General features: G+C 45.5%; 45 protein-coding genes and 1 pseudogene (2 of these 46 cut by a window edge). 24 read left to right on the top strand and 22 right to left on the bottom strand.

Annotated features, from left to right (window positions below; genetic code table 11):
- Positions 1-1,053, top strand: the 3' portion of a protein-coding gene (locus L876_RS0103220) for a succinylglutamate desuccinylase/aspartoacylase family protein (protein ID WP_028762478.1). Its footprint begins 66 nt before the window's first position; the window shows 1,053 of its 1,119 coding nt (coding positions 67-1,119); the start codon falls outside the window, past its left edge; its stop codon occupies positions 1,051-1,053.
- A gap of 88 nt (positions 1,054-1,141) precedes the next feature.
- On the opposite strand, the gene L876_RS0103215 is transcribed toward L876_RS0103220, so the two are convergent.
- The 6 genes from L876_RS0103215 to L876_RS0103190 form a co-directional block, all read right to left on the bottom strand.
- A complete protein-coding gene (locus L876_RS0103215) occupies positions 1,142-4,774 on the bottom strand; it encodes a S8 family serine peptidase (protein ID WP_028762477.1) in 3,633 nt (1,210 codons plus the stop codon).
- Between the two features lie 222 nt (positions 4,775-4,996).
- The gene (asnC, locus tag L876_RS0103210) at positions 4,997-5,458 is read right to left on the bottom strand and encodes a transcriptional regulator AsnC (protein ID WP_028762476.1); all 462 of its coding nucleotides are present in this window, start codon (positions 5,456-5,458) and stop codon (positions 4,997-4,999) included.
- Positions 5,459-5,645: 187 nt separating this feature from the next.
- Positions 5,646-6,323, bottom strand: a complete 678-nt coding sequence (rluA, locus tag L876_RS0103205) for a bifunctional tRNA pseudouridine(32) synthase/23S rRNA pseudouridine(746) synthase RluA (protein ID WP_028762475.1) — start codon at positions 6,321-6,323, stop codon at positions 5,646-5,648.
- Positions 6,324-6,415: 92 nt separating this feature from the next.
- The gene (locus L876_RS0103200) at positions 6,416-6,703 is read right to left on the bottom strand and encodes a hypothetical protein (RefSeq protein WP_028762474.1); all 288 of its coding nucleotides are present in this window, start codon (positions 6,701-6,703) and stop codon (positions 6,416-6,418) included.
- A gap of 31 nt (positions 6,704-6,734) precedes the next feature.
- Positions 6,735-7,268, bottom strand: coding sequence for a class I SAM-dependent methyltransferase (locus L876_RS0103195; RefSeq protein ID WP_028762473.1), 534 nt, complete (start codon positions 7,266-7,268; stop codon positions 6,735-6,737).
- Positions 7,243-7,653 carry a hypothetical protein gene (locus L876_RS0103190; protein ID WP_028762472.1) on the bottom strand — a complete coding sequence of 137 codons (411 nt, stop codon included), beginning with the start codon at positions 7,651-7,653 and terminating at the stop codon, positions 7,243-7,245. Before L876_RS0103190 ends, L876_RS0103195 begins: the two co-directional genes overlap by 26 nt.
- A 338-nt stretch (positions 7,654-7,991) precedes the next feature.
- On the opposite strand from L876_RS0103190, the gene L876_RS0103185 reads away from it, so the two are divergent.
- Together L876_RS0103185 and L876_RS0103180 are read left to right on the top strand one after the other, a co-directional pair.
- Positions 7,992-8,981: a 2-hydroxyacid dehydrogenase gene (locus L876_RS0103185; protein WP_028762471.1), complete on the top strand. Its 990-nt coding sequence runs from the start codon at positions 7,992-7,994 to the stop codon at positions 8,979-8,981.
- 89 nt (positions 8,982-9,070) lie between these two features.
- A complete protein-coding gene (locus L876_RS0103180) occupies positions 9,071-9,808 on the top strand; it encodes a dienelactone hydrolase family protein (protein ID WP_028762470.1) in 738 nt (245 codons plus the stop codon).
- A 196-nt stretch (positions 9,809-10,004) separates the two neighbouring features.
- Here the strand turns inward: L876_RS0103180 and L876_RS0103175 are convergent, their stop codons facing one another.
- From L876_RS0103175 to L876_RS0103165, 3 genes are all read right to left on the bottom strand, one after another.
- The gene (locus L876_RS0103175; protein ID WP_028762469.1) at positions 10,005-10,976 is read right to left on the bottom strand and encodes a magnesium transporter CorA family protein; all 972 of its coding nucleotides are present in this window, start codon (positions 10,974-10,976) and stop codon (positions 10,005-10,007) included.
- Between the two features lie 124 nt (positions 10,977-11,100).
- Complete coding sequence (locus L876_RS0103170; RefSeq protein ID WP_028762468.1) at positions 11,101-11,646, bottom strand: mechanosensitive ion channel family protein; 546 nt, start codon at positions 11,644-11,646, stop codon at positions 11,101-11,103.
- Positions 11,647-11,767: 121 nt separating this feature from the next.
- Positions 11,768-12,301 (bottom strand): DUF3332 domain-containing protein, encoded by a 534-nt coding sequence (locus tag L876_RS0103165; RefSeq protein ID WP_028762467.1) that lies wholly within the window; start codon positions 12,299-12,301, stop codon positions 11,768-11,770.
- A gap of 335 nt (positions 12,302-12,636) precedes the next feature.
- Here L876_RS0103165 and L876_RS20970 point away from each other — a divergent pair.
- From L876_RS20970 to L876_RS0103130, 8 genes and pseudogenes are all read left to right on the top strand, one after another.
- Positions 12,637-13,381 (top strand): annotated as a pseudogene (locus tag L876_RS20970) (spermidine synthase).
- 199 nt (positions 13,382-13,580) lie between these two features.
- Complete coding sequence (gene ahpC / locus L876_RS0103155) at positions 13,581-14,150, top strand: alkyl hydroperoxide reductase subunit C (RefSeq protein WP_028762466.1); 570 nt, start codon at positions 13,581-13,583, stop codon at positions 14,148-14,150.
- 171 nt (positions 14,151-14,321) lie between these two features.
- Entirely contained in the window at positions 14,322-15,887 is a 1,566-nt protein-coding gene (gene ahpF, locus L876_RS0103150) for an alkyl hydroperoxide reductase subunit F (protein WP_028762465.1), read from the top strand.
- 18 nt (positions 15,888-15,905) lie between these two features.
- Positions 15,906-16,232, top strand: a complete 327-nt coding sequence (locus tag L876_RS20965) for a hypothetical protein (RefSeq protein WP_037427859.1) — start codon at positions 15,906-15,908, stop codon at positions 16,230-16,232.
- Positions 16,223-17,161, top strand: coding sequence for a GGDEF domain-containing protein (locus L876_RS20960; protein WP_051412889.1), 939 nt, complete (start codon positions 16,223-16,225; stop codon positions 17,159-17,161). Before L876_RS20965 ends, L876_RS20960 begins: the two co-directional genes overlap by 10 nt.
- Before the next feature lie 197 nt (positions 17,162-17,358).
- The gene (locus L876_RS0103140) at positions 17,359-18,435 is read left to right on the top strand and encodes a porin family protein (RefSeq protein ID WP_028762464.1); all 1,077 of its coding nucleotides are present in this window, start codon (positions 17,359-17,361) and stop codon (positions 18,433-18,435) included.
- Between the two features lie 11 nt (positions 18,436-18,446).
- Positions 18,447-18,857, top strand: coding sequence for a type 2 periplasmic-binding domain-containing protein (locus L876_RS0103135; protein ID WP_028762463.1), 411 nt, complete (start codon positions 18,447-18,449; stop codon positions 18,855-18,857).
- Positions 18,858-18,930: 73 nt separating this feature from the next.
- A complete protein-coding gene (locus L876_RS0103130; RefSeq protein ID WP_028762462.1) occupies positions 18,931-20,550 on the top strand; it encodes a methyl-accepting chemotaxis protein in 1,620 nt (539 codons plus the stop codon).
- Between the two features lie 71 nt (positions 20,551-20,621).
- Here the strand turns inward: L876_RS0103130 and L876_RS0103125 are convergent, their stop codons facing one another.
- The 3 genes from L876_RS0103125 to L876_RS20955 all read right to left on the bottom strand — a co-directional run bounded on the left by L876_RS0103125 (position 20,622) and on the right by L876_RS20955 (position 23,010).
- Positions 20,622-20,819 (bottom strand): hypothetical protein, encoded by a 198-nt coding sequence (locus L876_RS0103125; protein ID WP_028762461.1) that lies wholly within the window; start codon positions 20,817-20,819, stop codon positions 20,622-20,624.
- A gap of 120 nt (positions 20,820-20,939) precedes the next feature.
- Entirely contained in the window at positions 20,940-22,346 is a 1,407-nt protein-coding gene (locus tag L876_RS0103120; RefSeq protein WP_028762460.1) for a thioredoxin/cytochrome c biogenesis CcdA family protein, read from the bottom strand.
- Between the two features lie 211 nt (positions 22,347-22,557).
- A complete protein-coding gene (locus tag L876_RS20955; protein WP_051412887.1) occupies positions 22,558-23,010 on the bottom strand; it encodes an OmpA family protein in 453 nt (150 codons plus the stop codon).
- A 319-nt stretch (positions 23,011-23,329) separates the two neighbouring features.
- Here L876_RS20955 and ohrR point away from each other — a divergent pair, with 319 nt between their 5' ends.
- The 4 genes from ohrR (at position 23,330) to chrA (ending at position 27,462) form a co-directional block, all read left to right on the top strand.
- A complete protein-coding gene (ohrR, locus tag L876_RS0103110) occupies positions 23,330-23,776 on the top strand; it encodes a transcriptional regulator OhrR (protein WP_051412886.1) in 447 nt (148 codons plus the stop codon).
- Between the two features lie 17 nt (positions 23,777-23,793).
- Positions 23,794-25,002 (top strand): glycerol-3-phosphate dehydrogenase/oxidase, encoded by a 1,209-nt coding sequence (locus L876_RS0103105; RefSeq protein ID WP_028762458.1) that lies wholly within the window; start codon positions 23,794-23,796, stop codon positions 25,000-25,002.
- Positions 25,003-25,066: 64 nt separating this feature from the next.
- Entirely contained in the window at positions 25,067-26,203 is a 1,137-nt protein-coding gene (gene rlmC / locus L876_RS0103100; protein ID WP_028762457.1) for a 23S rRNA (uracil(747)-C(5))-methyltransferase RlmC, read from the top strand.
- An 89-nt stretch (positions 26,204-26,292) separates the two neighbouring features.
- Entirely contained in the window at positions 26,293-27,462 is a 1,170-nt protein-coding gene (chrA, locus tag L876_RS0103095) for a chromate efflux transporter (protein ID WP_028762456.1), read from the top strand.
- A gap of 3 nt (positions 27,463-27,465) precedes the next feature.
- On the opposite strand, the gene L876_RS0103090 is transcribed toward chrA, so the two are convergent.
- The 4 genes from L876_RS0103090 to L876_RS0103075 are packed head-to-tail and all read right to left on the bottom strand — an operon-like array spanning position 27,466 to position 30,599.
- On the bottom strand, positions 27,466-28,680 hold the full coding sequence (locus L876_RS0103090; protein WP_028762455.1) for an ATP-binding protein: 1,215 nt from the start codon (positions 28,678-28,680) through the stop codon (positions 27,466-27,468).
- Positions 28,680-29,381 (bottom strand): response regulator transcription factor, encoded by a 702-nt coding sequence (locus L876_RS0103085; RefSeq protein ID WP_028762454.1) that lies wholly within the window; start codon positions 29,379-29,381, stop codon positions 28,680-28,682. Before L876_RS0103085 ends, L876_RS0103090 begins: the two co-directional genes overlap by 1 nt.
- A complete protein-coding gene (locus tag L876_RS22260; RefSeq protein WP_051412884.1) occupies positions 29,378-29,773 on the bottom strand; it encodes a DUF3019 domain-containing protein in 396 nt (131 codons plus the stop codon). Before L876_RS22260 ends, L876_RS0103085 begins: the two co-directional genes overlap by 4 nt.
- Positions 29,763-30,599: a MipA/OmpV family protein gene (locus tag L876_RS0103075; RefSeq protein ID WP_028762453.1), complete on the bottom strand. Its 837-nt coding sequence runs from the start codon at positions 30,597-30,599 to the stop codon at positions 29,763-29,765. Before L876_RS0103075 ends, L876_RS22260 begins: the two co-directional genes overlap by 11 nt.
- A 628-nt stretch (positions 30,600-31,227) precedes the next feature.
- Between L876_RS0103075 and L876_RS0103070 the strand changes: the two genes are divergently transcribed.
- Positions 31,228-36,354 carry a S8 family serine peptidase gene (locus L876_RS0103070; protein ID WP_028762452.1) on the top strand — a complete coding sequence of 1,709 codons (5,127 nt, stop codon included), beginning with the start codon at positions 31,228-31,230 and terminating at the stop codon, positions 36,352-36,354.
- Positions 36,355-36,586: 232 nt separating this feature from the next.
- Complete coding sequence (locus tag L876_RS0103065) at positions 36,587-38,251, top strand: methyl-accepting chemotaxis protein (RefSeq protein ID WP_028762451.1); 1,665 nt, start codon at positions 36,587-36,589, stop codon at positions 38,249-38,251.
- Positions 38,252-38,327: 76 nt separating this feature from the next.
- Here the strand turns inward: L876_RS0103065 and fdhF are convergent, their stop codons facing one another.
- Positions 38,328-42,542 carry a formate dehydrogenase subunit alpha gene (gene fdhF / locus L876_RS0103060; protein ID WP_028762450.1) on the bottom strand — a complete coding sequence of 1,405 codons (4,215 nt, stop codon included), beginning with the start codon at positions 42,540-42,542 and terminating at the stop codon, positions 38,328-38,330.
- 238 nt (positions 42,543-42,780) lie between these two features.
- Complete coding sequence (locus tag L876_RS0103055) at positions 42,781-43,764, bottom strand: ion channel (protein ID WP_028762449.1); 984 nt, start codon at positions 43,762-43,764, stop codon at positions 42,781-42,783.
- Positions 43,765-43,977: 213 nt separating this feature from the next.
- On the opposite strand from L876_RS0103055, the gene prfB reads away from it, so the two are divergent.
- Together prfB and lysS are read left to right on the top strand one after the other, a co-directional pair.
- A protein-coding gene (gene prfB, locus L876_RS0103050) for a peptide chain release factor 2 (RefSeq protein ID WP_162148991.1) occupies positions 43,978-45,076 on the top strand; the annotation gives its coding sequence in 2 pieces (ribosomal slippage) (positions 43,978-44,052 and positions 44,054-45,076; 1,098 coding nt in all).
- A gap of 12 nt (positions 45,077-45,088) precedes the next feature.
- The gene (gene lysS / locus L876_RS0103045; RefSeq protein ID WP_028762447.1) at positions 45,089-46,591 is read left to right on the top strand and encodes a lysine--tRNA ligase; all 1,503 of its coding nucleotides are present in this window, start codon (positions 45,089-45,091) and stop codon (positions 46,589-46,591) included.
- A gap of 92 nt (positions 46,592-46,683) precedes the next feature.
- Here lysS and L876_RS0103040 read toward each other — a convergent pair whose 3' ends face one another.
- Both L876_RS0103040 and L876_RS0103035 read right to left on the bottom strand, forming a co-directional pair.
- A complete protein-coding gene (locus L876_RS0103040; RefSeq protein WP_028762446.1) occupies positions 46,684-47,484 on the bottom strand; it encodes a BRO-N domain-containing protein in 801 nt (266 codons plus the stop codon).
- Positions 47,485-48,213: 729 nt separating this feature from the next.
- Complete coding sequence (locus L876_RS0103035) at positions 48,214-49,311, bottom strand: PQQ-dependent sugar dehydrogenase (RefSeq protein ID WP_028762445.1); 1,098 nt, start codon at positions 49,309-49,311, stop codon at positions 48,214-48,216.
- Positions 49,312-49,602: 291 nt separating this feature from the next.
- Here L876_RS0103035 and L876_RS0103025 point away from each other — a divergent pair, with 291 nt between their 5' ends.
- A complete protein-coding gene (locus L876_RS0103025; protein ID WP_028762444.1) occupies positions 49,603-52,116 on the top strand; it encodes a sensor domain-containing protein in 2,514 nt (837 codons plus the stop codon).
- 2 nt (positions 52,117-52,118) lie between these two features.
- On the opposite strand, the gene L876_RS0103020 is transcribed toward L876_RS0103025, so the two are convergent.
- On the bottom strand, positions 52,119-52,724 hold the full coding sequence (locus L876_RS0103020; RefSeq protein ID WP_028762443.1) for a pseudouridine synthase: 606 nt from the start codon (positions 52,722-52,724) through the stop codon (positions 52,119-52,121).
- 269 nt (positions 52,725-52,993) lie between these two features.
- Here L876_RS0103020 and nagB point away from each other — a divergent pair, with 269 nt between their 5' ends.
- On the top strand, positions 52,994-53,785 hold the full coding sequence (gene nagB, locus L876_RS0103015; protein WP_028762442.1) for a glucosamine-6-phosphate deaminase: 792 nt from the start codon (positions 52,994-52,996) through the stop codon (positions 53,783-53,785).
- A 255-nt stretch (positions 53,786-54,040) separates the two neighbouring features.
- Positions 54,041-54,574, top strand: coding sequence for an SRPBCC family protein (locus L876_RS0103010; RefSeq protein ID WP_028762441.1), 534 nt, complete (start codon positions 54,041-54,043; stop codon positions 54,572-54,574).
- A gap of 54 nt (positions 54,575-54,628) precedes the next feature.
- Here the strand turns inward: L876_RS0103010 and L876_RS20945 are convergent, their stop codons facing one another.
- Complete coding sequence (locus tag L876_RS20945; protein WP_051412881.1) at positions 54,629-56,266, bottom strand: sensor domain-containing diguanylate cyclase; 1,638 nt, start codon at positions 56,264-56,266, stop codon at positions 54,629-54,631.
- 541 nt (positions 56,267-56,807) lie between these two features.
- On the opposite strand from L876_RS20945, the gene L876_RS0103000 reads away from it, so the two are divergent.
- Positions 56,808-57,479, top strand: a complete 672-nt coding sequence (locus L876_RS0103000; RefSeq protein ID WP_028762440.1) for a nitroreductase family protein — start codon at positions 56,808-56,810, stop codon at positions 57,477-57,479.
- 51 nt (positions 57,480-57,530) lie between these two features.
- Positions 57,531-57,671 carry the beginning of a cupin domain-containing protein gene (locus L876_RS0102995; protein ID WP_028762439.1) on the top strand. 177 nt of this gene lie beyond the right edge of the window, so only the first 141 of its 318 coding nucleotides appear in the window; its start codon is at positions 57,531-57,533; the stop codon falls past the right edge of the window.

The raw sequence follows: 57,671 nt of genomic DNA, 5'->3' as shown, positions 1-57,671 counted from the left end.
ATTTTTCAGTTCGAGCCCGCACATATAACGGCGCCAAGTGTCTACATTCAGGCGAATGTGCACGGCGCAGAGGTGCAGGGTAATGCCGTTATCTATCAGCTTATGCAACTGCTGGAAAACTGTGAACTGCGGGGCAAGGTGACCTTGGTACCCTTGGCTAATCCTCTTGGAATAAACCAAAAGAGCGGCGAGTTTACTCTTGGTCGGTTTGACCCTATCACTGGGGTCAACTGGAATCGTGAATATTTTGACCATAAAGTCGATGTCGCTGCTTGGTACGCCAAGCACAGTCATTTGGCGGATGGTGAGTTGATTCAAGCTTACCGAGCTATGTTGGTTGAGCGTTGCCAAATTCGTCTTCAGAGTGAGTGGGGAGTGACAACGGGACAACAGCAAGCAGTGATGTTACAACGAATGGGGCACGAGGCTGATATCGTGCTGGACCTGCATACGGGTCCTAAAGCCTGCAAGCATCTGTATTGCCCCGAGTATGATGCTGAAGCTGCAACACTGTTTTCAATCCCCTATACCCTGCTGATCCCCAATGATTTTGGTGGTGCCATGGACGAATCTGTGTTTTGTCCATGGTGGCAGCTGAGTGAATATGTTGGGGAGCAGGGGCGCGAACTGACTGTCCCAGTGTCTGCGTTCACGTTAGAGCTAGGCAGCCAAGAGTGTATTGATCTTGATGATGCGTTGGTCGATGCCAAAGGGATAATGGCTTACCTTAGCCATCGTGGCGTAGTCGCCGATACTGTCCCTGCTGCGCCGATGCAACGCTTTGCCTGTTATTTGAAAGACTACAAGAAGTTTCATTCTCCTATGGGGGGGATGGTGGAGTATTTGGCTAAAGTGGGGCAGCCGTTAGCGGCAGGAGAGCCGTTGGCAAATATCTTGCGACTGGATCAGTATGGGAGTAGCAAAGTGCTTACACCGCTGCATTTATCCCAAGATTGCGTGCCGATTCTGCATTTTGCTTCAGCATCTGTCTATCAAGGCACTGAACTTTATAAAGTGATGACAAATGTGTTTGTAATGACTAACAACGAGTGACAGCGTTAACTTTTGCTATTGTTACAAGACATCGCGAAGCAAATAAAAAGGGAGCCAATTGGCTCCCTTTTTTGCTTATTGATTAGGTTTACTTGCGGCGACGGAACGCTGCAAATGGAACCATTAGTAGTGCTAACCAACCAAGTGAACCACCACCTGAAGATTTCACTTCTTTAGCACTCACTGCGATGGTTGCAGTACCCGCTTCACTTTCTACGCGTCCATCAGATGCAACAACTGAGAAAGTCAGAGTGTTGTTACCTGTAGGAGCTGTGAACTTAATCTCAGCACCGCCGTTAGCAAATGATACTGGCGTACCACCTGTTTGAGTCCAAGTGTAAGTTAGCTCATCACCGTCAGCATCTTTACCGTTAGCTTTTGCTGTGACAACGAAGCCTTCAGTACTTGTCATGCCTGTAGGAGATACAGTTGGTACCGTGTTGTTGATTTCAACAGTAACCGTTGCAGACTCTGAGCGATTACCCATGGTATCAATGGCTACAACTTCAGCGACTAGTGATTCACTTTGTTGATTGATTACCGCAGTATCGCTTAGCTTAACAGTACCGTCTTTCTCGATAACCAACATGTTGCTGTTGCTGTTAAGAACGATGAACTCAGAGAATGGGCTAGTTAGCATATCTGGGTCGGTAGCCATCAGCTTACCAAGCTCAGTGCCTGCTTCAGCGCCTTTATCGACAGATAGCATAGTATCTTCGATAGTTGGTGCTGAGTTGCCTTCATCTGTGGTGTTTGCAGTGATTGACATAGAACCATTTTCAGATAGGAACATGTAACCCATTGCGTCGCGACCAACTGTGCTGGTTAGGAACGCGCTTTCACCAGGTGCAAGCTCAGTTACTTCTGCGCCATCTTCGTCAACAAGTTGTGCACTGGTACCAGAACCGTCTAGCATCAATGTTGCGACGACTTCATCACCAGTACCGGTTGAAACCGGTGCCCAATCAGCTTCTTCTACACGGTAGCGAACAGTAACATCGTTACCTAAATCAGCTGCGGTGAGATCCATATCTTCAAAACACGCTTTAATCGTTACAAAGTCATTACCAGTAACGTGGAAAGCTGGTTCTAAAGTACCTCTAGCTGTACCGTACGTCTTAACGAAGCCGTAGATAGCGCGTGGATATGCATCATTGAACCACTGCAGGTTTACAGTTGTTGCAGTGTAATCCCAAACACCATCGTTATCGGTGTCAAAATCAACGTTGTAGCTTGCTACAAGTGGGTGAATAATCGGATCGCGCATCTGGAAAGTGTTGTAGATAGCGATACCTTCATCACATGTGCTACTACCTAGTAGCTCACTTGACGCATTCACTAGGTCGTGACGTAGATCCATATCTATTGGGCTAGTTGCAGTCAATGGTGCTGCAAATGGCTCTGAGATGGCAATCGCGCCAGAGTTAGTAAAGGTACGAACGATACCCTCTTCGGTCACTTCAGTCGAAACTGATGCGCCAGCGGTTGCTTTTGGTAGAATGTGGTATACCACATGAAGCGCACTGTCTTCGCCATCCATAAATTTAATTGCACCGTCATACTCTGACAACGTAAGTGCAGTTGATGCGTCTGATGCAGAACCATCTAGCTCATAAGAAGAGGTTAATGTCCACTCAGGTAACTTAGTTGGGTCGATAGTTACCGTGACATCGAAATCAGCCGTTTGACCGGCTTGAACCGTTACTGACTCAGGTAGTTCAAAACTAACTGCTTCAGACTTCATATCGTTTTCAAAACGTTGTTTAGCCGCTAGCGTGTAAGTTTTCTCCTCGTTAGAGAAGTTCTTAACGGTTACCGTTTTCGTCATAGAAACAACTTTATCTGTTGCTACTAGACCAAAAGCAAGGGCTGCTTGCTGAGTGTCTTTATTCCAAGCGATAACAGGAAGATTGACTGCTTTTTCCACATCAACAAGGCCCGCACCGATATAACTGATTGGTGCAAGTTCTGCGTCAGGGTTAAGACCTTTTGGATCTAGCGTAACGTCTAGGTTCGCTGAGTTCATCATGGTCGCTTTAATCTCTAGCGCATTACGTTCAGGTAGTGCTTCGCGAACGATGCTCATTGCGCCTGCTGTAATTGGGCTTGAGAAAGAAGTACCGCTAATTGGAGATAGTTGATCGCCACCACCTGGGTATGCAGTTAGAATCGCTGTTCCTGGCGCTGTGATCTCTGGTTTAAGAGTGCCTGCAATAGATGGACCGCGTGAAGTGAAGGTCGCGATAGCACCAGCTGTAGTTACTTCAACAGAGGTTACGCTGTATTCAACTGGACCGTCGACTAGACCCGCTTTAATAGCATCGCCATCTTCTTTAGAAATCATTACTGAAGGGATAGTGACCTTTGGATCTGCACCACCCATATTAAAGGCACCATCATCTGGCTTGTTGTTAGCCACGATAACAAATGAAGCACCCTTAGTTTGCGCATTCAGTACTTTCTGGGTGAATGCACAGGCACCACGGTCGATAATTACCGCTTTACCGGTGAAATCAACATCATCAGCAAATGCAGCACAACCATCTTGGTTTGCTGTTGGGTAGACTAATGGTGCCTTAGTGTGATCGAAAGCAAATTCGTTGCTAGTGTTAAAACCTGCACCAAATGTTTCGACAGTTTCACCAGCAAATGCTGAGTCAACTTTACCGACTTTAGTTGTTGGATGCGTCATCGCACCGACAGAAAGGGCGTTATTTGAGGTACTTGGACCACCAACAACAAATGGTGTTGGGCCATCGTTACCTGCAGAGATTGCAAGGTTAACGCCAAGCTCTACCATTTCATCGATCAGCTCTTGAACTGCTCCGCCCTCAGAATCACCGAAATCTCCACCTAGAGACATGTTGACGGTATCAACGCGATCGCTGATGTCGCCATCGTTGTTTGGATCCATTGCGGCTTCTAACGCGAGTAGCTGAGCAAGACCTGGACAACCAGAGTTACAGACAGAGTAAACAAATAGTTCAACATCAGGCGCGACACCGACTACTGAGTGGCTTACATGGGTACCATGATTAGTGTTTACGTCGATTGGGTTTGGATCGTTGTTGATGAAATCCCAACCGCCAACGATTTTGCCTTGTGGCCAATCTGGCATGTCAGCTTTTGCGGCAACTGCTGCATCATAGTCAGCAACATCACCGCTACCGCCAAGTGCTTTATGAGTGTAATCAACACCCGTATCAAGTACTGCTACACGTTGACCTTTACCTGATGCAACGCCAGCTTCGATAACGGCTTTAGCTTTAATGTACTCAGCGCTGTCATCAACGTGCAGTTCATAATCATAAATTGGAAGAATATCGGCAACATCTGGGTTAGCCAGCAGTGCTGCTAATGCATATTTATCAGCTTCAACGACAACTGAGCTAACCAATTTAGAAGTGGTTGCTAAAACTTTAACGTTAGCATCCATTGCGCGCAAACTAGATTGAACACGAGCTTGAGCACTTTCAATGCTGCTCATTGCTGCAGCTTGGTTAAAACCTGCAACACGACTCTGTTGAGATACTGATTGAGTCTTTAGCTTAAGCATCCAAGCTACAGGAGTTTTAGCTTGAGATTCAGCACTCTTTGCAACTTGAAGACCTTGATATTCGTCGTTAGTCTGGTTGGTTGTGTTGTATTTTTCTACGGTACCGGCGTAAGAGGCCGATGAGATCAGCGCAGCTGATATGGCTAGTGATAATTTTGTTTTCACAACTTCTTCCTTGTCAATTAAATGTGCCTCGATGGGTCGAAGCACAATTGGTATCGCTGTAACTTTGGTTATAGAACTATTGTTATTTTGTTGCCCCTTTGTTGGGGTGGTGTTCTTTTTAACACAAAAGATTGCCAAAGTTAAAGTGGATAGATAAAAAAGTTGTAGATGCAATTCTATTAGATGATTTATCTGGTGGGTTATAGCATATAAAAAATATGACTAAGGTTTGACCGCCCGTACTATCGGGTTTTGTAAACTTATCAGTGTTTCGGTTGATTGTATTTCGTCAATAGATTGAATTCTGTTAATCAATACGTGTTGCAATCCGTCGATAGATTGGCACATTACCTTTACAAAAATACTGTAGTTCCCGGTGGTGTAGTAGGCTTCAGTGACCTCTTCGAGCGCGTTCAACTTAGCGATGGCTGCTGGGTAGTCGCCTGCACTTTTCAGGTTGATGCCGATAAAACAGCAAACGTCATACCCTAGCGCTTTGGGGTTAACGGTGATTTGTGCACCAGTAATAATGCCGGCTTGTTTCATCTTTTCGACACGCACATGAATTGTGCCTGCGCTGACGCCAAACCGCTTGGCTAGTTCGGCAAAGGGAGTTCTTGCCTCTTCCATCAATGCAGAAAGAATTTGATTGTCTAGTTGGTCGCGCTGAAATGACGTATCCATTAAGAAATACCGATTTAGATTAATATTATTAAGTAATTTACGGTATTTTTTAGGAAATGGGTAACTTTTAGTGTCAATGATCATGGCGGGGGACACAGTTTCATCGCACATGTTTTAGCTAAAGTCTGGATTGCGTCAAAAGCTACCTATATTGCGTAACCCCACCCTTTGTTTATGTTAATGCCCATCATTGCTGCGGGGTAATATCTGTGAAAGGAATTTCTGTAGAAAAAGTCATCGACTCGCCACTGTAAGGGTGCTTTATTGTTAGCGATTGGGCGTGCAGTAATAGACGTGCTGCTAGGCGTTTAGCGAGCGGGTCCGCATAGAAGTTATCACCAAGGATAGGATGACCAAGTGCCATCATATGAACCCGCAGTTGATGAGAGCGACCTGTGATCGGGGTGAGTTTAACTAAACTGGAACGCTTGGCCCGGCTGATCACTTCAAAATGGGTCGTCGACGATTTACCGATTTTGTGGTCAACTTTTTGTTTCGGACGATTTGGCCAGTCGCAGATAAGAGGCAAGTCAACGGTGCCCATTGTTTGCTTTACGTAGCCAGCAACGCGGGCGTAGTAGGTTTTTTTCGTTTCGCGCTCACGAAACTGTCGTTTTAATTCACGCTCTGCACTGCGACGCAGCGCCACAACGATGATGCCAGAGGTGGCCATATCGAGTCGATGAACAATCTGTGCGTTTGGGTGATCAGCTAAGACTCTGGCATAGACACTGTCGTGGTAAGCCGCCTTGCGACCTGGAACCGACAATAACCCTGAGGGTTTATTCACCACCAATATATCTTTGTCTTGATAAACTATATCTAGCCAAGGGGTTGTCGGTGGCGCGTATACAAAATCACTCATAATTTACTCAGCATCATAAAAGCGGCTGCAAAGATACTCTTTAGCGGTCTATGTTGGCAAGTATAGTTTGGTTGCGCTGCCTGGTTAGGCTGTCAGAATCCGTTGCCGTTAATGTGCATGATGGCGAAGGTCCATACAACAAAGGCTAGCGCTACGTGAATGAAAGCGTAGACACCTTGGTCGAGTCGCTCCATTCCTCTTGCCTGCCAGATTAATTGGCCATGAAGTAGAATGATCAACGGGAACAGCATAAATAGCGGGTAAAAACCGATTGGACTGCCATCGCCAAACAGCGCTCTAGAGAGGAGTGACCACAGTACCATAAAGGCCGTGATCAGAGGCGGGGCCGCCAATCTATACTGTTCAGGGTAGGGGAACATCTTAATATCCTTATTTGCTATGAAGACTAACCTATCTGCGTGGTTTTTTAGCGATCATCTGTGCTTTAAAACAGGGTACTAATTCACAGCCTACATTACCTTCAAAATAGTGCAATGGTTCAAATTGATTGAACCGATTGAGCAGTTCGTTAGCCGTTAGTAAAAAATCGGGGTTTTTAGGGCGGCCAACTGTTGCTTGGGTTGTGGTAAAGGTTTCATAGATTAATAGCCCCCCGGGTTTTATCGCTTGGGCTATTTGGCCAAACAGCGGGCGATGCAAGTAATTAAACACCAAAACCATATCAAACTGCGCCGTGGGTAGATGCTGCTGCCCATCGTTTTCGAGGTTTTGTGATCTTGCGTGACAGTTTTGTGGGAGCGATGGCAGACGGCTAATATCCTGATCGATAAAAGTGACCTTAGCGCCTTGCTCTGCAAACCATAAACCGTTACGGCCACTGCCACAGGCCAGATCTAGAACATCTGTGGAAGGAGAAGTATGCAGCAGCCTTTTATGATCCAGTAACAGTGTTGATACGTTAGCCTTTAATCTCTTTTTTTCCATCAATGCGTTTTCCGTGAATAACAGAGAAATGTCTTAATCCCGCAGGGCCGTGCGAGACAACCACGGACAAGAGAACAATGGTAATAAGCAGTTCAGGCTTATAGTTGGCTAAGGGAATAAAGAGCGCCAGCAGTCCAATTTTAACCATGGTTAAAACTCCCTTTAATTGAATTAACCAACGCCAATCTCTAACGACTTCCCAAGCCATGAGCAAAGAGCCTGTTGTCATAGCGGTGTACCAATATATACTCCAGTCTGCTTTCGCTACGCCCAGCAGTATGCCACCACCTGCGCCTGTTATCCCCAGTATATGAAGGGCTCTAAGACTGGTTTTGCTTAGTCGTTGTAGCCAAAACTTGGCTTCTGAAATCTCTTTATTGCTCATACTCAAGGGAGGATGTGACGATATTTGTTGTCAGCTTATCAGGATATGTAAAGAAAGCACGTGTCAGTCTAACAAACTTAAGTTTTTCGTGACCTGGATTATGATCTCTACTTTTTAAACGCGTACCATTTCACTGTCTGACTTAACGTATTGATTCATTTATTCGTGTTCATCGCTTAGCTATAATGATGGAAAGCTTTATCAAGACATCATTAATCGAGTCAAGTCGCACATGTTGCGCACGTTCGTCGTGGCGATGAATATATGTGTCATCTTGTGATAATCCGCAGCAGTGGTCTTAAGTGTTGAGGCCAATGCTAAGTAATTAGGAAGAGAAAATGAAAATAGGTTTTTTTAGCGCCAAGCACTACGACATGGAACACTTTAATCGCACTAATCAAGCTTTTGGTGCGCACATTGAGTATTTTGATTATCGCTTATGTATGCAGTCGGTGAAACTGGCTTTTGGCTATGAAGTTATCTGTGCCTTTGTTAACGACTCATTATGCGAAGAGGTGTTGGTTGAGTTGGCGAAAAACGGCACCAAAATTATCGCAATGCGTTGTGCTGGTTTTAACAATGTGGATTTAGTTGCAGCAAAACGCCTTGGGCTAAAAGTGGTCAATGTTCCTGCGTATTCGCCAGAGTCTGTGGCAGAGCATACCGTTGCCTTAATGCTAACCCTTAACCGCAAAGTACATAAAGCCTATCAACGTACTCGCGACGCTAACTTCTCTTTAGAAGGTTTGGTCGGTTTTAATATGTTTGGCCGCACCGTGGGGGTTATCGGTACAGGTAAAATCGGGGTCGCAACCATTAAAGTCCTGTTAGGATTTGGTTGTAAAGTGGTGGCCTATGATCCGTATCCTAATCAAGCGGTAATCGATCTTGGTGTCAACTATCTTACGCTCGATGAGCTCTATCCTATATGTGACATTATTAGCTTACACTGCCCGTTGACCCCTGAAAATCATCATCTGTTGAGTCAAGATAGCTTTGCTAAAATGAAGTCTGGTGTGATGGTGATTAACACCAGTCGTGGTGGTTTACTAAATGCTTTTGATGCCATGGAAGCATTGAAAACGGGTCAGTTAGGATCGCTAGGCCTTGATGTTTACGAAAACGAAAAAGAACTCTTTTTTGAAGATAAATCTAATGAGATTATTCAAGACGATGTGTTTAGACGTTTATCCGCTTGTCACAATGTGATTTTTACCGGTCATCAAGCGTTTTTAACCGAAGAGGCGTTAGGGGCTATTGCTCACACTAGCTTGAGTAATGTGAAGCAACTGCTCGCGGGTGAAGCTTGCCCTAATGAACTGTTTTAACGCCAAGTAAACTGCCCGTCCTTTTTACCTGACAAATAGGCCCTAGGCTGATAAGTTATCGATAAACTTATTCGCCTGAGGGCCAGCTTATGATGATAAAACAGGACGTTTGTGACATTGATACCCCGACAGGGACGATGAGGTGTTACCTCTACCGCCCTGATGCCGAAGGGCAGTTTTCGACCATCATTTTTTATTCAGAAATTTTCCAGCAAACAGCACCCATTGCTCGCGCCGCAGCGATGCTTGCAGGCCATGGTTTTGTGGTATTGGTGCCTGAGGTGTTTCACGAACTCAATCCCATTGGCACTGTGCTGGCCTACGACGATGCTGGCAAGGATAAAGGTAATGAGGATAAGTTTACTAAGTATTTGGAACATCATGATAGTGATACGCAAGCTTTAGTTGAGTTTGCCCATCGTCAAGCCTTCTGCACCAGCCATGTTGGCGCCATGGGCGTGTGCATTGGCGGACACCTTGCCTATAGAGCAGCACTTAATAGCGATGTTGTCGGTGCATTTTGTCTTTACCCAACCGATATACATTCAAATACCTTGCCTTGTAACGATGGCAACGACTCCCTGAGCCGTACCGCAGATATTCAAGGTGAGTTAATGCTGATCTTTGGTAAGCAAGATCCGCATGTATCTGGTGAGGGACGTAAAGTTATTTACGATAAGCTGAGTGAAACTGGCCGCTTGTTTAGTTGGCAAGAAGTTAATGGGCAGCATGCGTTTATGCGTGATGAGGGTGATAGATATGACCCTGCTCTAGCGTTGCAGATGTACCAGCAGGCGGTGGCGTTTTTTCACCGCGTGTTACGCTAGCAACGATTAACGGCAGATACCAGAACGGCGAACTCAAGGTTCGCCGTTTTATTTGAATTAGCGTAATGATTTGATAGTTTTTTTTACATGTGATGCAGTGCTGACGAGCTTATGCCGAGAGCGAAAAAGCGCTTATCTTCGCCTCTGAAGCGCTCGCAGAGTAGCCTGATCTTTATACTATTAAGTGCTCGTTTTGTTAGAGCCATTTTCGTTTTCTAAACAGCAACAGCAGAGCTATGGTGATGGTGATCATCACGCCCCAGACGATAAAGTAACCATTATGGTGTTTAAGCTCAGGTATAAACTCAAAGTTCATACCATAGATGCCTGCAATAAATGTCAGTGGCACAAAAATCGCGGTGATAATAGTAAGCACTTTCATGATGTTATTGAGTCGGTGAGCACTAATCGAGATATAACCGTCGATTAAATCACTGGAGACCTGATAGAAAAGATCAGCTAAGCTCGCGGCCCGGTGTTGATGTTCGCAAACATCGTTAATTTCATGAGCGAGCTGTTCATCGAAGGGAAGAGAGGGCTCGTCTCGCAGGCTATTAAAGAGTTCAACATGATAGTGGAAATTACGCCGTAACCGAGTAAGGTCGGTTTTGTAGAGCACGACTTCTGCTAAAATTTTATCATCTGCGGTGGTCAGCATGATGGATTCAAGTTCCTCCAAGCGACTCTCAAGATCAAATAAAATTTTATGGTAACGTTTCACGACAAAACGGCTTATTTTCAGGCTAAGGGCTCCTGTACCTAGCTTCATCGATAGGTTACCCGCCATGACTTCGTTCATTGTGCGCTCAATACTTAATGAACGCGCGCTGTGACGAGTAATTATAAAGCGTTTGCCAACAAACAGCGCCAATAGAATATTGTCACAATTAATCGATTCAGAACTCGCTGACAAACCACGTAACAATAAGAAGGTATGATCTTCAAAGGCTTCGATTTTTGGTGGATGTCTATCTCGTGAGGCATCTTGCAGTGCCAGCGGGTGTAAGCCAAAATCAGCCTGTAACATCTGCTGCAATGCGGGGGTTAATTCACCATCTATATTTAGCCACAAAATGGCATCATGGCTCTGTTTCCACGCCTTAATATTGGCCTCGTCGCCACTGAGAAGGCTGTCATCATGTGGTTGATAAAGCAGCGTTGTTAGCATGTTTGCCTCTTAGCTATCTATAAACGGTAACTTGGAATAAGCAATATTGTTCAATCCCATGTTTGTTTCGACTAATCTGTAGGCCATTTAGCCTTATTATCAATAGTTTTACTTAATTAACAGCTTAGTCGCTTTGTTGTTGGGTGTGATCTTTTTGATCGGGTAGGCTAAGGGCTTGCGCTGGCTTACCTTTTAACTTTAATACGCCTTTTTGTAGCATCAAATTGTTTGGGTAGGTAATGATGACTTTGTCATCACGCTCGATAAGAATGTGAAACAAACTGATTTCGGTGATTATTCCGCTAATATCTTCATCCTTATCGACCACTTTTATCTTATCGCCGATACGATAAGGGAATACAAAGAAGATAAGGATCCCCGCTGTAATATTACTCAGTATCGACCATTGTGCGACTAAGGCTACACCGAGAACGGCAAATATTGATGAGATAAATAAGGAAACTTGCTGATATTCAACACCTAAAGTCACAATCATTAAGCACGCGACAGAGACAAAAAGCAGATAGGTAATATATTGTGTGACCAGTTTAGAGCGTGTTTCTGACACTTGTTTCAGCCGAGAGAGGCGTTGTACCCAGTTTTTTACCAAGCGTTGTAATACGACAAAAAGCACGATGTAAAACAAGATGGTAAACAGAGTTTGTGTCATAAGAGCATGGTTCTATATTAGAGGTAACAGAGAAATACATCATAACCGTGTGGCATGCAATGGTTTTAACTCTGTTACCTAAGGCGAGTGCGGAGACTTGCCGACATGACTAATCTTAAGCCTAGCTTTCCATCGCTATTTGATACTGTTTAAGTTCATCAATCTTGACCTTTGTGATCAACTGTTGGTCTAAGTAAAACGAGACTTGATCTTGCTGCCTTTTACCCATTAACTGCTGCTGGCTCTTGTCTGCAAAATTCAAGGTCATCACCATAGTGTCATCATCGATTGCTTCGATAGTTGCTCGAGTAAGTTTGATCTGCGGTAATGGCGCATCTTTTAGATTGCTATCTAGGTGAGGATTAACCTTGAAAATAGCCTCGACGGGCATATCGACGACGGCTGGTGATCTATTGGTTATCGGGTTAGTACCTGTCCAGAATTCAATGCTATTAAAAATGAATAGGTCGGCGGTGGCACTCAAACCATAGACTGGGCTTAGCAGTACAAAAAGCCCAGCGCGGCCATAGCGGTTGTCAACTGCAGATAGATTGCCTTTGGTGACCATTGCGCTTAAGCCCATCTGTCCCATACAGCCTGTGAGTTGGGTCGTGATTAGCGTGGTTAATGTCAGCGCTATAAGTGTTTTTTTCATGGTGAATTCAGTCAGTGATAAAGCGCGCTGATTTTAGTGCCTAATAAGAAAATGGACGGGAGTCAGCTCACAATTTGAGGTCAAAAAATGGTGTGAAGGGTAGCAATCATTCGGTGGTTTGTTGGTCTGTACCTGTTGTAGTTAAAAGAGATGAGAAAAATCCTTGGTGAAGGTTGAGATATTAGGCCTGCGTTAGCATTTTCATGACAAGGTTATATAAAGGGCATGATTTTGAACCTAGCCGTTATTTTGCTGTGTTCCTCGTTCACTTGCTTCATAATGGTCGTCATTAAGCAGTGTAGTGAGCAGGGCTTCAGGCCTATTGCGGAGATTTAATGACAGAGTTATATACCTTACATCGAGCTGACGATGAGATAGGACCCCTTATCGTATTAGAGAATAAGGAGATCAGAATGCTCTCTTTTGGTGACAACGATGAGCAGAGCAAGCTATTAAAGGCAACGCCACATATTCCCCAGCATACCTATCTGCAAGCCATGCTATTAGTCTTGCTTTTTATTAAACCTAAACGGGTGATTATTTTGGGGTTAGGTGGCGGAGGTTTGATCCATGCGCTGCGCCAATTTGATACGGGGATTAAGGTCACAGCGGTGGAGCTTAGGGCGAGTGTGATTGAGATTGCAAAACGCTTTTTTCAACTACCGATAGGCAAAAAACTCTCGTTGGTGCACCAAGACGCGGCGCACTTCCTTGAAGAGAAAGATCATAAAAAAGCGGATGTTATCTTTGCTGACATCTATGGTGCCGACGGCGTTGATGAAAGCCAACTGTCTGATAGCTTTATCAGTAATGCATCAATGATGTTGAAATCGGATGGCTACTTGGTGCTCAACTGCTGGAAAGAACACAGTCAAAATCGTGAGTTACTATCGCTATTGCAAGCGCATTTTGCCGAAGTCAGAGCATGTTTGACTGGTGGGGGGAAACTGGGTGGTGATTGCGGGGAAGGTGACGCGCGATATTTCTGCGAGCGCATTGAAAACCAATGCACAACAGTTATCGCAAAAACTCGACTTTCAATTGGGGCGCAGCCTAACGCGTTTCGATATCTGGCAATAGCCCATCCAGCCTTTCTCGTTTAATCGGTTTTTTAGTTGGCAGTAACGCTTAATCTTTAAAATCGATTAGCATGATAGTTTTTACCCGTTATATTTGTTTCTCTATCCTCGTTATTATCTCTCCATCGAAAACAAACGGGGTTAATGCAGTAGCGTTAACCCATAAGTTGAAAAGTGAATAACCCACATTGGAGCGACAAATGACACAATCAATTATCAACACTGAAATCAAACCATTCTCTGCAACGGCTTATCACAATGGTGATTTTGTTTCTGTCACTGAACAAGACCTACTCGGAAAGTGGTCTGTAGTTTTCTTTTACCCAGCTGACTTTACCTTTGTATGTCCAACAGAATTGGGTGATATGGCTGATCACTACCAGAAGCTACAAGAGATGGGTGTTGAAGTTTACTCGGTGTCTACCGACACGCACTTTACTCACAAAGCGTGGCACGACAGTTCAGATACCATTGGCAAAATTAACTACCCAATGATTGGCGACCCAACTGGAAAAATTACACGTAACTTTGGCGTGATGATTGAAGAAGATGGCCTAGCACTGCGCGGTACATTTGTAATCAACCCTGAAGGCCAGATTAAAGTGGCTGAGGTTCATGATTTAGGTATTGGCCGTAGCGCGTCTGAGTTAGTGCGTAAAATTCAAGCGGCACAGTATGTAGCCACTCACGATGGCGAAGTATGTCCAGCAGCATGGCAGCCAGGTGAAGAGACGCTAGCACCTTCATTAGACCTAGTTGGTAAAATCTAACGATAGCGACATGGCCTAAATGGGGATTCATCTCCCCCATTTAGCCGCTTAACTAAACATTAAGCACACATTCATCTCCAGCCAGTTCAACGCCCCCCTGCAATGGTTGAGCTGGCTTTTTATTCCCTATTTTTTAGCTATTAATTTCAGAATGTCATCTTAGGAGTGATTATGTTAGATACGAATTTAAAAAATCAGCTGACTACTTATTTGCAAAACCTCAAGCGCCCAGTTGAACTTGTCGTATCTGCAGATAATAGTCCGAAGGCACGTGAACTTACGAGCTTGGCGAGTGAGATAGCGGGTCTATCCACCTTGGTTTCACTACGTGAATCTCAAGGGGAGCGATCGCCGTCGATGACAATCACTAATCACGAGACTCACACGCTGATGACGTTTGCCGGTTTACCTATGGGACATGAGTTTACTTCATTAGTGTTGGCACTCCTGCACACGGGAGGACACCCAATTAAGCTAGATAAGGCGTTGATTGAGCAGATCCGCAATTTGCCCGGTGAATATCATTTTGAAACCTATGTTTCTCTCAGTTGTCAGACGTGTCCAGAGGTTGTCCAGGCACTCAATATGATGGCAGCAATTAATCCTGCGATCACCAATGTGATGATAGATGGCTCATTGTTCCAAGATGAAGTGAGTGAGCGCAATATCATGGCTGTCCCCTCTGTTTACCTCAATGGTGAGCCATTCTCTGTAGGCGGAATAAGTGTTGAGCAGATTTTAAATAAACTTGATGTCAATGCTGCTGGGCGTAAAGCTGAAGCCTTGAATCAGAAACAAGCCTTTGATGTATTAGTGGTTGGCGGTGGCCCTGCTGGCGCATCAGCGGCAATCTATGCGGCGCGTAAAGGGCTGCGTACAGGGATTGTGGCTGACAAATTTGGTGGACAAGTTGCTGAAACCGTAGGGATTGAAAACTTCATCTCTGTTAAAGCGACAGAAGGCCCCAAATTGGTGGCCAATTTAGAAGCTCATGTTCATGAATATGACGTCGACATTATGGATAATCAACGCGCATTGAGTTTAAAGTCGGGAGAGTTATTTGAGTTACAACTTGAAAGTGGTGCCTTGCTGCGCAGTAAAACCATTTTGCTGGCAACTGGGGCGCGCTGGCGCGAGATGAACGTACCCGGTGAGCAGGCTTATCGTGGCAAAGGGGTAGCATATTGCCCACATTGTGATGGCCCATTGTTTAAAGGTAAGCGTGTGGCTGTGATAGGTGGCGGGAACTCTGGTATTGAAGCCGCGATTGACCTGGCGAACATTGTTGAGCATGTTACCGTGCTTGAATTTGATAGCAAGCTAAGAGCGGATGAGGTGTTACAACGTAAAGCCTCATCAATGGGTAATATTGAGATCATCACGCAAGCTATGACCACCGAAGTCACCGGGGATGGCAGCCGAGTCAATGGTCTAAACTACACTGATAGAGCCACAGGCGATAGCCACCATGTTGAGTTAGCGGGTATCTTTGTACAAATTGGCTTAGTGCCCAATGCTGAATGGTTAAAAGGTACACTTGAGCTTACAGACCGAGGCGAAGTGATTGTTGACGGCAAAGGTGAGACATCAATACCGGGCGTATTTGCTGCGGGAGATGTCACTAATTCTGCTTACAAGCAGATCATTATTGCCATGGGCAGTGGTGCGACAGCGTCATTGGGCGCATTTGACTATCTGATCAGGCAAACTGATGCTGTTGTTGATAACGCAGCGTAGAAATATCAAGGAAAGTTCATGTTAAAACAGTCAGCTAAAGCTGGCTGTTTTACTTTCAGACCTTATAATCATTATTGGTTAACCTTTAAGTTTTTTGGCTGGGAAAATAAAAGGAGAGTCGCACTAGTAATGAATAGTGAATTATTGCCCTTTGAACAGCAATTAAAAATAGAGACTCAAAAATACCTTTTAAAAGGGGTGTTATGGGCGAGCTGGTTATCTATTTTTTTAGCCTGTGTGGTGGTTTTAAATGATATAGTTAAACCGATCCGTTCAGTTTTTTCAGTCAAACTATCCCGCTGGTTTTCCCCGTTCTTTTTCTCACCGCTTTATGGGTGGGGCTAGCCAGAATCTACGGTGAAGAAAAACTCACACAGACAGCTATTATTGTATTTTCTGGGCTGTTAACACTGAGCTGGTTGTATGTGATTTTGTCGCTACTCCCTTACCTTGATGGGCTTGGCTTAGAAGATGGAAGCGCAACGCTAGCAGGTATTGAGTCCCTCGTTGAGGTCTTAGTGCTCACTTTTTCGATCGCACTCTTTCCGCATCGCGGCTTAATGCTAACAACTGTCTCGCTGTTTATTATGATCGGTATGGTCGTAAGAATAGTCGAGCTTCCAGGGCATCTTTTATTCCCTTTGACAAAATATCTGTGTTTGTTGGTGATTGTAATAAGTGCACAAAAGGTTTTATACAGCTGGTTCAAAAAAGCGATTTTACGCGATGTAGAGAAGCAGCAGTTGGTGAAACAGTTTCGGCGAATGGCCTTGATAGATGGTTTAACGGGTTTAAGTAATTGCCGCCATTTTGATGAGATTTTAGCGCAAGAGATCAGAGTGTCTGAGCGTAATAGGCATCCACTTAGCCTTATTTTGCTCGATGTCGATTTTTTTAAACGGCTCAATGATAAGCTCGGTCACCAAGTGGGCGATGACTGCCTCATGGCACTTGGGCGGATTTTATCAGAGATAGCCTCAAGACCTAGAGACTTAGCCGCTAGATATGGTGGCGAGGAGTTTGTACTCATACTGCCTAATACCGATACCGCAGGGGCAGAGACGGTTGCTGCGAAGTTAAAACAGGCGCTACGCGAAGCAAAAATACCGCATCCTGACTCTGACGTGAGTCAATATGTCACCGTGTCTCAAGGGATTTGTCAGTGGCAAGCGTTAGAAAGTTCTGACGATTATCTGGCCCGAGCCGATAGTTATTTATACAAAGCGAAGCATGGGGGAAGAGATACTTATTACTCTGATGCTGCAATATTATAAGTTGCTGTTTTTTATTGTGTAAAAAATTCATGTGGTAAATTCAAAGTTTGCTTGTTCATATTTATGCCCAGCCTTCCCCTGAGCCCGCTTAGACAGCGATCACCTCATTAGGTTTCATTTTGGTTGCGAGAAAGTTGCAAAAAAGTGTTGCTGCTCTACGCTTAGATCGGAATGTGCTTAACTTAGAAGGGTTTTCTATGAAACTAAAACTAGCAGTTAGCATCGGTGCTCTGCTGTTGTCTTCACCTGTGTTGGCAGAGGTCACTATTTCGGGGTTCGCCTCCATTGTTGGCGGGCAAGTTATTGAAGGATCCGGTGTCGATGAATTCGATTTACCACCAACGTTTTTGGCTGACTATCCACTTGTTGGTGCCTATGAAGAGGAAATAAGTTTTAAGCCTGACACGTTGTTTGGGCTGCAATTCTCGGCTGATCTTCTTGATGGATTGACTGCCACGGCTCAAATTGTATCACGGGGGGCGGATGACTTTGATGTTTCCTTTGAGTGGGCCTATATCTCCTATGAGTTAAATGAACACTGGACGTTGCAAGGTGGTAAGAAGCGACTACCGCTCTACTATTACAGTGATTTTTTTGATGTGGGTTACGCCTATCCATGGATCCGCCCACCTGCGGATAACTATACATGGCAGATATTTAACTATACCGGCGTAAGTGCACTTTATAATTATCTTGTAGGTGACTGGACCTTATCTGGACAATTTTATTACGGTAGTGAGGATGATGAGCCAAACAAGTTATTATCAGAATTTTTCTTTCTTGAACCAACCAGAGAGATTTGGAATGACATTGGTGGTGTCGTATTACAACTTAATCGTGACTGGTTAGACATTCGTGTGACCCACATGCAATACACCAATGAAAGATATATTGGTGATGTGCAGCAAGTGTGGGACGGCAGTACAGATCGTAAAGGCAAATTCTATGGTTTGTCGGTTAATATCGATTACGAAAACTTCTTGTTATTAACTGAGCTAAACCGCCTTGATCTATCGGGTACCGATCTTGATACCTACATGGTTACCTTAGGCTATCGGTTTGGCGATTTTATGCCTTATGCTGGATATGCCGACTTCAATGATGGTGAGGGCGGAGAGGTACACAACACCACCTCACTTGGAATCCGTTGGGATTTTCACCCATCAGCGGCATTGAAGCTGCAATACGATGACGTTGAAGATAATGGTGGCCCAGGTTTAAAAGTTGCAGGTGATTCAAAATCGGTCAGTTTCGGCGTCGATTTGGTCTTTTAGGAGAGAGAAAGATGAAAACACTATTTTGCTCAATCCTATTGAGTTTGATGTCACTTCAGGCTTTTGCGGGTATTGCTGTTATTGTCCATCCCGATAATGCCAGTAGTTTAGATAAGAAAGCCATTTCAAATATCTACTTAGGTAAAACAAAATCCTTCCCAGGCGGTGGTCAGGCCGTTCCTATAAATTTGGACAGCGGCCTGCCGATGCGAGAAGATTTTGATGCTAATGTGCTAGGTAAATCTTCGAGTCAATTAAAGTCCTATTGGTCGCAGAAGGTCTTTACCGGCAAGGGCACGCCGCCTAAAGAGATGGCTAACGACGATGAAGTGATTAAGCTTGTTTCGTCAAACCCCAATATCATTGGCTATATTGATAGTAGTAAGGTCAATGATTCGGTAAAAGTGGCGGCAGAGTTTTAGCGCTTTTATTGGCTCACTCTATTGTCAAACCTCGGGCTGAGGACCCTCTTCTCAGCCCATAAAGGGGCCTCGAATGCAATGGTTTAATAATATCTCAATTTTCAAGAAAATCGGTGCGGTGTTTGTATTATCTGTACTGATTTTTGCTGTCACCTTGGGAATCTCACTGGTCTCGATTAATAAGAATAGAGCGACATTGAGTTTTATGGAAGACAAGGTTTATCAGCGGGTTGAGCTTGCGAATCAAAATGTGATTTTTATTCAACGCCTCGATGAACTGTATACCCAATCTGTGTCTTTTGCCGATGAAGATCTATTAGATAATGCAGGCGAGACCCATGCTTCGTTAGCGACAAATATTGAGCTGTTGCAAGGACTCGATGAACCCAACGCTTCTTCATTAAAACAATTAATGGTTCAGGTTCAAGCCTACAATCAATTGACCTTGTCGCTGGCAAAAGGGATGCTCGAAGGCACTATTGATATGAGCAACATCGGTGAGATCAGTAAGAAAAAATCTCAAGCCTATGATAGTGCGCTAAATCAGATAAAATCGTACCAAGCGGATAAAGTTCAGCAGTTCAAAAGTACCATTCAAGAGGCTGGTGATCGTTCAGAACAGAGCTTGTGGTTAATGCTGTCCATCGGTTGTGTGCTGTTAATGATTATGGCAATCGTCACAATTGTCATTGCGAAAGCGATTAGCCAATCGGCAAAGAGTGTTGCCTTATCCTTGTCTGAGCTGGCCGACGGCAAAGGGGATCTTTCTCACCAACTAGCTGTCCATGGCAGTGATGAACTGGGGCAAGTTTCTAGCCACTTTAATCGTTTTCTCAATCTATTAGCCGAGTCAATTAGACGAGTCGTCAATGTTACCGACCCGTTACTGGACAGCGCACATGCGCTAAGAGACAAAATGGAGGTAGCTTCCAATGCCACACAGACTCAAAGCCGTGATGCGGAAAATGTGCAACGTTCGATGGAAGAGATGCGTCACTCGGTTACCGATATCTCTCAAAGTGCCAATCAGGCGGCACAAGCTGCTCAAGTCGCTGAACAAGAGGCGCAAGATGGCATGGTTGTCGTACAGCGCACCATAGATATTTCTCAAGAGTTAAACGGTGAAATTGCGCTAGCCTCTAAAGCCATTAATGAGCTTGCCACAGATACCGAGAGTGTGAGTTCTATTCTGAATGTCATTACATCCATTGCGGAGCAGACTAACCTTTTGGCCCTCAACGCTGCGATAGAGGCTGCTAGAGCAGGTGAGCAGGGACGTGGTTTTGCCGTTGTCGCCGATGAAGTCAGGGCATTAGCATCGAAAACAGCGGATGCCACCAAGGAGATCCGCGAGGTACTTACACGGTTGAAAAGTGCGGCTGAATCTTCGGTTACTACGATGGATAACGCGATGAATCGTTCTAGCAAAAATGAAGACAATGCTCAAAATACGGGTCGAGCACTTGACTCGATCCAACAGCAAATTGTCAGAATCAATGGTATGAATACTCAAATTGCGTCAGCGACCGACGAGCAATCTTTGGTGGCATCACAAGTGGTAGAGAGTGTTGTAGAGATGAATGCCTCTTTTGAGCAAACGTTGCAGATATTAGTGCAAGTACAAGATGTGTCTGAAAATATGTCAAACTTTGCCGATGATCTTAAACACGCTACCTCACAGTTTAAACTTTAACGATTTCTCCTAATTAGCGCCAATAAAAAGCCCTCCATGAGGAGGGCTTAAGGCTATTTTCGCTTTAAATGCTATGCAGTGGTATTAATATTATGACCACTATTGCCTACAGGCGCAGCTTTCGGCGTTGCATCGACCGCTTCAATCAGCTGTAGTGCAATTTCTCCCTCTGCTTGTTGCTGCTCTTTGGCTAGCTGCGCCACTTTAACCCCAATGTTGCCATTGCTTAGGTTGGGCTGGAGATTACTGGTTCCAACTGTTACTGCCATGATTACCGCCTACACTTAGTTCTGTACCATATTAATGCACACCATTAACTATAGTGCTATCGGCTATAAATTGAAAAGCTTTAGGCCAAACTTTGCGCGTTGCTCGGTTTGACCTAGGGCTTAAGCCTTCTTAGCGATTACTTTTCGGGTTAAGGTGATAATAAAGGTTAACCCAATTGAGGCTAAGATAAGCCCGATCGCTAAGACCACATTTTGCAGTGCCGTGGGGTCAATCGCGAGCATACCGCCTAAACCAACCATCATTATTCCCGACATCAGCTTAAGTGTTTGGCCCTCTTTTTCAGTGAGCTTACGCTTACCCAGAGATACACTAAAGGCGATGACGATGATGGCCAGTGGAATGACATAAACCACGTTATACATGATTAAATACATGTAACGTTCGATGGTGGGTAAGTCATGCATGGACAACACGCTCGTATAAATCATCGGAAAGCCTGCTGTGCACAATAGTTCGTAGGCATTGGCTAAAATAGACAATACCACTGTACCGGCAATCATTGCTGTCATACTGCTGGCGCTGGTTAGTTTCCCCATACGTTTAATTAAACCTGTACGGTTTTCTGCCGACATCGATAGGGTGACTTCGCCTTTGGTAAAAAAGTAGTCCTTAATGTTTATCGCGCCGGCAACCAAAGCTAACATGCCCGCTCCAAGGATGATCCACCCTCCATCGCTGCCCGCGCCGAGTAGTTGGAAAATGTTGAGCCAAGCACTCATAAAGATAAAGTAGATAAAGCCTGAGAAGAATACGAAAATCCCCCCCACGATAAGCATGCGGGTACGACTCTTAGCATTCACCATAATGGAGAGTAAAAATAGTAGTACAAAGAAGGCACATGGGTTAAACGCATCTACCCCAGCAAGCACTACCGTTAATAGTGGCAATGACATCTGTTCAGGATGGACGACACCAACAAGGGGTAATTCGACGGGTTGAACATCAGAAGCTGTGATATTGCTGGTGGTCTCATCACCTAAGTCGCACGTGCCTTCGCTAGCACTCTCGCTGCAGGTTTGAAATAAACCTCCTGAAGCTGGCAATTCACTCGTATATTGCCCTTCGGTTTCTGGCGCTAATTGACCGCCTAATGACACATAGTATGCTTTTAACTTTTGGACAAGAAACTCTCCCGTAACCGCATGGCTACTGTAGCCGACTATCGCTTTTTCACCGCTAGCAAAATAGGGGACTGAGCGGGCTTCTGTGCCTGTTTTCTCTGCGATTTTTTGCCACGCTTCCATGGTACCTGGTGCGGTGATCATAAAATCTTCCACTTCTAACCAAGGATATTGCTTGGGCAAACTATCAATAAAGGGGTGAGCTTCAGCACAGTGCGGACAGGTTTTTGACCAGAAAAAATAGAGTTTAACTTTTAGCTGACCTTGGCTGTCAACATAATGCCAAGTTTGACTATCTGTTGTTGACGCATTATCGATTGCGTAAGTTAAGGTTGGAAAAAAGCTAAAGAGTAATAAAAAACTAAAAATAAGGGGTCGTAACATAATCCCTCCTTCAGAGGTGTTTGCCGAGTGCAAAGTAGGCAAGGTGAAAATCCTTTATCAATAGTTTACTGATATAAAAGCAAGAGATTAATTTTATGTGTCAGATTTGCAATGTAAATCGTGAAATCGAATAGAATTGTTAACTGCGGCTCGTTTTGGAGCAAGCCAGTATGCAAATGATATCGGCTTGCTCGTTTGCAGTGTGACGTGGCTACTTAGGGGATGTTATTGAGTCGATGTTTGACTGTTTATCCGCGGTCGACGCCATAATGGTTTGAGGCACTGTTTTTGTACACCAGTGTAGGCTAACGCTACGGGTATCGTTATCACTCGCAGTTAATATGCGGGTCACAATAGGTTGTGAGAAGGCAGATTGGGTTAAATAGTGCTTCACCCTATCAATTCGGCGGTTGGCTAACCACATATCATATTCGCGCAATTTTTTGTCTGTTTGCCCTTTGTAAACTGGAAATTCAAGTAGCAAATAGCCGTCGCCTTGTTGTGTTTCTGTGACGAGTTTCTTCAGTTTTTGCGTATATTTACCCGAGAAATACGAACTGTTTTTCTCGAACGGAATATCACCATAGTTAATATTTTTAGGGCATTTTGCCATTAACGGGGTGGATAATAGAAATGACATCATCACTACTAACAGCTGCTTCATAGTGAACACCTCCAATGTGTTGGTATTGAAACGAGATTAAGAGGGCGGAATCTAGGTGATTATTGTTTGAAAATCAACCTAGATTTGGGCCTGGTGAGCTGATTTTTTTCACCACATCAGAGTGATTACACTAGCGTCACAATTTAGTCACTTTGCATCTTGATGGTTTTATTTGAAAAAAGGCTAACTGTTTGGTCGCAAAGACAATAAATTGACAAGTGAAATGAAGTTATTTTTCCAAGAGAAATTTTCACTTTATTGGCAACTTGCAGTAAAATGATGATAGGTTGTGTGCAATTAAATTTATGGTGATGTGGATATGAGCCAAAACGAAGAGCTAAATCCTCTGGCTTTAGAAAATCAGGTATGTTTTTCCTTATACAGTGCGGCGAATGCGATGGTGAGGGCGTATCGCCCGCTACTCGATAAGCTTGACCTAACTTATCCCCAGTATTTAGCGATGCTGGTGCTGTGGCAGCACCAAGGGATTAGCGTGAAGACCCTGGGCGAGCAATTACACCTCGACTCAGGCACGTTAACACCACTCTTGAAGCGACTGGAAGGCAAGGGGTTAGTGACTCGCGGGCGCAGCGAAACCGATGAGCGTGTGCGAGTGTTGCATTTGACCGATGCTGGCAATGCATTGCATGAGTTGGCTAAAGAGATCCCAACCATGATGCGCTGTAAAGTTGGTGGTGAACCACAAGAGTTTATGCAACTTAAGCTATTGTGTGATAAAGCTTATCAATATTTAAATAAGGCATAATCAACTAAGGTGACACATTGGATACGGTAGATCTGGTCGTCATTGGTGGCGGTATTACGGGCGTGGGCATTGCACAGCGTGCTCAGGCCGCAGGTTATAGTGTCGCAGTCTTGGAAAAAGGTGAGATTGGTCAGGCAACATCATCCAACTCCAGTAAATTGATTCACGGTGGGTTACGTTATTTGGAAAGTGGCCAAATAAGCCTAGTGCGTGAATCATTGGCACAACGTAAAGCGCTGCTTTTATTGGCGCCGACACTTGTAAAGCCTGTTCCCTTCTATATCCCTATTTACCAAGGTAGTCAGCGTGGCCCGCTCGCGATCCGTGCTGGACTCAGTATGTATGCGTTATTGAGCGAGTTTGATGCGCTTGGGCAGTTCAAATCAATCGCGCCTAAAGAGTGGGGGAACTTGTTTGGGTTAAAGTTGCAGGGATTGAGAGCTGTGTTTCGTTACTGGGATGCACAAACTGACGATCACGCCCTTACGCTTGCCGTCGCTGATAGCGCAAAACAGATTGGCGCACGCATCCATACTTCTGTGGAGATTAAGAGCATTGAGCATCAAAGAGATGCTTGTACTATTCACTATAAGCAAAACAGTTTAGCTAAAAGCCTTAAGGCCCTTTGTGTCATCAACGCTAGCGGACCTTGGGTGAATAAAACCCTCGAGTTGGTGCAACCTAAGGTCACTGGCGTCGATATTGAGTTGGTACAGGGCAGCCATCTGGTACTCGATATTCCACCACCCGATGGTATTCTTTATCTTGAGTCGATTTATGATAAACGGGTTGTATTTGTGATGCCATGGAAAGGAAAAACCATGATTGGCACCACTGAAACCCCAGTGAATGATGCGGATGAAGTGGGTGTCACCCAAGCTGAAACGCAATATTTACTGGGTATTTATCGACACTACTTTCCTTTTTCTGAGGAGGGTAGCCACTTAGCTGATAAAGTTATTGGCAACTATTGTGGAATGAGGGTGTTACCAAAACAGCAAGTAGATGCTTTTGACTTGCCCAGAGAAACCTTGATGAATACTCGGGTTACTCATCCAAGGCTAATGACGATTTATGGTGGCAAGCTTACAACATTTAGGCACACAGCGAAGGACGCTGTTGAATGGGTCGAAAAGCAAATTGGCCAGCGCGCAGCGGTGGCTGATGTCGACCAACTGAAGCTCTGTGCATCGACAAATCACACGAATAACACGCTTGATGGGTGATTTTTATGACTAAACCAGCTAAAGTGTGGCGCCTTTTTTATCCCTTTCAACGAGTCTATTTGTTGTGAATTGTCCATATTTCGACGCAAACCAGTGTCGCTCTTGCCATCATCTAAAAGTGCCTTTAGCCGAGCAGGTTGCGATTAAGTCTGAGGCGTTAGAAGCCTTGCTGGCCGGCCAGCCAGTTAAGCAGTGGCTAGCGCCCGTTATGGGGCCAGAATACGGGTTTAGAAATAAGGCTAAAATGGTGGTGCTTGGCGCTGCGCATCAACCTATCTTGGGGCTAGTCAGCCCATCGGGTGAGCCTGTTAGTTTATGTGATTGTCCGCTTTATCCCAAGGATATGCAGCAGTTGTTGCATCGACTCGAACTCTTTGTGCGCCAAGCTGGGATCCCGCCATATCGCGTTGACAAACAAAAAGGTGAACTCAAGTTTATTTTACTGACCCGTAGCCAAGTCCGTGGCGAATATATGCTTAGGTTTGTGTTGCGAACAACAGATGCAATTGTACGCATTGAGCGGGAACTCCAGACATTACTGGCCGACCACCCTCAAATCAAAGTCGTTTCCGTCAATCTGCAACCTGTACATATGGCTATTTTAGAAGGGGATGAAGAGATATTTCTTAGCGAAGCAACCCGTTTAGAGGAGTGCTTCAATGATGTACCTTTATATATTCGTCCCAAGAGCTTTTTTCAGACCCATCCAGAGGTCGCTGCCAAGCTGTATCAAACTGCCCGTGAATGGACTGCGCAATTGAAGCCCAATGCCATTTGGGATCTGTTTTGCGGTGTGGGTGGTTTTGGCTTGCACTGTGCGTCAAAAGAGATCGCATTAACGGGGATTGAGATTGAAGCCGAGGCAATAGCCTGTGCCAAGATGTCGGCTAAAACCATGGGACTTGAAAATGTGCAGTTTACCGCCCTCGATTCCACCGAATTTGCTAGTGGAAGTGACGCTCAAAATAAACCTGATCTGATTATTGTTAATCCTCCTCGACGCGGTATTGGTGAGGCGCTTTGCCATTCTCTTAGTGAATTTGCACCTAAGGCTATTTTGTATTCAAGTTGTAATCCTAAGACCTTGGCAAAAGATCTGCGACACATATCGGGTTATCAAATTTCCAAAGTTCAGTTGTTTGACATGTTCCCTCACACAGACCATTTTGAGGTGTTAGTGCTGCTGGAACGGTTGCCTTAACACGTTCATCATGGCCTTGCCATCACTGTCATTAAGGTGTCATTTAGCTGTCATATTCTATCCACTGTAACGGGCAAGAGGGGTTAAGTGTGAGCGATGTTTTTATAAAGTTTTTCCTACTTGGATTGGTGAGCTTTGGTGGCCCAGCGGCCCATATTGGCTATTTCAAACGTCGCTTTGTGAATGAGCTTAATTGGCTTGATATGACAGCATTTGGCGGGCTAGTGGCGTTAAGTCAGGTGATCCCCGGACCCGGTTCAAGTCAAATTGGTTTTGCGATTGGCTACCATCGCGCGGGGCTTTTAGGCGGCCTAGCGGCATTTATTGGATTTACTCTTCCCTCCTTTACATTACTGCTGTTATTGGCGCTAGGTAGTGCTAATTGGTTAGGCGAAAGCTGGTTTAATGGCTTGATTCATGGCTTAAAGTTGATGGCGGTGGTGGTGGTATTCGATGCTGTGTTAAGCATGTATAACCAGTTTTGTACTAAATCGATAGCGAAAATACTAATGCTCACTAGTGCGGTAGTTACGCTGCTTGTAGGCAATATTTGGGGCCAGTTATTGATATTAGTTGTTGCCGCGGGTATCGGTATCTTCTGTCTTGCGCCTAAATCGCTAAATGGGGGGAGTGATGGGAGGGGAAACCTATCATTCACTCTGGTGAATGTAAAATGGTTGGCGCTGTTTGGCACGCTGTTTATCACCGCATTGGTGCTGCTTAATAGTCAGCACCCACTTGGGCAAATATTTGCCCAGTTTTATCAGGCTGGGGCATTGGTTTTCGGTGGAGGGCATGTGGTGCTGCCGTTGCTTGAGATGAGCGTTGGTCAACATATAGGTAGTGAACGATTTTTAACAGGCTATGCTTTGGCACAAGCTGTGCCTGGTCCTATGTTCACCTTGGCGGCATTTCTTGGGGCCGAAGTGTTCAGTGCGAAACCTGTTATTGGCGCATTGGTGGCAACTTTGGCCATCTTTTTACCGGGCTTTCTGTTGTTGCTATCAGCCTTAACGGTTTGGCAGGGGTTAATGCATCGTAGTCAATTTCGTGGGGCGATTGCGGGAATTAACGCTGCAGTGGTAGGCCTACTATTGGCTGCATTGGTGTCACCAGTGATCGCCAGTGCTATCTATTCGCTGGTCGATCTGATTTTGGTGCTGCTAGGTTTCTGGCTGTTTAAGCGGTTTCGACTAAATATTTTGTGGCTGGTGCTTGGCTACAGCCTTGTTGGTGTGATGTTCGGGTTGATTGGCTAAGCTTCACCGCTGTTTATGGTTACGCCAGCGGATACAAAGACATGCGCCACCCAGGAGAGTGGATGGCTGTAGTGTCAATGCCCCTTGATGCCAGATGGCGACCTTACGTACGATATACAGTCCTAGGCCATAGCCGGAGCTGTCGGATTGGTCCTTGTCTCTGGCGAAGGCGGCTAACAACTGTTTTCCTTTGCCTTCGAAGCCTGGTCCGTCATCTTCAACCTTAATTTCACAACGCTCGCCATCACAATAAAAGCTGACATTGATCTGGGTCCGAGCAAATCTTAGGGCGTTCATGATCAGGTTTTGAGTGGCTATGGTCATGGATTGTGTGTCGATATAGGTGGCAAGATTGTTGGCATCGAAATTTATGATGATTTTATGCTGATAAAGGGAAAACTTATCTTGTATTTGTTTTAGAAACTGTTGAGGGGAAATTTCTACTTTCTGCAACTGTGTCTCTCTGTGTTCAAGCTTGGCAAAGGAGAGGTAGTTGCTGGCCAGTTGCTCTATCTCGTCGATATCGGCATTGAGCCTTTGCCAATATTTTTCATCCAACTGCTCCTTGCTAAGCTGCAGGGCGAAACGCATACGTGCCAGCGGAGTTCTGACTTCGTGGGAGATGGTTCGAGATAACTCTTTATGCATCTGCAGGAAATCGACTATCTGTATCGTTACCTCATGATATACCTTGGCGAGTGGATAGATTGCAGAACGCTTGTTGATGACTTGAGGCATCTTTCTCGGCCGCGCGCCAAAGTCGATAGCGGTTTTTTGTAATTTCGAGAGATCGCGAAATAGTGGCCATATAAGCAGGAGTGCTACACAGCCGAGACTGGCGTATAACGCGAAGATGATTAGTTCCCTCGGTACACTCGCTTGCGAAGCATGTATGACAGGGCCAAAGGCGATCACCTCTTCTGCGCTACTTCCTTGTCGGTAGTAATAGGTTTGTCGATTACTTAAGGTGAGGGCGATGGTTTTGCCTTGGTTGAGCTGGTCGTTAAGATCTGTTGGCAGGGCTAAGTTGTCTGCGCTGATACGGGATATAGTGACGGGGTGCTGTTCGTCTATTAGACCACTAAATACGTTATCGACATCGATTTGATATGACTCGTTGCCTTGTTGCATGGCGGTATGAATTTCACTAAATGACCAAATGATCAGCGCGCTGCTGAGTATCAATAAAGCATAGAGGCGATAAAATTGAAACTTCATTATCGGTCCGATAGTTGTGGCTGATAGTTGAACAGATAGCCTTGCCCATGAACGGTTTTGATGGTTAAGCCTTCTATCTGATAGCCCTCTATTTTTTTACGTAATCGACTAATCTTTAGGTCGATAGCTCTATCGAGACCATCGTAGGGTCGACCAACATATTGCTCGAATAGAGACTCGCGGCTTAAAATTTCGCCATGATGTTGGGCGAAGATCCACAGTAGACTAAATTCTTGGGTGGTGACTTTATGTGGCAGACCCGCTATCGACAGTTGTTGTTTGGTAAAGTCGATATGAAAATCATGAATAGCAAGGGTTTTGGACTGTGGGTTAGTTTGCCCTTTTCTGAGGTTCGCCCTAATTCGCGCAACTAACAGCTCAGGATCTACTGGCTTGACAATATAGTCGCTCGCGCCCAACTCGAGCCCTTTAATTTGCTCTTGCTGGCCATCGAGCGCCGTCATAAAGATGATCACGCATCGAAAGCGCTCCGCCAGCGCTTCGAATAGGCTAAAGCCGTCCTGTCCTGGCAACATGATGTCACAGATAATGAGATCGAAGTGTTCAGTCCGGTCCAACTGGGACACCTCTTCAGCAGACTCTACATGGGTTAACTCGAATCCCTGTTGAGACAGATAAAGCACCGTGAGTTCGGCTAGGTCAAGATCGTCCTCAATAAGCAATATCTTTGGTGTGGTCATAGCAAGTTCCAATTGAGCCCTCTGCGTCTTCGGGTATTTACTGGCTGATAGATAGCAACTTGTATTGTTACTTCATCGAGCACTTTATCATTGAGATCTTTTATAAACACCTGAGTATCTTCAATTAATGAGAGGTCAAATAAGTGGTCGACGCTTAGGCTGTCGAAGCATTGCTCAGGCTTTTCTCTTAGTGCTATCCAGATGCAAGTCTGCTCCAGTACCTGCAGATGATAGCTGATCTTGAGCTGCATATGGCAAGGAGTCCCTGCTTCTAGCACCGCACAGGTTTGGGGTTTGATCTCGACTTCTGTCGTCGCAGCGTTCACTTCGACACTCACCATTGAGGCCAAAATAAGCAGCATTGTCATCAAGGTTGACCCGCTAGAAGGCATAGCTTACTCCAACGAACCCAGATAAGTAGTCATCTTTTTCTACCATCAGGTTGTCGCTTATCTCATCGCCTAACCAAGTGTAGGTGACAATGCCGACAAAATTGATATCTTGCCAAAGTGGGATGTTGATGACTCCGCTAGCATGGTAATTGATAGACGCGGATTGGGCACTTTCACGTATCGGCCGCCCAAGTTCAGCTTCGGTAAAGTGGTAATAGTATTTGATGAGTTGGCTGCTTTTTCTTATTGCGCCCACTTCGAAGGCAAGGGCTCCCCAGGATAAAGGCTGGATTGTTTTAAGCTTTAAGTGGATCTCATTGCCTTGATGAACCCCGCTTATATCATGGTAATAGCCTAAGTTGATATCCAGATAAGGGGTTAACCAGGAGGTGTTAACCCCTCCAAGGTAGGAGATATGCCGCTCGATCGGAACTTCGGGGATCTTTGGGCCAAATAGTGGCTGCTTATTTGGTTTATAGCCCAAAATATCGCTTAAAAAAACATTGCTCCAACCATCTAGTTCGAAAAATATCCCATCTTCATTTAGGCGAGTTTGCAAATCGACAATAAAACGATCAGATTCATAGAGGCTATAGCCTAAGGTAAAGTTCTCTGCATAGAAGCGTTCACCATAATAGGACCAACTGGGTAACACATAGGTGGTGATGTTGTCAGATTTCGCTCTAGGATTCTCAATACCGCCATAGCCTAAGGCGAGGGTGAACTGCAGTTCGCCCGTCTTTATCGCATCAAGCTGCTCATCGGCTCTGGCATCTATTAAAGTGAGGCCAAATATGATGCAGAGGCTGGAAAAAAGGTACTTCATGGTGATATCTAAATCCTAAAACAGCATGTATGAATCTAAAACGATCTTAAGTTAAAAGTCTGTAAAAATATCTGCGAGCGTACAAAATGCTACATCTCGCTTTACTGTATGACTCTCCATAAATCTAGCAGTGTTTCGCCGTTAGCTTCTATTTATATCAATCTGTTAGATGACCTATAACGATAATTTAGCATAACCAATCGAAAGTTTTATGCATAAATATGCTGTCTGCTTTTTGCTGTCGATTACGGTAACCATTATGTGTTAATGCATCTTTTCAAAGCATTTTAATCGATATAGTGACATCCAGTCTCGGTTATCTCACCTCTGTTTTCATGGCGTTAACATGGTTTTTTTAGTGGCGCCTTTATACTTCCTGGTTCTATCTTTCTGTTTTTTAAGTTGTTTAGTGCTGTTGTAAACGAGTTTGATAAGTAGAGATTAGACCTGTACCCACCACAAAGTCTTAATTGTTGGTTTAATGTTTCTTTTTTAACAAATCTACAAAATGCTACATCAAACCACTGCCGCTTTCGTTTAACAACATGATTATATGTTATTTCGCTGGTGAATATATATGCAAAAAAACAAACCTCATCAGGTAATAACTTAAAAGGTGGATAGTTTCATGAAGGTGAAAACATTAGTAACGGCAGTTGCCGCCGCGCTGTATAGCGTGAGTATGGCACAAGCCGCTGCCCTATCTGGAGGAGAAGTTCATAAGCTTCAGCCTCTTAACATCACTGCAGAGCAGGCTAAGCTGCTTAATGCTGGGCCCAAACAGAGCGATAGCTTGCTGCAAAATGATGGATTGAATGTTCAAATTAATCGTCAAGAAAGTAAGTTCGTCGCCGAAGATGGGCTGACGGGGGAGCATGTCTATATCGTGAGAATGCATCAGCAGCCATTAGCGCAAGCGGGTGCAGCACTGCTTAATCTGGACGATTCCTTTGCAAAATCTCGCACTAACAAGTCAACCGACGGCAAGCTCTTTGTTGCTGGTAAGCCTGTGAACAATGAGATCAAGACCTATCGCAATCAACTTCTGCAAAAACAACAACAACTCATATCAGAAATTGGTTCAACCTTAGGTGATCGTGACGTTCGCCAACAGTTTACCAATGCGGTAAACGGTTTCTCGATGATGATGACGCAAGAGGAAGCGCAGCGTGTTGCTCAAATGGGCAGTGTGGCGTCTGTTCGTCGCTCAAAAACCTATGAGTTATTTTCAGACGCGGGTCCTGAACTGATCCAAGCGGATAAGTTATGGACCGGTGTTGCAACTGATTCTGTGCCTTACAAAGGCGAAAATGTGATCGTAGGTATCGTTGATACTGGGATTAACTCAGATCATCGTTCATTTGCCGATGTTGGCGATGATGGTTATGACCATACCAACCCTTGGGGAGCCGGCCAGTATGTGGGCGACTGTACCAAAGAGGGGTTTGAGAATATGTGTAACGACAAGCTCATTGGCGTTCGCTCATATCCTGTGATCACAGATAATTTTACCAGTGGTATTTTTGGGACGACTCGCCCAGCCGTTGGTGAAGATTATCAAGGCCATGGCTCACATGTTGCCTCTACGGCAGCGGGTAACGTGTTACTTGATGTTGACTATGTCAGCCCTGCTCCTGGTGAAGTGTCAGATGGCACAGTGATTAAGCCAAACTTATTCCCTCGCATGAGCGGTGTAGCACCACATGCGAACATTATCTCCTATCAAGTCTGTAATCCATCAAATGAGCTGTTCCCTGGCTGTCCTGGTGAAGCCTTGATCGCAGGTATCGAAGATGCGATCAGCGATGGTGTGGATGTGATCAACTTCTCTATTGGTGGTCAAGATTCTCACCCATGGAGCGACGATGTTGAATTAGCCTTCTTGTCTGCACGTGAGGCGGGCATTTCAGTTGCGGTAGCAGCGGGTAACTCAGGCCAACCAAGTGGTTATAAAGAATACTTTGGCGCGATCGACCATGCCTCTCCTTGGCTGATGAACGTGGCAGCCAGCACTCATGGCCGTGAAATTGTTGTCGATACCAGACTGACAGATCCTATGGGTGGCAGCGAAGCGCCTAAGTGGAGCGAAATTGAAGGTGGCGCGGTTAACTCAAGCTCGGTAACGGGTATGGTTGTTAAAGCCAGTGCCTATGGTGATGAATATTGTGGCTCGCCGTTTCCTGCTGGTACATTTGATTTAACCGACAGTGGCGGTGATCCGACAGACGTGATTGTGGTATGTAAGCGCAATAATCTTAATGATCCTAATGGTATTGCTCGCTCTGCTAAAGCCGACAACATTAAAGCTGGCGGCGCCGATGGTATGATCATGTACAACTATGCCAATGCCGACGCTATCGTCGCGACCGCGGCCTACTCGGTGCCGAGTATCCATATCACCAAGCAGGAGTGGGACGGTCGCTGGGACAACGGTATGTCTGGTTACGGCCTGAGTGATTGGTTGGTTAAAGGTAGCGACCATGTGTTGACCATCTCTGAGACCACTATCGATCGCGATCTGGATCCTGAGCGCGCCGACTGGTTAGCCGCCTTCTCATCACGTGGTCCGAGTCCTTCGACGCCTGAAGCCCTAATCCCTGCGGTTGCGGCGCCTGGCGTGAACATCTACGCCGCCTTTGCCGATGAGCATCCGTTTGTCAGTGGTGGCGCATCTGGTGACTTCGCCTTCTTAAGCGGCACCTCGATGGCCTCGCCGCATGTTGCCGGTGCCATGGCACTGCTTAAGCAGGCTAAGCCGGACTGGAGCGCTACCGAGATACAGTCTGCGCTGGCAATGACTGCCGAGAACAAGGTGCAGTATCACAGACTCGATGATGAAAATGGTGATGTGGCACTGGCCTCGACTTACCGCGCCGGTACCGGTCGTATCAATGTGGCTAACGCGGCCAAGGCAGGTTTTGTCCTGGACGAGACAGCCGAGAACTTCAAGGCTGCCGATCCGCAAAACGGTGGCGCGGTGCATAAGCTCAACATTCCACAGCTGGTGAATTTTGAGTGTAAGCCAAAGTGTCAGTGGATCCGTACCATCAAGGCCACCACGGCCGGTAGCTGGAGTGTGACCCATGATGATGTGATCAACTGGGCATTTGACTCTCGTTCACAGATGGCGCAAAACGGTGTGTCTATCAAGGTGACACCGAGCGAGTTTACTCTCGAAGCCGGTGAATCCATGGATATCGTGGTCGAGGCCTCGATCATGGATACCCAGGATTGGTTCAGTAATGCGGAAGTTGAACTGCATTCAAACTTAATCTTCACCGAAACCAGTGGCAATGCGTCAGAGGCGCACTGGCCTGTGGTCTTCAAGTATGACAAGAACGGCATGCCTGGACGTCTGGCAGCAACGGCTCATCGTAACGATGGCAATGCCATCATCAAGGGGATCAGCCTGCCGGAAGGCGACAACATCCATGGCCGTATCTTTGCGCCTGTGAAGGCCGATGTGAAAACCATCACCTTGCCAAAGGATGATGATGGTAATTTCCCATGGAGCTCTACAGCCGACATGACTGTGCCTATGGAGGAGCGCCTGGATGAGGCCACCCACGTCGAGATGATCGATGTGCCTGCTAATGCCCGTCGCTTGATGGTGGAATCTTTCGGTACCACAGAGAGTGAGCTGGAAGGTACCTTAGATGTCGGTAACCTAATCGTTTATGTGGGTAAAGACTATAACGGTAATGGCCAGGCGGATCCGTTTGAAGAGTTACTCTGTGTGTCTAACCACATCCAGTACGACAACTTCTGTAATATCAACGAGCCGGAAGAGGGCCAATATTGGGCGATCTTCTACAACAATCGAGAGGGTAAGGCTCAGAACAACTACTATGACGCGATGGAAGAGACCTTCCAGTTTGCGACAACCGTAGTCACTGACACTGTGGCATCTAACATGAGCCTGGAAGTATCCGCCAGCAATGGTCAGGAGCCTGTAGACATTCAGGTTAACTGGAACATGCCTGAGATGGTTGAAGGCGAGGTGTATTACTCACTGCTCGACTTTGGCACCTCAGAGATCAACGCCGGCAACATAGGCAAGGTCGCCTTCAAGCTTGAGCGTGGTATCGATGACGTACATCTGGATGTACCGCAAACCGGTGCACATCTGGGTGAGCAAGTACCTTTTACCTTCGAGGTTCAGCCTAACGACAGTGGTGTCGATCGCACCTTTACCATTAGCGCCGACATTCCTGCAGGCCTAAGCCTGAATGTGGAAGATGTATTGACCTCATCGAAAGAGATAGTCACAGACATCACCTTAGAAGATGGCAAGTTAACCATTAGCGGTGTCCAGCCTAACACGGCAGAGATGGAAGCCAGCTACAAGGTGACCACTAACCTGGAAGATGCCATGTGCCGCACGCCAGACTTTGGTAACAGCAACCCAGGTGGCTATGTGGATCTCGAAGAGTTCCGTATCTATCCAATGTTCAGTGGCTTTGCGCCAGTTGAGTATGGAGACAATGGTCGTGCCATTACTGGTAAAGACAATAACATCCTGACTCGCAACGGTATCGTACTGCCAATCGATGTGATCTTTGGTGGTCGTTATGACAGTTTCCACCTGTATAACAACAGCGAAAAGCTTAATGTCGGCAAGCAGAATGTGCTGGATATCCATGCCCACGGCATAGTCTCGCTATGGGAAGGCCAGCCTTTCTTCTTCCCATATCATGACATCTTCCCATACAACAACTTCCCGTATGAGACGATCGGCATGATGTGGCGCGGTTTCGAGGTGCTCGACCCTAGTGCGCCAAAAGCTATCCTGTCGGCGCCATTGGTCAATAGCTTTAGAGAGCGCTCAGGTATCTCGATTGCCAGCACGCAAACTGGTTGGGCTATCCTGGAATACGATAATGCCCGTTCATATCTGCCAGCAGGTCGTGATGCTAACCGTGTCTACCAGTGGGAAGAGTTGGATGACAGATTCGACTTCGAGTTGATCTTCAACGTCAACACCCGCCATGGCGACGGTGAGTATGAGATGATGATGGCCTATGACAACCTAGATTTCGGTAGCCAAGATGGCCGAGGCTCTATCGGTATTCAAGGCTTTAGAGGTGGCGTCTATGCCTATGGACCGCTGCAGAAGTATCTGGGTGAGCAGTTTAGCTATGGCGAGCTGGATAAGAAGTTATCTGACGGCCTAGTGATCTGTTACGACTATATGGGGCCTGAGTCCTCACAGTTCGAGGTGACCGCCTGGACTCGCGTTAAAGAGAATGCTGCCGGTCAGGATCTTACCGTCAATGCCGTCAGCCAGGTCGAAGGCATGGCCGATATCAGCATGAGCCATACCGTCAGTGTTGCCTCTAACATCACCCTGGGCGCCATCGCCGACCAGAGTGTTGCAGAGAACACGAGTCTGGAAGGTATCACAGTGATGTACGCCGATGAGCAAAACAGCGTCAACCAGATCACCGTCAGCGGTGAGCACATTAGCGCTGTGGTCGATGGGCATACTTCGGGCAGCGAAATCACCATCACTCCAGAAGAGAACTTCTATGGTGAAGTGGAAGTCACGGTTACCGTAAGCGATGTGGAAAACCCAAGCGATGCGGCATCGACCAGCTTCATGCTGACGATAGAATCTGATGGTGTTGACCCTCAGCCTGAGCCAGAGACAAAACCAGAAGTCGAAGATAAAGACGATGGTGGTGCGCTCGGTTTTACCGCATTGTTGATGATGATAGCTGGCGCACGCCGTAAGCGTAAAGTAACAAAAGCCTAATTAGCTTGTGTTCGTCATAGCTTAATAAGTTATTGCTGGCCCCCTAAGGATAGGAGGCCGGCTTTTTTCTAATAACTAAACCTCTCTAACCACATATCTCAACACCTGCCGATAAGATAACCATTTATCAAATTGTTGATCTATTACAGCTTCACGATAAATAATCACTAACATTTGTATTTATTAGCTATATTTTAGTTTATAGATGTATCACTTCTCGCAGGAGATAAAAATGTGGCAATTGAAAATGAAGAATAAGCTCTTGGTATTTGCCTTGCTACCTTTGATTTTAAGCTTTCTGTTTTTGGTATCGATTACCTACAACTTAGAATCAAACTCTCTTGAAGAAAATATGACCACGTTCAAGGACAGCCTCTACAAGGAGAGGAAGTCCCAGTTAAAAGAACAGGTTGAAATTGCATTAGAAGTCGTTAATTACCAGCTTAATTTAGGGGCACAAGGTGATGTGAATAACGCCTTACGCAATGTACGTTTTGGTTCGGCAGGTTACTTCTTTATTTACAATTTTAACGGTATCAGTGAGTTTCATGCGGTCAAACCAGATCAAGAAGGTAAAAATTTAATCGGCATGACAGATCCCAATGGTAAGAAGGTGGTGGTCGGGCTGATTGAAACGGCACGTCGAGGCGATGGTTTTTTTGCTTATGAACATGCAAAGCCTGGCGCAGCCGGATTGATCCCAAAGATTGGTTATGCCGCCACCATACCAGGTAAAGACGGGATCTTGGGGACAGGCGCTTATACCGATGATATTGACATGCAAGTGGACAGTTACCGTGAGGTGATGACTGCGCATATGAATGATAAAACCATGATGATTATCTTTATTGCGTTTATTTTAGTCGCGTTGACAACGGTTGTTATTTTAGTAGCGGCACAACGCATGGTGAATCCAATACATAACATGGTACAAAACCTTGAAGATATTGCGAAAGGCGAGGGGGACTTGACTAAACGTTTAACTGTTAATGGTAGTGATGAAATCGCTATGCTCGGTAGAGCGTTTAATCAATTTGTCGAGAAGCTGCAGAGTATTATCAAAGATGTCGCCAGAGCGACTGTTGAGGTAAAAAGCGGGGCAGACAACATCTCATCACAAACCGCAACCATGACTACTCAGTTAATCAGTCATAACAACGAAACTGACCAAGTCGTGACGGCCATCACCGAAATGTCGGCGACAGCGTCTGAAGTGGCGATGAGCACCACGCAGGTGGCTGAAGCGACCCATGCAGCCACTGACGATGTGAGTAATGCACAACAATGTGTTGATAGTTCTTTGCATGAAGTGTCGGCCTTGATGAGTGAAATTGATACGGCGGCCAAACACATTACTTCGCTTAATGAGCAGTCGCAAAAAATCAACAGTGTGTTGAGTGTCATTGGTGGGATTGCAGAGCAAACCAATTTACTGGCGCTCAATGCAGCCATTGAAGCGGCAAGGGCGGGAGAGCAAGGGCGCGGTTTTGCGGTAGTCGCCGATGAGGTAAGAAGTCTCGCCAGCCGGACGCAAGCCAGTACCTTAGAGATTAACGAGATGCTCTCGGAGCTACATAATCTAGTGACGCTTGCGGTGAATAGTATGGAATCTAGCCAACAAAGCTGCCATCGCTCGGTAACTTCATCACGGGCAATTTCAGATAGTTTGGGGGCGGTGACTTCAGCGGTCACCTCTATTAATGATATGAGTACCCAGATTGCCGCCGCAGCAACGGAGCAGAGCTCGGTGACTGAGGAGATTAATCGTAACGTTTACGCTATCCAAGATATCGTTAATGAGTTGCTGCAATCAAGTAATAGTGCCTCTGATACCAGTCAAGGGCTAGCTGAAGAGGGGCGGACACTGGACAAACTTGTAGGGCAGTTTAAAGTTTAATCATTGATAGATGAAAAAGGCCGCTCGTTAATGAGCGGCCTTTTTTGTGGCACGTAGCCTGGATAATAGCGAGTGGTTACTCATCGCACTTTATGGGCTTTTTGGCGCTTTCGACCTTTACCGCACAGATCTTAAATTCAGGTATTTTAGCCACGGGGTCGAGGACATTATTGGTGAGCTTGTTCGCTGCCGCTTCGGCAAAATGGAAGGGTAAAAACAGCACTCCCGCTTGCGCCCGTTTGGTGACAAACGCTGCGATGCTTATTTTGCCCCGTCGTGTGGATAGGGTGAGCATTTCACCATTATCGATCCCTAGCTTGTCAGCATCGAATGCCGAAATCATTACTCTTGGCGTGGCGAGGTCGTTGAGCCCTGCGGTTTTACGCGACAAGGTGCCAGTGTGGAACTGTTCAAGTAAGCGCCCGGTAGACAGCATATAGGGGTAATCTTTGCAGGGCATTTCTGCTGGCAGTCGATACCTCACTGGTCGCATCACAGCTTTGCCGCGCGTAAACTGGCTGGTATGCAAAATAGGCGTCCCGGGATGTCCTTCTGCTGGACAGGGCCATTGGATTCCATGTTTGCCGTTTGTGGTGGTGGGATCGATAGTTTTCCAGCTAATACCGCGGTACTGAGGCGTGACTTGGGTGATCTCATGCCAGATGGTTCGCTCATTATCATAGTGCCACTGGGCACCTAAAGCGTTGGCGATATCTGTGATAATTTGCCAATCCTGACGTGCAACGCCAGGTGAGGGGATAGCCACTTGTAATTGCTGCACTCGGCGCTCGGTATTGGTGAAGTGCCCCTGCTTCTCTGCAAAGCTAGCTGCGGGCAATACTACGTCTGCAAGTTCCGCCGTCTCGGTCATAAAAATGTCTTGCACGATGAGCAGTTCACACGCTTTAAGGCCCTGTAACACATGCGCTTGGTCCGGATCGCTCAAGACAGGGTTCTCTCCCATCACATATAAGGCTTTAAGGGTTCCTTTTGCTAAGGCATGCATCATCTCAGTAGCGGCAATACCTATGGTCGATGGTAGTTCACTTTTTTGCCATGCTTGGGTAAAACGCATCTGTACCAATGGGTCATCCACTTTTTGGTAGCCGGTAAAGTAGTTGGGGAGTGCCCCCATATCACAGGCACCTTGAACGTTACTCTGACCCCTAAGTGGGTTAATCCCGGCCCCTTTGACGCCGATATTGCCACACAGCAGCTGTAAATTGGCTATCGCGGTGACATTGTCATGGCCAGAGGTGTGCTGCGTTATACCCATCGCATAGTAGATGGCGGTGATTTTTGCGGTGCCAATCATCTTGGCAAGAAGTTTAATATCGGCTTGCTTCACACCCGTAATGAGCTCGGCATTAGCTAGCTGATAGTCATCCTTCATCACCTCATCATACAACTCACTATAACCGTCGACCCTATTAGTGATGTAGTCGAGATCGTGCCAGTCATTGCTGATGATTTGCTGCATGATGGCGTTAAGCAGCATTACATCTGTCCCTGGGCGCTGACAAATGTAGAGTTCGGCGTCATCGGCAATGGTAACTTTCTTTGGGTCGGCGACAACTAATCTAGCGCCATGCTGATGGACTGCCTGTTTTATCTTTGAGGCAATGATGGGGTGGGCCGCACTGGTATCTGAGCCCAAGATAAAGATCAGATCAGAGGCTTGAATTGATGGAATGTCATTGGTCATTGCGCCGCTGCCCAGAGAGTCTTGCAGTGCGGTAACAGTGGATGCATGACAAAGGCGAGCGCAGTGGTCGATATTATTGGTACCTATTACGCTTCTGAAAAGTTTCTGAAACAGGTAATTGTCTTCATTTGTCGCCTTAGCGGATGCGAGCCCTGCAATAGAATTTGAGCCAAATTGCTGCCTAATTTTGGAGAGTTTTTCGGCGATATAGTTTATTGCCTCACTCCAACTTACGGGGACGAGCGTGCCTTGTTGGCGTATCAGTGGTGTGGTTAGTCGCTGCTCACTATTGACAAAGTCGAAGCCGAATCGACCTTTGACGCACAGCATGCCGTGATTGACGGGGGACTCGGGGTCGCCGCTAACCCGCTTAATCTCATTTGTCTCTGGATCGGTATGCAGTTCGATACGACAGCCTATACCGCAGTATGTGCACACGGTTGAGGTATTAATTAAGGCTTGCTTGCGGCCCTGGGTTTTATCTCGAGCGTCGCTTAAGGCACCAGTGGGACAGACCTGAACACAATTGCCACATTGCACACATTGGCTGTCGGCCATGGTGGCATTAAAGCCAACGCGGGGAGCTTGACGTGCAGAGGGAGACTGAGTCGGCAGGGCCAAGTAACTATCGGCTTCAAAGCATATTGCCTTATGACCCGATTGCTGGTGGCAGGCAGTGACACAAGCTCCACAACTGATACAGCGATTGGGATCAAAATGAATAAAGGGTGAGCTGCTATCTTGAGTAAAGGCACGATGTTCGCTTTTATTAAGCCCTTGTTCCTCAATACGATATTCGGTCGCTAAGTCGCGTAGTTGGCAATCTGTATTGGCCTGACAGCCACATTCAAGGCAGCGTGCTGCTTCGGCTATGGCCACCGCTTCGTCAAAGCCCTGCTCGATTTCGGCAAAGTTACCTTGCCGCGCGGATATCGGCAGCTCAAGCATCCTGGCCTTAGATTGAGTTAGCGTTTGCGGAAAGTGGCTTTTATCAAGTGGTGTGGATGAGCGCTTTTGCGAGTTAAAAGCTTTGGGGGTCAACTCACATGTCAGCGAGCCATTGAGCTGTTTTTCGATGGCTTGTGCGGCTTTTTTGCCATCGGCGACCGCGGCGACAGCGGTTGCTGGGCCTGTGCGAGAGTCTCCTAATACAAACAGTTTCTCTATGCCTGAAGACATAGTGTGTTCACAGCCTGAGAATGTATTCCAGCGGGTCAGTGCCACTTCACCCGTAGACAACTGGCTCTCAGGATGGATTAAAAATGTCATATCTGGAGTCTGAGACACCGCGGGAATAACGGTGTCAAATGCTTCCGTAAAGGTTTCTCCAGTGGCTTTGGGTGAACGTCTACCAGAGCTATCAGGCTCCCCAAGGAGCATTTTTTCAAACGTGACGGCGTTGACTCGGCCGTTATTATCGCTCAAATTTTCGATGGGATTAGTGAGAAAATAGAAGCGTACACCTTCGTGTTCAGCCTCTTCAATTTCATAATTTTCTGCGGGCATCTCATCACGAGTGCGTCGATAGACTAAGGTGACTTCTGCACCTTCTCTAAGAGCGGTTCTGGCGCAGTCGATAGCGGTATTTCCCCCGCCGATCACCGCCACTTTTTTCCCTGTGGTGTACTGTTTATCGGTGCAATGGTCTCTTAGGTAGTCCACCCCTAAATAGCAACCGTTAAGCTCAACCCCTGGATAGTTCATCGACACGGCTTTCTGTGCACCAATTGCTAGGCAAACGGCATCAAAATCGTTCAGTAAACTTTTGAGGTGAATATCTTCACCTAGCCGTGTATTAGTTTGAATTTTCATGCCGTTTTTACAGAGTAGCTCAATTTCTTGGTCGAGAATGGCTTTAGGCAAACGGTATTCGGGGATGCCGTACCTTAACCAGCCGCCGGCCTTGGGCATCGACTCATAAAGGGTGACATCATGGCCAGCATTGGAGAGGTAGAAACCCGCACTGATTCCAGCGGGGCCGCTGCCTACAATGGCTACTCGCTTGCCGGTTGCGGGGAGTTTTGTGGGGATATAGCTATCGCCCTGAAGATCGATATCGGCTGAATGACGTTTTAGCTGTCTGATGGCAAGGGGTTCATCTAGTTCACCACGACGACAAGCCGATTCACAAAATGCGGGACAGACTCGGCCAATAGAGAGTGGCAGTGGCAAGGTGTCCTTAATGATTTTTACGGCTTCTTTGTGATTGCCTTGTGCAATTTGATACAGATAAGACTGTACATCGACACCTGCAGGGCAGGCGGTCTGGCAAGGTGCTTCACAGTCAGCAAAGTGGTCGCTCAGTAAAGTTTTAAGTGATGCTTGGCGCAGTTCAGATAATGCAGCGGAATGAGTGATGACCGTCAGTGGTTCACTTATGTGTGTTTCACAAGCCTTGATGGTGGTCTTGTTACCTGAACAATCTGTGGTCTCAACATAGCAGAGATCACAGGATTTTCTGCCTTCCGCTTGCTTGCCTTGATGGCATAAATTGGGGATTGCGATGCCTGATTGAGTGGCGCAATGGAGGAGGTTTTCTCCCCGCTTGGCATTGACCGATTGACCATCGATAGTGAGTGTTATCATTGTAGGGACCTTTTTAGAATCGTTGACTATGCTCGGCAGTGCATCACCTTGAGTAAGTAAATTAGAGAAGTAAGGTTGGCTTGAGTATACCCAGAGCCCTTTTGGCAACAGGTCTTAGAAGTGGTTATTTATGCAGCTTTTGGGCGGTACTTCACGCTCAGTGAAGGCATTGAGACCCCGGTCTTGATGCGTACGACTTAAATGTGATCGGGTTATCGTTTTGCTTGGGTGTAGCGAATTAGCGAGTCATTTTTTTCACAAATACCACCACGAACAATGCGATGGTGAAACTGCCTGTGAACGCCTCGATAGCTGCAATAGCACGGGAGAAACCTATTGGGGTGAAATCACCATAGCCAAGTGTGGTAAAGGTCACCACAGAATAGTACACACAGTTAAAAAAGAGGGTGAGATTAGCCGATAATCCATTATTGAGATTAAATACATGGATGTTGCCATCGTAACTTAACCCCGTAAATAGGTAGAGCAGGGCACAGATGAAAATGAGCCCCATGGAGAAGCCGATCACTCTGATGGGGGCCTCGCCATAGCCACAGAAAAGATCGACAAACTTTGATACCATGCGGGTATGACTGAACTTGGGCATTTGATGTCTACGCATGGTGAGTTCTTTGCGGAGGTACTCGCCAGCCATGGCAAATAATCCTTCACGTTCAGCGGCTTTACGCAGATCGCGATAGATCTCTTCTGCTTGCTCAAAATAGTCTTCGGCTATCTCTTGCTCGCCAACTCGCTCAGCCTCAAGTGCCATTCGTTCCTGCTTAATGGCTTTACCTGTGTTGATATTTTCAATCTTGGCGCCATTCCATTTTATGCCAAGTAAATTGGTATTGATGAGGTTAGCGCAATGGACATTGGAGTCGCGCAGATCGGCCTTCATTAAACTGGCATTTTGCAGGTTAAGGTTAAACAAGTGAGCACCATTTAAGTTGGCGCGGTATAACTCGGCATGACTCATGTCAAAGCCGGTTTTTTGATGATGACGAACCAGATCGATTCCCGGGAGCTCTGCACGCTTAAGTGCGATACCTCGCATCATGCCTCCGCCTCGGGCGTAGGCTTCTAATCGAGCAATATCTTCTGGTTTATCTTTAAGGATTTTTGGGTCGTGCCAATAGCACAAGCCTGAAGGTTCCGCAGGCTCTGTGCAGGAAAATCCTTCATCTTCGTGGTAGCAACAACGAGTTATCTCTTCATTCATATTGAAAAGTATAGCCAGCAAATGTGAAATAGTAAGTTGGATTGTGCAGGGGGGTTTTGAGCGAACGTTTGAAAACACTGCATTTTATATTCTATGCCTTTATTGCATGAAATAAGGCCGATTCTGCGAGTCTCGCCTCTAGGCTAAAGCGGGTGATTGAGTTAAAATACCGCGTTTGCACTCCTGCCCATCGATATTTAAGTAGAAAGAGTCATGTTTGAAGTAAATCCGGTTAAATTTAAAATCAAGGAGCTGGCCGACCGTACCCACCTTCTTCGGGGGTATCTTTGACTACGATGCTAAGTGTGAGCGTCTAGAAGAAGTGAGCCGAGAGCTTGAAAGCTCTGAAGTATGGAATAATCCTGAGAATGCACAAGCGCTTGGAAAAGAGCGTGCTTCGCTCGAAGCGGTCGTCAAAACTATCGATGATATGGACAGTGGCCTCGAAGATATCGAAGGGCTGCTGGAGCTGGCCGTTGAAGAGGATGATCAAGAAACCTTCAATGATGCCGAAGCTGAACTTGCTGCGCTGGAAAAACGTTTAGAGGAACTTGAGTTCCGTCGCATGTTTTCTGGTCCACATGATGCCGCCGATTGTTATTTAGATATTCAGTCTGGGTCGGGCGGTACTGAAGCGCAAGATTGGGCCAATATGGTACTGCGTATGTATCTGCGTTGGGGCGAAGCTCATGATTACAAGCCTGAGTTGATTGAGGTGACCGGTGGTGATGTAGCCGGCATTAAAGGTGCAACCATTAAGTTTTCTGGCGAGTATGCCTTTGGATCGCTGAGAACTGAAACAGGTGTTCATCGTTTAGTGCGTAAATCGCCATTTGATTCGTCTGGTAAGCGTCATACCTCTTTCTGCTCGGTATTTGTTTACCCTGAGATTGATGACTCGATCGAAATTGATATTAATCCAGCGGATCTGCGTATCGACACCTATCGTGCATCAGGCGCGGGTGGTCAGCACGTTAACAAAACAGAGTCGGCAATTCGTATTACTCATTTGCCAACTAACACGGTAGTGCAGTGCCAGAATGACCGTTCGCAGCATAAGAACCGTGATGCGGCGATGAAACAGCTAAAAGCTAAATTGTACGAGCTAGAGATGCTCAAGCAGAATGCCGACAAACAGGCTGCAGAAGATGCCAAGTCAGATATTGGTTGGGGCAGCCAGATCCGCTCATATGTGCTCGATGATGCGCGTATTAAAGATCTACGTACCGGTGTTGAAAATCGAAATACCCAGAGCGTCTTAGATGGCGACCTGGACAAGTTTATAGAAGCTAGCCTGAAATCTGGCCTTTAACGAGAGAAGAAGATGACTGAACAAACCCAAGACGAGAACAAGTTAATTGCAGAACGTCGTGCTAAATTAGAGCACATCCGTACGAACTGCCCAGCAAACGGTCACCCAAATAACTTCGATCGAAAACATAAAGCGGCAGACATCCAAGCTGAATTTGGCCAAAACACCAAAGAAGAGCTTGAAGGCATGGGCATTGTGCGTTCAATTGCTGGCCGAGTCATGGCTAAGCGTGGTCCTTTCTTAGTGATTCAAGACGTTTCTGGCCGCATTCAAGCTTACGCGGGTAAAGACGTTCAAAAAGATCTTAAAGCGACTTTCCAAGGTTTAGACATTGGTGACATCATAGGTGTTACTGGTCAGCTACACCTTTCAGGTAAAGGCGATCTGTATGTGAACATGGAAGAGTACCAGTTGCTGACTAAAGCATTGCGTCCACTCCCTGAAAAGTTCCATGGTTTAACAGACCAAGAAACTCGTTACCGTCAGCGTTATGTTGATTTGATTGTGAATGAAGAGTCTCGTAACGCCTTCATTATGCGCTCTAAAGTGGTTTCAGCAATCCGTAATTTCATGGTGAAAAAAGAGTTTATGGAAGTTGAAACCCCAATGATGCACAGCATTCCTGGTGGTGCTTCAGCACGTCCATTTGAGACGCATCATAATGCGCTTGATATCGCTATGTATCTGCGTATTGCGCCAGAGCTTTATCTGAAGCGTTTAGTGGTTGGCGGTTTTGAGCGTGTGTTTGAGATTAACCGTAACTTCCGTAACGAAGGTCTATCGCCTCGTCATAACCCTGAATTCACTATGATGGAATTCTACATGGCGTACGCAGATTATAAAGATCTGATGGATTTGACTGAAGAGATGTTGAGCTCTATCGCTATCGAACTTTGTGGTTCTCCACAACTTCCTTATGGCGAGCACACCGTTGATTTTGGTGGTCCATACGCTCGTCTAAGCATGTTAGATGCCATTAAGCAGTATAACCCAGACAACGCAACGATTCAGTCGATGACTTATGAAGAAGTGAAAGACCTTGAGTTTATGCGTGACTTGGCTAAGAGCCTAGGCATGACCATCGAGAAGTTCTGGACTTGCGGTCAGTTACTTGAAGAGATTTTTGGTGAGACGGCTGAACCACAGTTAATGCAACCAACCTTCATTACTGGCTACCCTGCTGATATCTCACCACTGGCACGTCGTAACGATGAAAACCATTTCATCACTGACCGTTTCGAGTTCTTCATTGGCGGCCGTGAAGTCGCTAACGGTTTCTCTGAGCTTAACGATGCAGAAGATCAAGACAACCGCTTTAAAGCGCAAGTTGATGCAAAAGATGCAGGTGATGACGAAGCGATGTTCTACGACGCTGACTACATTACTGCACTCGAGCACGGCCTGCCACCAACTGCGGGTCAAGGTATTGGTATCGATCGTTTGGTGATGCTGTTTACCAACACGCACACGATTCGTGACGTGATTCTGTTCCCAGCGATGCGCCCACAAGCGTAATTGTTGATTAAGCCGTTGGCTTAATAATCACGATTAAAAAACCAGCCACTTTTCCAAGTAGGCTGGTTTTTTGTTTTTATTACTGATATTTACTAACCTTGAGAGTCTTCTACCAACGATTTTGCTTGGGTAATAACATCTAGATTGAATCTTGCGTTCAACCTTTCTCCGGATGGGCAAGCTATTTTTTTCTTGTTATCTCGAAGGCTAATATTTTCGCACCATGTGACTATGTCAAACTCTTTTTTATTTGTTAAAACTATTTCTTTTTTATCAAACCATTGTCTAACGGTCATGATAAATTCATTATCGGAACCTTGCTGTTCAAGTTTTTCAATACGTTCTTGGGCACTGTTTATATCCCCCCTAACATAGCTTACTTCTTGCTCTAACCTATCTTGCCGAATAATTGTATCTGCCAGTACCCTTGAGTTTTGAGCTACAATTTCAGCCATTTGTGAAAGTGCTGAACCTTGAGGTGTAAGAGGGGGTGGATAAGAGCCAAATTTTGTCAGAGAAGGTACAACATCGTGATATAACCAACGTTGGAATTTTCTTCCTGCAGCAGAGTCATCATTCCCCATTACTCTGTTTAAGCCAGGCTGCGTAACGAAAGTTTCAGTTTCTAACCCTGGTGTTGGTTTTGAATGAGGAAACTGGGTATATTCATCTTTATCTAAAGCTGTTATGAGTGTTTTTATTAGATTTGGGATGTTTCTTGTTGGGTTTCGTTCACCCATACTTTTATTTTCTTTGTTCAAAACGACAAAAACATCCGTTAATGAAAAGTGAAGAATATCGTCGATATACATTGTTCTTATATCTGTTTGCCCAGAGGTTCCTTCATAACAGACATTTACTAAATTATTTACAGGCTCAATTACATCTTTCATTCAATTTATACAGTTAATTTATTAAGTTACTTTACTTTCTGGATTGATGCTATTGAGTTTTTAGGTTGAATTATCATCCCTTAAAATTGATTCAGTGTGTGGTTTTAAAGTCGTGGCGCTTCGCCCACACCCGACGAAAGGGAAACTACAGCATTTCCCTTTTCGATATCCCTGTGCCGCTCCGGCGAAGTGTTGATCCTCATGCTAAATGAGCTAATTTGCTATCGCCTCAGATTCGCCATCCATGGCTCAACTGAGGCTATGTCGGCGTCCTGCCTCGATCACGCAAATTAGCTCACCGCATTCGGACACTTCCAACGGAGTCTATTGTACCCGCAGGTTCATATGACATCGCTTGATATAACAACTTCTAAAGACCTAGATGTTCGATTTGAATTGAGGAGAGCAAAAAAATAACGTGAGTTTGGCTATGGCCTTTCTCGCACATCCATGTGCTTCAAGGCATTTAGTACATCCTGCAATTAAGATTTCAGCTAGCTTTCGAGGGGAAGGGACGTATCGCCGGAAGCGTTAGTGATTTTGTCGCTTCCTGAAGCGGGTTATATTTGCAGGTTAAAGCTAGATAATTCTCCGTTGGAAATTTTGCTGTTTAAATTTCGCCGGAGCGCTGCGGGATTGCTAGGGGGACAAGCGGTTTCCCCCTTGGCTCTGGTGTGGGCGAAGCGCCACGACGTTAATCCAAACGAAGTTTGGAAAGTCAAAAATGAACTATTCCGTTTCTGAATAGCTAATTCGATAAACCGCATTAGCCGCATCATCAGAGATTAATAAAGAGCCATCATTGAGCGTTAATACGGCGGCTGGACGACCCCAGCTTTTTTCTCCTTGTAGCCAACCCGATGCAAAAACCTCTGAGTTGACCACCTTGTTGCCTTCAAGCTCAACACGCACGATGCGGTAGCCGACTTTACTGCTGCGATTCCATGAACCATGTTCGGCAATAAAGATATTACCTCGGTAGCTTGAGGGGAATTGCTCTCCTTGATAAAACTCCATTCCCAATGCCGCCACATGAGCGCCTAAGTTCAGGACGGGCACCGTGTTATTAATGCTACTGGCTTTATGACCAAACTCGGGATCAATGACATCTGCATTGTGGATGTAGGGGAAGCTAAAATGCTGACCTTCTTTGGTTACATGGTTAAGTTCATCATCTGGCAGGTCATCTCCCATCATGTCGCGGCCATTGTCGGTAAACCATAACTGCCCTGTGGTTGGGTGAAAGTCAAAGCCAACACTGTTGCGAACCCCAATAGCAACTGTCGTGACTTGTTTGGTATCGATATTGAGCTTAATGATGCTAGCAAAAGGTGTTTCACTTTCACACACGTTGCACGGCGCACCAATGGGGATATAGAGCAGACCATCAGGGCCAAAGCGGATGAACTTCCAGCCATGGTGTGATTTGTTGGGCAGCTTGTCATAAACCAATTCTGGGGGAGGAGTATCGGGCAGTGTTGCCTCTATATTCGGGTAGCGCCAAATTTTATCGACTTCTGCTACATAAAGGTCAGTATTATGAAAAGTGATCCCCGATGGAAGGAAGAGATTGCGCGCGAGTTCAATCATTTGGTCGGGCTTACCATCGTTGTTGGTATCTCGTAGTGCGTGTAGTTTGCCTGCTTTTCGACTGCCTACGAATACAGTTCCTTGATTGCCTAGCGCCATTTGGCGGGCGTTATCGACACCTTCGGCATAGATTTCTATTTCGAACCCTGGCGGTAATACGATCGTTTCCAGTGGCAGCGCAGCGCATATCGCCGGCAAAAATAGAAAGGCTGCAACCAATAATTGCTGCTTTTTCATTACGCTAATTCCTTGTCGGTATGTTTGATAACTTATTAGTGGTAAGTTTGATTTCAGTTAGAAACTAACCAACAATACCTCCTTTAGCTAGCATTTTTGATGTCGAGCGTTGTAAGCTAATGAGATGAATATGTTTGTTTTGAGTGGCGTGTTGGTCGATACCGCTTTAAAATTGCCATTAACTGAATATTTGACTGCAATAATTAGTGTGATGAGTAAGTAAATACTTGCTGATGCGTTAATTAATCTTTTATATCATGCTGTTTCGTTTTTGATAGGTAGGGCTCTATATTGATAAACATTGAAGTATCACCGAACCAACGCAACGAATGGCAACGCTCCTTCGAGATGATAGGGCGCTTTTCTGGTGTTGGTGTGGCGCTGTTAATGGTTGATCAAAATGAGCTATTTGTGCCTGATATTAGCGTTAATTTGTCTGATGAAGTACTGATTAAAGCGGTTGCATGTTGTGCTGAAAAACACTTATGCCGTGATTCGGTACAAGTCTCTCATTACCCTCACTATGCCAATTCTCAAGCGACAGATGCTAAGTTAACTCAGGATGGTTATTGCTTGTTACCGATTAACTGGCCGTCGCAAGCACTATTTGGCTATCTTTATTTGGACGTGGTGGCCTGTGATCTGGATGAAGATGGGGTAACAGATGCGCTCCATCTATTAGCATTATGTCGGGCTAGTATAGAACGAGACCTCTCAGCCATCTATCGACAGTATCGGTTAGAAAATAGATCCAATGATATCTCTGTATCCCAAAGTCGTGATATCAGTTTGCAACTGTTTATCGATAGCTTGAAAGAACATGTATGGATAAAAGATCCTAGCGGTCGCTATATTGTTGTGAATAAAAGTGTAGAAGCTGCATGGAGTCGGCCGAAAGCGGAGATCATTAACCATACGGATGAAGAACTGTTTGACTCAAAGTTGGCAACGGAGTTTATTCAGAGCGATCAAGAGTCGATCATTCGCGGTGTGCAAGTGACCGCTGGTGAATGTGAAGGCTTAGATATTGATGACGTTAGCTCCTGGTTAGAGACCACGAAAGTGCCTGTGATTAGCGATGGTGGTGAGTTAACGGGTATTATCGGCATTACTCGAAATATCTCTTCTCATAAGGCAGCGCAAGAACAGTTAGAGATGGCGGCTAATGTGTTTGAGAACTCGGTTGAAGGTGTCCTTATTACCGATGCAAAGGGTGATATCGTTGAGGTTCATGGGGCTTTTACTGATATCACAGGTTATAGCAGGGAAGAGGTTTTGGGGAAAAATCCCCGAATTTTCAGTTCAGGGCGTCATAATAAGGCATTCTTTCGTTCTCTGTGGCAGTCGCTATTATCCACGGGGAAATGGTATGGCGAGATCTGGAATCGTAGGAAGAGTGGGGCGATTTTTCCTGAACAACTGACGATTAGCTCCATGTATGATGACGAAGATCAGGTGCGTTATTTTGTTGCGGTATTTGCCGATATTTCTGCTCAAAAGCAGAGTGAAGAGGAATTAGAACGACTCGTCTACCATGACCCGTTAACACAATTACCCAATCGTATGACGTTATCGGCTCAGCTTGCACAAGAGCTACACCATGCCCAACGTGAGCAAACAGAATTGGCGCTGATCTTTATTGATGTCGACCTGTTTAAGCATATTAATGACAGTTATGGTCACGTAGCGGGTGATACCATTTTGGTTGATTTGGCTAAGCGATTATCTAAGCAGTTAGAGGGACAGGGCAGTTTGGCCCGTTTGGGCAGCGATGAATTTGTTGCTTTGCTACCGCATATTGAAAGCCGTGATCGTGTTTCACTGATGGTGAGTTTGTTGCGTGAAGTGTTTAAGGCTCCGTTTGTGTTGGACGATGATGTAATTGTGCGTTTGACAGCCAGTATGGGCGTTGCACTCTATCCTGGTGATGGCGACAGTGCCGATACCTTACTGAGAAATGCCGATGCAGCGATGCACAGAGCCAAGCTCAATGGGCGTAATAATTACGCTTTTTATACTCAGTCATTAACTCTAGAGTCAGTTGAGCATCTAAAGCTGCAAAGTGCGTTACACAGTGCGATTACCAACAATGCTTTTCATCTGGTTTATCAGCCAAAGCTAGACTTCTCGATCGGTGAAACCGTGGGTTTTGAAGCCTTACTGCGCTGGGTTGATCCCTTGATGGGGAATATATCACCAGCCATTTTTATTCCGGTGGCAGAGAAGATTGGTGTGATCTGTAATATCGGGCTGTGGGTGTTAAATAGTGCGGCACGTCAAGGTATTGAATGGCTGAAACAGGGCAAGCACTTTGGCCGTATTTCGGTAAATGTTGCTGGGCCACAACTTCAAGATGCGGGCTTTTTTGATGAAGTGAAAACGGTGCTAGAGCAGACGGGCTTGCCACCTGAATGCCTTGAGTTAGAGGTAACAGAGAGTTGTATGATGTCAGATCCCAAAGCTGTGATTAAACTGCTTAAAAAGCTTGGCGATCTGGGGGTTGAGCTTTCTGTTGATGATTTTGGTACAGGTTACTCATCACTTAACTACTTAAAACGGTTACCGATCGATAAGCTAAAAATCGATCAATCTTTTGTGCGGGATATTCCTCATGATGCCAATAACACGGCTATCTCAAAAGCGATTATCGCCTTGGGGCATGCATTAAACCTCACAGTCATTGCTGAAGGGGTTGAAACATTAGAGCAGGCCGAGTTTTTGCGCCAAAGTGGTTGTGATGAAGCACAAGGCTACTTATACAGTAAACCATTGTTACCCAGCGAGTTGAACAAGTTTTTAGGTTGATCTTACCCAAGCTTGGCTAAAAGTTGCTGCGTTTCTAAGGGGATGACTTGGCCAGAGGTCATCCCTTCAATGCCAATGCTACCGATACGCACGCGCACCAAGCGTAAGGTTGGAAACCCTACCGCTGCGGTCATTTTACGTATTTGCCTGTTTTTTCCTTCAGTTAAGGTTATCGAAATCCAGCTTGTGGGACCATGGCGTTCATCGCGAATTTTCCTGCCTCGCTCTGGAAAATTGGGTGCAGATTCGAGCCTATAAACACGGCAGGCTAAGGTTGAATATTTTTCGCCCTTGATGCCAATCTCGACCCCATGACTTAACGTATCCAGTGATGTTACATCAATCTCACCATCTACTTGAACGTAGTATTCCTTCTCCACTTTTTTGCTGCGTACCTTGTGGCTCATCATGCCATCGGTGGTTAATAACAATAGACCTTCCGAGTCATGATCTAAACGACCAATGGCCATCATTCCTGCAGGAAAGTCTGCCAGTTCCCCCAAGAGTTTTTTAGACTTACGGCGCTCAGGAACAAATTGACTTAGGTAACCAAATGGCTTGAATATTTTGTAATGTTTGGCCGTTTGTGGGCTGTTGGGTGTCGTCATTTTATCTTTCATCGCAAAGGTGAGGCTGAGTTGCCCGCTATCTGATTTTGGGAGTATATCACGAGCATAATTGCTAAGGCATAGGATGCCTTTTGTTATAAGATGGCTATTATTTAACTAATGACAACGCTGTCATTAGTCGTTATAGTTATGTTATCAGATGAGTGAACCACGCGGATAACGCCTTATTAAAGACACTGACTTTGGGTGACTAAAAGCGGAGGTTCATCTTAGTCGTTCCATTTTGTGTGTCTGGCGAGTGGCAAATTATGCAAATAGTAATTTTAAAAAATAGCGTTGAAGTCGCCGCGTATGGCGCCAATATCTTTATTAAGCAGTTACAAAAAAAGGCAGATTCGGTGTTAGGTTTGGCGACGGGCTCAACCCCGGTTTCGCTGTATCAGCAATTGATTGCAGCGAATAAGGCCGGTGAGGTCTCTTTCGCCAAGGTGACCAGTTTTAATCTCGATGAATACCTAGGTCTTGAAGGCGCTCATCCTCAAAGCTATCGCTACTTCATGAATCAACAGCTGTTTGATCATCTAGATATCGATACTGCCAACACCTTTGTCCCCCCAGGAGATGCAGATGACCCTATCGAAGCATGTGAACGCTATGAAATGAAAATAGCGGCGGCGGGAGGTATCGACATTCAACTGTTGGGTATTGGCCGTAATGGCCATATCGGATTTAATGAACCTTCATCTGGCTTAATGTCTCGCACCCGAGTGAAGACATTAACCAAAGCGACAATTGAAGATAACGCGCGTTTTTTTGCCGCAGATGAATATCAGCCACACTTATCGATAACCATGGGTATTGGAACAATTTTAGATGCCAAAAAGGTTGTGCTACTCGCCACCGGCGAAGCGAAAGCCGAAGCGATACGGGCAACGGTTGAAGGAGCATTGAGTGCGTCTTGCCCTGCATCGGCATTACAATTACATCGCGATGCTGTATTAGTTCTCGACGAAGCCGCGGCCTCGCAACTTTCCGATTGTGAATTTTATAAGCATATTGAGACCGAAAATCAAAAGCTGCAGGCGAAGCTCGCTAGATAAAGATGTAGACAGTATTTATCGATAAAAAGGCACCTATGGTGCCTTTTTATCTTTAGGGGTGATAGTGACCCCCTGATTACACTCACTGTTTTATTGATAGTGGATGAATATCAACACTTTGCATTTGACCCTAGTTTGTCTATGTTAAGACGGTGGTGTGAGTGCTTGGCTGTACTAACAGAACGGATCATTAAAGCGTTGCTATGATGATATAGGCGTACAATAAAGCTTACCAACTTAAAGTAAGGGTATGAGATGCTTAAAAAAATACTGTTTATCGCACTGTTATTATTGGCTACTCCATTTATTGCTGCACTGTTTATTAAGCAAGACTATGTCGTCGATGCGCAAATCATCATTGAACGCCCGGTCGATGAGGTTTTTGCCTACTTGAGATTATTAAAGCATCAAGATGATTTTAGTGTCTGGGCTCAAATGGACCCAACGATGAGTAAGCAGTATAAGGGGGAAGATGGCACGGTGGGCTTTGTATCAAGCTGGCAAAGTGCCAATCCAGATGTCGGCGCTGGTGAGCAGGAAATTTTAGCCATTTACCCTCAGAAGCGTATCGAATATGAGCTACGTTTTCTGACGCCATTTGAAGCGGTATCACCCGCTTACATGACGACCAGCGCGGTGAGTGAAAGTGCCACGCAGGTGAATTGGGGATTTAGTGGCCACATGGACTACCCGATGAATTTCCTTCTACTAATTATGGATATAGAGGGAATGGTTACTCGAGACTTAAATCAAGGTTTACAGAACTTAAAGGCGTTATTAGAAGAGTAGATTTGGGGCGTTAAAAGCTGTTTTCTGTGGGGGCTTATCGATGATTTTACAAGGCTAACAACGTATCTGATTGCGACCTTCATGTTTTGCTTGGTAAAGCTTATTATCTGCCTTATCAATAAGTTGACCAAGTGTGTGGCATTCGCTGCACCCCTCTGCTAATCCGATGCTAGCAGTGATTGTAAATCTTTGCTCCCCCTTAGCAAACGGGTAGGAGGCTATTTGCTTGGCAAGTTCGCTGGCGAGTATTTCTGCCTGGCTAAGCGTGGCATGGTGATACACGATGAGAAACTCTTCTCCACCCCACCTGACAGCAATGTCTTCTTCTCTTAAATTCTGCATCAGTATCGACCCAACCTTATTCAGGACTTGATCACCGCATACATGTCCATAGGTGTCATTTATTTGTTTGAAGTAGTCTAGGTCGATAAGAGCCAGCGTCAGGTTACGTTTGTTGGTTGTACTTTGCCAAATGGCTGGCATTAATTCATAGAAAGCCCGCCGATTATTGAGTCCGGTTAGCGGGTCAATTTTCGCCATATATTGTGCATGTTGCTTCTCGCTTTCTATTGTTCTAAATTTCCGAGCTAATGCTAACGCCAACAGGGTGATGTCGATGACCATTCCCACTTCACCTGCTCTAAATGTCAAATTTGTATAGGGAATAATTCCCCAGACTGCCAAACCCGTTGTAGCGGTACCTAGCATGGAGGAGATGGATGCTAGTAAAAATAGCTTACCGTTAGCATTGCTTGCGGCAACAGCAATTCCCCCTAAAAACAGCATAATAAGCGAAAACAGTAACATGAAGCCAAAAGCAGCCAGCAGGCTGATACCCTGCTGGTCAAGTATTAGCGCGCCTAGAACGGTCAACAATAGGCAAATACACAGAGCGATGACGCAGCGATAAATAGATAAATTCAGGCGTCTTATTTCCAAGAATCGCAATGCAAAGAGTAACCCACAGATATTAAAAATAACCATTAACAGCGGGTTCGCCCATTGTTGCCATTGAGGCGAGTGAGGCCATAACCATTGGAATCCGTGACCGCTATAAGAGATGTTCAAAATTAAAAAACTAAGTAAGAACAATGAGTAATAGAAGTACGTTATGCTTCTCAACCCAACGGCCAGCATAAAGTTATAGGCTAATAAGTAGAAGATGGCGCCATATAAAAAACCATAGCTATAACTATCAAATAGCAGTTGGGAGTTAAAGTCACTCTGTTCGGCCAGATAGATCGGCAAGACCATAGGGTCCACCGACTCGACCCTAATCAATAGGTAACTGATGCCTGGTTGAAAGGCGAAATCGACAGTAAAAAACCTTTGGTTGTTATGACGTTGGTCAAAAGTGAAATGATCGCCTCTGGAAAAGTGTCGCATATCGCCTTGTTGATGATGGACAGATATCTCAAGCTTATCCAGCCATGAGTTCGCGATGATCAGCTGTTTGTTGATTGCCATCTTGGTAGGATTTCTGAGTGTTATTGCTAACCACATTGGCGGAGAATCAATACCGAAGTTAGCAATATTGTCGCTCAATAATTGAAACTGTCCATTTTTGTATGCGTGCAGTGCATCATTGATGCTTATATTGGAGGGCAGATGAGCCGCGGCAAAGTGTTCAGTGATAGTTGATTGATGATCTATTGACAGATTAAGGCTAAAGCTGGAAGTGGAAGCAATCATCAAGATTGTTCCTAGTAGCCAATACCAAACACACGAGTCGCGCAGTCTCATTCAGTCACTTATTTTTTGTTATTGTAGAATGTGAGCAGGGACTAGAAAGTAGACTCTCTCTGTCACCTACAGATATCATTCGGCGTTGTACAGTCGTGGAAAAGCCAATTCAAAAATCATAACTTGAATTAAATATAGCCTTTTATTGACCATTTGGTCGTTGCAAATAAATAACTTAGCTTGTGCTCCAAGCGTTCTTGGTTTGTCACTAATTACTTGGGTGATCCTTAACCGATTTTTTGTTAGCTTAGATTAGCTACTTTAGCCGACTGATATTTGTCACCTTGCCATGTAGCGCTAATGGTTAAGCATCACTTGGATAATGTAGGGAGAGGGACAATACTGTTTATTAGCAGTGACTTGCCCATGACGCATCATCGCCAACTCTCTTTAGGTGGCCCTTGGTGCGAATAGCATAGAAATACTCATGTTTTTATCAATAAATGAAGTAAAAACGATTGTCTAGATATCGTTAAGCCAAGGAAGCCACATGTCCCAAGTTCATCATCCGTTAAGTGATTTTATTGAATACAGTGAAGCTGAGATGCTTAATCGCGCACAGCATAATTACCAGCAGATAAGGCGTCGTCACTCTATACGAAAATTTTCTAATCGATCAGTGCCTAAAGCGATTATTGAGCAATGCATTCTTGCTGCGGGTACAGCCCCCAACGGTGCAAATCACCAGCCTTGGCACTTTGTCGCCATTAATAGTCCACAAGTTAAGGCGCAGATCCGCCATGAAGCAGAAGCGTTAGAGCAAACATTTTATGCTGGGCGGGCTGGAGAAGAGTGGCTCGATGCATTAAAGCCGCTTGGGACGAATGCTGATAAACCTTACCTTGAACATGCGCCATGGTTGATTGCCATTTTTAGCAAAAAGCGTAATGAGGAAGAGGGTGAGCAGAAGACCAATTATTACGTCCATGAATCGGTTGGTATCGCAACCGGGTTTTTGATTCAAGCATTGCATCATGCAGGTTTGGCAACGCTTACTCATACTCCTAAGCCGATGTCATTTTTAAGCAAAGTCTGCGGCAGAGATAAGAGTAATGAACGACCCTATATGCTGATTATTGCAGGGTACCCAAGCGATGATGCCACATTGCCAGAGCATGCATTACAGAAGAAATCGCTGGATGAGATCGCGAGTTTTCTGTGAACCATAATCAAAGGCTGCCATTTGCTGGTCTTTTTAATCGGGATGATGTAAATGAAACCACAGAATGTGTTTGAAGGTATTCCAACCGACTTGAGTAACGAAGTTTTTGAACCCTTGGAAGATAATGGCAAAGTATTGATAGAGCGCATTATCTCCAAGGGTCATGTGACGCCAGAAGGTCAGTGGTATGAT

This window comes from Shewanella colwelliana ATCC 39565, from assembly GCF_000518705.1.
Lineage (GTDB): Bacteria > Pseudomonadota > Gammaproteobacteria > Enterobacterales > Shewanellaceae > Shewanella > Shewanella colwelliana.
The sequence above is the reverse complement of the archived record's forward strand: the minus strand, read 5'-3'. Positions and strand labels throughout refer to the sequence as shown.

Coding starts and splice junctions, on each gene's coding strand:
- asnC (WP_028762476.1), bottom strand. CDS start 5,458: ATGGATACGTCATTTCAGCGCGACCAACTAGACAATCAAATTCTTTCT.
- rluA (WP_028762475.1), bottom strand. CDS start 6,323: ATGAGTGATTTTGTATACGCGCCACCGACAACCCCTTGGCTAGATATA.
- L876_RS0103200 (WP_028762474.1), bottom strand. CDS start 6,703: ATGTTCCCCTACCCTGAACAGTATAGATTGGCGGCCCCGCCTCTGATC.
- L876_RS0103195 (WP_028762473.1), bottom strand. CDS start 7,268: ATGGAAAAAAAGAGATTAAAGGCTAACGTATCAACACTGTTACTGGAT.
- L876_RS0103190 (WP_028762472.1), bottom strand. CDS start 7,653: ATGAGCAATAAAGAGATTTCAGAAGCCAAGTTTTGGCTACAACGACTA.
- L876_RS0103185 (WP_028762471.1), top strand. CDS start 7,992: ATGAAAATAGGTTTTTTTAGCGCCAAGCACTACGACATGGAACACTTT.
- L876_RS0103180 (WP_028762470.1), top strand. CDS start 9,071: ATGATGATAAAACAGGACGTTTGTGACATTGATACCCCGACAGGGACG.
- L876_RS0103175 (WP_028762469.1), bottom strand. CDS start 10,976: ATGCTAACAACGCTGCTTTATCAACCACATGATGACAGCCTTCTCAGT.
- L876_RS0103170 (WP_028762468.1), bottom strand. CDS start 11,646: ATGACACAAACTCTGTTTACCATCTTGTTTTACATCGTGCTTTTTGTC.
- L876_RS0103165 (WP_028762467.1), bottom strand. CDS start 12,301: ATGAAAAAAACACTTATAGCGCTGACATTAACCACGCTAATCACGACC.
- ahpC (WP_028762466.1), top strand. CDS start 13,581: ATGACACAATCAATTATCAACACTGAAATCAAACCATTCTCTGCAACG.
- ahpF (WP_028762465.1), top strand. CDS start 14,322: ATGTTAGATACGAATTTAAAAAATCAGCTGACTACTTATTTGCAAAAC.
- L876_RS20965 (WP_037427859.1), top strand. CDS start 15,906: ATGTTAAAACAGTCAGCTAAAGCTGGCTGTTTTACTTTCAGACCTTAT.
- L876_RS0103140 (WP_028762464.1), top strand. CDS start 17,359: ATGAAACTAAAACTAGCAGTTAGCATCGGTGCTCTGCTGTTGTCTTCA.
- L876_RS0103135 (WP_028762463.1), top strand. CDS start 18,447: ATGAAAACACTATTTTGCTCAATCCTATTGAGTTTGATGTCACTTCAG.
- L876_RS0103130 (WP_028762462.1), top strand. CDS start 18,931: ATGCAATGGTTTAATAATATCTCAATTTTCAAGAAAATCGGTGCGGTG.
- L876_RS0103125 (WP_028762461.1), bottom strand. CDS start 20,819: ATGGCAGTAACAGTTGGAACCAGTAATCTCCAGCCCAACCTAAGCAAT.
- L876_RS0103120 (WP_028762460.1), bottom strand. CDS start 22,346: ATGTTACGACCCCTTATTTTTAGTTTTTTATTACTCTTTAGCTTTTTT.
- L876_RS20955 (WP_051412887.1), bottom strand. CDS start 23,010: ATGAAGCAGCTGTTAGTAGTGATGATGTCATTTCTATTATCCACCCCG.
- ohrR (WP_051412886.1), top strand. CDS start 23,330: ATGAGCCAAAACGAAGAGCTAAATCCTCTGGCTTTAGAAAATCAGGTA.
- L876_RS0103090 (WP_028762455.1), bottom strand. CDS start 28,680: ATGAAGTTTCAATTTTATCGCCTCTATGCTTTATTGATACTCAGCAGC.
- L876_RS0103085 (WP_028762454.1), bottom strand. CDS start 29,381: ATGACCACACCAAAGATATTGCTTATTGAGGACGATCTTGACCTAGCC.
- L876_RS22260 (WP_051412884.1), bottom strand. CDS start 29,773: ATGCCTTCTAGCGGGTCAACCTTGATGACAATGCTGCTTATTTTGGCC.
- L876_RS0103075 (WP_028762453.1), bottom strand. CDS start 30,599: ATGAAGTACCTTTTTTCCAGCCTCTGCATCATATTTGGCCTCACTTTA.
- L876_RS0103070 (WP_028762452.1), top strand. CDS start 31,228: ATGAAGGTGAAAACATTAGTAACGGCAGTTGCCGCCGCGCTGTATAGC.
- L876_RS0103065 (WP_028762451.1), top strand. CDS start 36,587: ATGTGGCAATTGAAAATGAAGAATAAGCTCTTGGTATTTGCCTTGCTA.
- fdhF (WP_028762450.1), bottom strand. CDS start 42,542: ATGATAACACTCACTATCGATGGTCAATCGGTCAATGCCAAGCGGGGA.
- L876_RS0103055 (WP_028762449.1), bottom strand. CDS start 43,764: ATGAATGAAGAGATAACTCGTTGTTGCTACCACGAAGATGAAGGATTT.
- lysS (WP_028762447.1), top strand. CDS start 45,089: ATGACTGAACAAACCCAAGACGAGAACAAGTTAATTGCAGAACGTCGT.
- L876_RS0103040 (WP_028762446.1), bottom strand. CDS start 47,484: ATGAAAGATGTAATTGAGCCTGTAAATAATTTAGTAAATGTCTGTTAT.
- L876_RS0103035 (WP_028762445.1), bottom strand. CDS start 49,311: ATGAAAAAGCAGCAATTATTGGTTGCAGCCTTTCTATTTTTGCCGGCG.
- L876_RS0103020 (WP_028762443.1), bottom strand. CDS start 52,724: ATGACGACACCCAACAGCCCACAAACGGCCAAACATTACAAAATATTC.
- nagB (WP_028762442.1), top strand. CDS start 52,994: ATGCAAATAGTAATTTTAAAAAATAGCGTTGAAGTCGCCGCGTATGGC.
- L876_RS0103010 (WP_028762441.1), top strand. CDS start 54,041: ATGCTTAAAAAAATACTGTTTATCGCACTGTTATTATTGGCTACTCCA.
- L876_RS20945 (WP_051412881.1), bottom strand. CDS start 56,266: ATGATTGCTTCCACTTCCAGCTTTAGCCTTAATCTGTCAATAGATCAT.
- L876_RS0103000 (WP_028762440.1), top strand. CDS start 56,808: ATGTCCCAAGTTCATCATCCGTTAAGTGATTTTATTGAATACAGTGAA.